The organism is Aliarcobacter vitoriensis (genome assembly GCF_048320235.1).
GTDB lineage: Bacteria > Campylobacterota > Campylobacteria > Campylobacterales > Arcobacteraceae > Aliarcobacter > Aliarcobacter vitoriensis.
Genome location: NZ_CP182882.1, coordinates 2247168 through 2304838 on the forward strand (window position 1 = coordinate 2247168; position 57671 = coordinate 2304838).

The 57671-nt window shown below is 26.7% G+C and carries 55 protein-coding genes and 1 tRNA gene (2 of these 56 cut by a window edge); 44 read left to right on the forward strand and 12 right to left on the reverse strand.

All coding sequences use genetic code 11. The features are described 5' to 3' along the window. The 4 genes from ACNSOS_RS11175 to ftsZ form a co-directional block, all read left to right on the forward strand. Positions 1-923: the end of an AAA family ATPase gene (locus ACNSOS_RS11175; protein ID WP_418185356.1), read on the forward strand. 1411 nt of this gene lie to the left of the window's left edge; 923 of the gene's 2334 nt are visible here — the last part of the coding sequence; its start codon lies beyond the left edge, outside the window; it ends in the stop codon at positions 921-923. Positions 924-985: 62 nt separating this feature from the next. After that, complete coding sequence (locus ACNSOS_RS11180) at positions 986-2452, forward strand: SurA N-terminal domain-containing protein (RefSeq protein WP_418185357.1); 1467 nt, start codon at positions 986-988, stop codon at positions 2450-2452. Positions 2453-2455: 3 nt separating this feature from the next. After that, on the forward strand, positions 2456-3850 hold the full coding sequence (gene ftsA, locus ACNSOS_RS11185) for a cell division protein FtsA (RefSeq protein WP_418185358.1): 1395 nt from the start codon (positions 2456-2458) through the stop codon (positions 3848-3850). Then, positions 3850-4998: a cell division protein FtsZ gene (ftsZ, locus tag ACNSOS_RS11190; RefSeq protein ID WP_113894171.1), complete on the forward strand. Its 1149-nt coding sequence runs from the start codon at positions 3850-3852 to the stop codon at positions 4996-4998. Before ftsA ends, ftsZ begins: the two co-directional genes overlap by 1 nt. Before the next feature lie 16 nt (positions 4999-5014). On the opposite strand, the gene ACNSOS_RS11195 is transcribed toward ftsZ, so the two are convergent. Both ACNSOS_RS11195 and ACNSOS_RS11200 read right to left on the reverse strand, forming a co-directional pair. Then, on the reverse strand, positions 5015-6109 hold the full coding sequence (locus ACNSOS_RS11195; RefSeq protein WP_113894169.1) for a YeeE/YedE family protein: 1095 nt from the start codon (positions 6107-6109) through the stop codon (positions 5015-5017). Next, complete coding sequence (locus tag ACNSOS_RS11200) at positions 6109-6369, reverse strand: hypothetical protein (protein WP_113894167.1); 261 nt, start codon at positions 6367-6369, stop codon at positions 6109-6111. The genes ACNSOS_RS11195 and ACNSOS_RS11200 overlap by 1 nt, the downstream gene beginning before the upstream one ends. Before the next feature lie 166 nt (positions 6370-6535). Between ACNSOS_RS11200 and metX the strand changes: the two genes are divergently transcribed. From metX to ACNSOS_RS11370, 34 genes are all read left to right on the forward strand, one after another. Beyond that, positions 6536-7642 carry a homoserine O-acetyltransferase MetX gene (gene metX, locus ACNSOS_RS11205; RefSeq protein ID WP_418185359.1) on the forward strand — a complete coding sequence of 369 codons (1107 nt, stop codon included), beginning with the start codon at positions 6536-6538 and terminating at the stop codon, positions 7640-7642. Beyond that, the gene (xseB, locus tag ACNSOS_RS11210; RefSeq protein WP_113894163.1) at positions 7643-7837 is read left to right on the forward strand and encodes an exodeoxyribonuclease VII small subunit; all 195 of its coding nucleotides are present in this window, start codon (positions 7643-7645) and stop codon (positions 7835-7837) included. Next, positions 7830-9146: a Na+/H+ antiporter NhaA gene (nhaA, locus tag ACNSOS_RS11215; RefSeq protein WP_418185360.1), complete on the forward strand. Its 1317-nt coding sequence runs from the start codon at positions 7830-7832 to the stop codon at positions 9144-9146. Before xseB ends, nhaA begins: the two co-directional genes overlap by 8 nt. A 113-nt stretch (positions 9147-9259) precedes the next feature. Then, positions 9260-12502 carry a carbamoyl-phosphate synthase large subunit gene (gene carB, locus ACNSOS_RS11220; protein ID WP_418185361.1) on the forward strand — a complete coding sequence of 1081 codons (3243 nt, stop codon included), beginning with the start codon at positions 9260-9262 and terminating at the stop codon, positions 12500-12502. Beyond that, positions 12502-12945 (forward strand): Sua5 YciO YrdC YwlC family protein, encoded by a 444-nt coding sequence (locus ACNSOS_RS11225; RefSeq protein ID WP_418185362.1) that lies wholly within the window; start codon positions 12502-12504, stop codon positions 12943-12945. Before carB ends, ACNSOS_RS11225 begins: the two co-directional genes overlap by 1 nt. Before the next feature lie 61 nt (positions 12946-13006). Then, positions 13007-13082 (forward strand) — tRNA-Glu (locus tag ACNSOS_RS11230). A 35-nt stretch (positions 13083-13117) separates the two neighbouring features. Then, the gene (locus ACNSOS_RS11235; protein WP_418185363.1) at positions 13118-14068 is read left to right on the forward strand and encodes a Wzz/FepE/Etk N-terminal domain-containing protein; all 951 of its coding nucleotides are present in this window, start codon (positions 13118-13120) and stop codon (positions 14066-14068) included. 1 nt (position 14069) lies between these two features. After that, positions 14070-15251, forward strand: coding sequence for a nucleotide sugar dehydrogenase (locus ACNSOS_RS11240; protein ID WP_418185364.1), 1182 nt, complete (start codon positions 14070-14072; stop codon positions 15249-15251). Between the two features lie 9 nt (positions 15252-15260). Then, positions 15261-16352 (forward strand): NAD-dependent epimerase, encoded by a 1092-nt coding sequence (locus tag ACNSOS_RS11245; protein WP_418185365.1) that lies wholly within the window; start codon positions 15261-15263, stop codon positions 16350-16352. Continuing rightward, a complete protein-coding gene (tviB, locus tag ACNSOS_RS11250) occupies positions 16349-17593 on the forward strand; it encodes a Vi polysaccharide biosynthesis UDP-N-acetylglucosamine C-6 dehydrogenase TviB (RefSeq protein WP_418185366.1) in 1245 nt (414 codons plus the stop codon). Before ACNSOS_RS11245 ends, tviB begins: the two co-directional genes overlap by 4 nt. 6 nt (positions 17594-17599) lie before the next feature. Further along, positions 17600-18481, forward strand: coding sequence for a glucose-1-phosphate thymidylyltransferase RfbA (rfbA, locus tag ACNSOS_RS11255; RefSeq protein ID WP_418185367.1), 882 nt, complete (start codon positions 17600-17602; stop codon positions 18479-18481). After that, positions 18471-19505 carry a dTDP-glucose 4,6-dehydratase gene (gene rfbB / locus ACNSOS_RS11260; RefSeq protein ID WP_418185368.1) on the forward strand — a complete coding sequence of 345 codons (1035 nt, stop codon included), beginning with the start codon at positions 18471-18473 and terminating at the stop codon, positions 19503-19505. Before rfbA ends, rfbB begins: the two co-directional genes overlap by 11 nt. Then, positions 19502-19906 (forward strand): sugar 3,4-ketoisomerase, encoded by a 405-nt coding sequence (locus ACNSOS_RS11265; RefSeq protein ID WP_237945344.1) that lies wholly within the window; start codon positions 19502-19504, stop codon positions 19904-19906. The genes rfbB and ACNSOS_RS11265 overlap by 4 nt, the downstream gene beginning before the upstream one ends. Next, positions 19899-20963, forward strand: a complete 1065-nt coding sequence (locus tag ACNSOS_RS11270) for a hypothetical protein (RefSeq protein WP_418185369.1) — start codon at positions 19899-19901, stop codon at positions 20961-20963. The genes ACNSOS_RS11265 and ACNSOS_RS11270 overlap by 8 nt, the downstream gene beginning before the upstream one ends. After that, positions 20960-21847 (forward strand): NAD-dependent epimerase/dehydratase family protein, encoded by an 888-nt coding sequence (locus tag ACNSOS_RS11275; protein ID WP_418185370.1) that lies wholly within the window; start codon positions 20960-20962, stop codon positions 21845-21847. Before ACNSOS_RS11270 ends, ACNSOS_RS11275 begins: the two co-directional genes overlap by 4 nt. After that, a complete protein-coding gene (locus tag ACNSOS_RS11280) occupies positions 21831-22421 on the forward strand; it encodes an acyltransferase (RefSeq protein ID WP_418185371.1) in 591 nt (196 codons plus the stop codon). The genes ACNSOS_RS11275 and ACNSOS_RS11280 overlap by 17 nt, the downstream gene beginning before the upstream one ends. Next, positions 22418-23053 (forward strand): HAD family hydrolase, encoded by a 636-nt coding sequence (locus ACNSOS_RS11285; RefSeq protein ID WP_418185372.1) that lies wholly within the window; start codon positions 22418-22420, stop codon positions 23051-23053. Before ACNSOS_RS11280 ends, ACNSOS_RS11285 begins: the two co-directional genes overlap by 4 nt. Continuing rightward, entirely contained in the window at positions 23050-24150 is a 1101-nt protein-coding gene (locus ACNSOS_RS11290; protein WP_418185373.1) for a DegT/DnrJ/EryC1/StrS family aminotransferase, read from the forward strand. Before ACNSOS_RS11285 ends, ACNSOS_RS11290 begins: the two co-directional genes overlap by 4 nt. 193 nt (positions 24151-24343) lie before the next feature. Next, positions 24344-24814: an acyltransferase gene (locus ACNSOS_RS11295; protein ID WP_418185374.1), complete on the forward strand. Its 471-nt coding sequence runs from the start codon at positions 24344-24346 to the stop codon at positions 24812-24814. 1 nt (position 24815) lies between these two features. Further along, positions 24816-26069 carry an O-antigen translocase gene (locus tag ACNSOS_RS11300; protein WP_418185375.1) on the forward strand — a complete coding sequence of 418 codons (1254 nt, stop codon included), beginning with the start codon at positions 24816-24818 and terminating at the stop codon, positions 26067-26069. A gap of 1 nt (position 26070) precedes the next feature. Then, positions 26071-26958, forward strand: a complete 888-nt coding sequence (locus ACNSOS_RS11305) for a glycosyltransferase (protein WP_418185376.1) — start codon at positions 26071-26073, stop codon at positions 26956-26958. Further along, a complete protein-coding gene (locus ACNSOS_RS11310) occupies positions 26955-28013 on the forward strand; it encodes a glycosyltransferase family 4 protein (protein WP_418185377.1) in 1059 nt (352 codons plus the stop codon). The genes ACNSOS_RS11305 and ACNSOS_RS11310 overlap by 4 nt, the downstream gene beginning before the upstream one ends. A 5-nt stretch (positions 28014-28018) precedes the next feature. Continuing rightward, positions 28019-29911 carry an asparagine synthase (glutamine-hydrolyzing) gene (asnB, locus tag ACNSOS_RS11315; RefSeq protein WP_418185378.1) on the forward strand — a complete coding sequence of 631 codons (1893 nt, stop codon included), beginning with the start codon at positions 28019-28021 and terminating at the stop codon, positions 29909-29911. Further along, entirely contained in the window at positions 29908-31023 is a 1116-nt protein-coding gene (locus ACNSOS_RS11320) for a glycosyltransferase (protein ID WP_418185379.1), read from the forward strand. Before asnB ends, ACNSOS_RS11320 begins: the two co-directional genes overlap by 4 nt. A gap of 203 nt (positions 31024-31226) precedes the next feature. Further along, a complete protein-coding gene (locus ACNSOS_RS11325; RefSeq protein ID WP_418185380.1) occupies positions 31227-32279 on the forward strand; it encodes a hypothetical protein in 1053 nt (350 codons plus the stop codon). Beyond that, the gene (locus ACNSOS_RS11330; RefSeq protein ID WP_418185381.1) at positions 32266-33399 is read left to right on the forward strand and encodes a glycosyltransferase; all 1134 of its coding nucleotides are present in this window, start codon (positions 32266-32268) and stop codon (positions 33397-33399) included. Before ACNSOS_RS11325 ends, ACNSOS_RS11330 begins: the two co-directional genes overlap by 14 nt. After that, positions 33392-34498 (forward strand): glycosyltransferase family 4 protein, encoded by a 1107-nt coding sequence (locus ACNSOS_RS11335; protein ID WP_418185382.1) that lies wholly within the window; start codon positions 33392-33394, stop codon positions 34496-34498. The genes ACNSOS_RS11330 and ACNSOS_RS11335 overlap by 8 nt, the downstream gene beginning before the upstream one ends. A gap of 3 nt (positions 34499-34501) precedes the next feature. After that, a complete protein-coding gene (locus ACNSOS_RS11340; RefSeq protein WP_418185383.1) occupies positions 34502-35362 on the forward strand; it encodes an NAD-dependent epimerase/dehydratase family protein in 861 nt (286 codons plus the stop codon). A 60-nt stretch (positions 35363-35422) separates the two neighbouring features. After that, positions 35423-35665 (forward strand): hypothetical protein, encoded by a 243-nt coding sequence (locus ACNSOS_RS11345; RefSeq protein ID WP_113894112.1) that lies wholly within the window; start codon positions 35423-35425, stop codon positions 35663-35665. Then, the gene (locus ACNSOS_RS11350) at positions 35666-35998 is read left to right on the forward strand and encodes a type II toxin-antitoxin system PemK/MazF family toxin (protein ID WP_418185384.1); all 333 of its coding nucleotides are present in this window, start codon (positions 35666-35668) and stop codon (positions 35996-35998) included. It begins immediately after the preceding gene. Between the two features lie 2 nt (positions 35999-36000). Next, positions 36001-36963: an MraY family glycosyltransferase gene (locus ACNSOS_RS11355; protein WP_418185385.1), complete on the forward strand. Its 963-nt coding sequence runs from the start codon at positions 36001-36003 to the stop codon at positions 36961-36963. After that, positions 36963-37535, forward strand: coding sequence for a dTDP-4-dehydrorhamnose 3,5-epimerase (rfbC, locus tag ACNSOS_RS11360; protein WP_418185386.1), 573 nt, complete (start codon positions 36963-36965; stop codon positions 37533-37535). The genes ACNSOS_RS11355 and rfbC overlap by 1 nt, the downstream gene beginning before the upstream one ends. A gap of 9 nt (positions 37536-37544) precedes the next feature. Continuing rightward, a complete protein-coding gene (pglF, locus tag ACNSOS_RS11365; RefSeq protein ID WP_418185387.1) occupies positions 37545-39287 on the forward strand; it encodes a UDP-N-acetylglucosamine 4,6-dehydratase (configuration-retaining) in 1743 nt (580 codons plus the stop codon). Positions 39288-39353: 66 nt separating this feature from the next. Beyond that, positions 39354-39983, forward strand: coding sequence for a hypothetical protein (locus tag ACNSOS_RS11370; RefSeq protein WP_418185388.1), 630 nt, complete (start codon positions 39354-39356; stop codon positions 39981-39983). A 38-nt stretch (positions 39984-40021) separates the two neighbouring features. Here ACNSOS_RS11370 and ACNSOS_RS11375 read toward each other — a convergent pair whose 3' ends face one another. Both ACNSOS_RS11375 and ACNSOS_RS11380 read right to left on the reverse strand, forming a co-directional pair. Then, positions 40022-40615: an FAD-dependent oxidoreductase gene (locus ACNSOS_RS11375; protein ID WP_418185389.1), complete on the reverse strand. Its 594-nt coding sequence runs from the start codon at positions 40613-40615 to the stop codon at positions 40022-40024. A 59-nt stretch (positions 40616-40674) separates the two neighbouring features. Then, positions 40675-41376, reverse strand: coding sequence for an alpha/beta fold hydrolase (locus ACNSOS_RS11380; protein ID WP_418185390.1), 702 nt, complete (start codon positions 41374-41376; stop codon positions 40675-40677). Between the two features lie 135 nt (positions 41377-41511). On the opposite strand from ACNSOS_RS11380, the gene ACNSOS_RS11385 reads away from it, so the two are divergent. Then, a complete protein-coding gene (locus ACNSOS_RS11385; protein WP_113894097.1) occupies positions 41512-41706 on the forward strand; it encodes a YgaP-like transmembrane domain in 195 nt (64 codons plus the stop codon). A 6-nt stretch (positions 41707-41712) separates the two neighbouring features. On the opposite strand, the gene ACNSOS_RS11390 is transcribed toward ACNSOS_RS11385, so the two are convergent. After that, positions 41713-43014, reverse strand: a complete 1302-nt coding sequence (locus ACNSOS_RS11390; RefSeq protein WP_418185391.1) for a M99 family carboxypeptidase catalytic domain-containing protein — start codon at positions 43012-43014, stop codon at positions 41713-41715. A 141-nt stretch (positions 43015-43155) separates the two neighbouring features. Here ACNSOS_RS11390 and ACNSOS_RS11395 point away from each other — a divergent pair, with 141 nt between their 5' ends. Next, on the forward strand, positions 43156-44856 hold the full coding sequence (locus tag ACNSOS_RS11395) for a protein adenylyltransferase SelO (protein WP_418185392.1): 1701 nt from the start codon (positions 43156-43158) through the stop codon (positions 44854-44856). A gap of 168 nt (positions 44857-45024) precedes the next feature. On the opposite strand, the gene ACNSOS_RS11400 is transcribed toward ACNSOS_RS11395, so the two are convergent. The 5 genes from ACNSOS_RS11400 to nadB form a co-directional block, all read right to left on the reverse strand. Further along, a complete protein-coding gene (locus ACNSOS_RS11400) occupies positions 45025-45300 on the reverse strand; it encodes a hypothetical protein (RefSeq protein WP_195679256.1) in 276 nt (91 codons plus the stop codon). 62 nt (positions 45301-45362) lie between these two features. Then, entirely contained in the window at positions 45363-45962 is a 600-nt protein-coding gene (locus tag ACNSOS_RS11405) for a class I SAM-dependent methyltransferase (protein ID WP_418185393.1), read from the reverse strand. 273 nt (positions 45963-46235) lie between these two features. Beyond that, the gene (locus tag ACNSOS_RS11410; protein ID WP_418185394.1) at positions 46236-46850 is read right to left on the reverse strand and encodes a hypothetical protein; all 615 of its coding nucleotides are present in this window, start codon (positions 46848-46850) and stop codon (positions 46236-46238) included. A gap of 81 nt (positions 46851-46931) precedes the next feature. Next, positions 46932-48467 (reverse strand): glutamine-hydrolyzing GMP synthase, encoded by a 1536-nt coding sequence (guaA, locus tag ACNSOS_RS11415; RefSeq protein ID WP_418185395.1) that lies wholly within the window; start codon positions 48465-48467, stop codon positions 46932-46934. A 57-nt stretch (positions 48468-48524) separates the two neighbouring features. Then, positions 48525-49973: an L-aspartate oxidase gene (gene nadB / locus ACNSOS_RS11420; RefSeq protein ID WP_418185396.1), complete on the reverse strand. Its 1449-nt coding sequence runs from the start codon at positions 49971-49973 to the stop codon at positions 48525-48527. 98 nt (positions 49974-50071) lie between these two features. Here nadB and ACNSOS_RS11425 point away from each other — a divergent pair, with 98 nt between their 5' ends. Further along, on the forward strand, positions 50072-50491 hold the full coding sequence (locus ACNSOS_RS11425; RefSeq protein WP_418185397.1) for a DUF721 domain-containing protein: 420 nt from the start codon (positions 50072-50074) through the stop codon (positions 50489-50491). Here ACNSOS_RS11425 and ACNSOS_RS11430 read toward each other — a convergent pair. Then, a complete protein-coding gene (locus ACNSOS_RS11430) occupies positions 50475-51068 on the reverse strand; it encodes a M48 family metallopeptidase (RefSeq protein WP_418185398.1) in 594 nt (197 codons plus the stop codon). The genes ACNSOS_RS11425 and ACNSOS_RS11430 overlap by 17 nt on opposite strands. Positions 51069-51150: 82 nt before the next feature. Here ACNSOS_RS11430 and ACNSOS_RS11435 point away from each other — a divergent pair, with 82 nt between their 5' ends. From ACNSOS_RS11435 to ACNSOS_RS11445, 3 genes are all read left to right on the forward strand, one after another. Then, positions 51151-52317, forward strand: a complete 1167-nt coding sequence (locus ACNSOS_RS11435; protein WP_418185399.1) for a pyridoxal phosphate-dependent aminotransferase — start codon at positions 51151-51153, stop codon at positions 52315-52317. Between the two features lie 62 nt (positions 52318-52379). After that, complete coding sequence (locus ACNSOS_RS11440) at positions 52380-54707, forward strand: HD domain-containing phosphohydrolase (RefSeq protein ID WP_418185400.1); 2328 nt, start codon at positions 52380-52382, stop codon at positions 54705-54707. Beyond that, the gene (locus tag ACNSOS_RS11445; RefSeq protein ID WP_418185401.1) at positions 54700-56862 is read left to right on the forward strand and encodes a CHASE2 domain-containing protein; all 2163 of its coding nucleotides are present in this window, start codon (positions 54700-54702) and stop codon (positions 56860-56862) included. Before ACNSOS_RS11440 ends, ACNSOS_RS11445 begins: the two co-directional genes overlap by 8 nt. Here the strand turns inward: ACNSOS_RS11445 and ACNSOS_RS11450 are convergent. Next, positions 56859-57671: the 3' portion of a tetratricopeptide repeat protein gene (locus ACNSOS_RS11450; RefSeq protein ID WP_418185402.1), read on the reverse strand. Its footprint extends 501 nt past the window's final position; only the last 813 of its 1314 coding nucleotides appear in the window; its start codon lies off the right edge, out of view — the gene reads right to left on this strand; it ends in the stop codon at positions 56859-56861. The two genes, ACNSOS_RS11445 and ACNSOS_RS11450, sit on opposite strands and share 4 nt — an antisense overlap.

The window sequence follows — 57671 nt, forward strand, 5'->3', positions numbered from 1 at the left end:
GTAAACTTACAAAAATTTATAGACAAAATGAAAATCAAGCAATAGCAGTAATAGCCAACGATATAAGAAAAGGTGAATTGCCAAATTATAAAGATGAATATGAAGATTTCAGATTTGTTGATGTCTCTATTTCAAACTATTATTCACGAAAAAACTCTTTAAGTTCAAATGAATTTTCAAATATTAGAGGTGAAAATAGCGAATATATTTTGAATAATATTTTAAATATTTCAAGTGATTATATACAACAATATTATGAACATATAAAAAATAAAGATATATCCAAAGCTTTAACTTTGTTTCAAGTTATTACACCTATGAAAGGTGGAATGTTAGGAGTTGAAAATCTGAATATTGAACTTCAAAGATTGTTTAATCATACTAAATCAAAAAGCTTAAAGATAAAAGAGTTTGAGTATAAACTAACTGATAAGGTAATTCATACTAAAAATGAAAATATGAAAGCACAAACTATGAGTATGTATAAAAGTAACTCTAGTGAATATATGGAAAGACGTGTTTACAATGGACAATTAGGACTTATAATAAAACTTGATTTTGATGAACAAAAATGTATAGTTTTATATCCAAATGATGATATGGTAGTGTTTTATGACTTTGATTATATTCAAAATCTTTTATCTTTGGCATATTGTTTAACTATACATAAAACACAAGGAATGGAGTATGAAAATGCACTTATTCCTATGAGTTTTTCGCACTATATTATGCACAATACAAAGCTACTTTATACTGCAATTACAAGAGCAAAAAAGATGTGTTTTATAGTTGGAGAAGATGAAGCATTTAAAAGTGCTTGTAAAAAAATAGAAGTTACAATACGAGAATCTATTATAAATGATTTGTTGAGTAAAAATAGTAAGATAACTAATTCAAAAAATGTAGAAACGATAATCGTTTAAATAACATAAAAGCAACTTTTTTGTATCATCTAATCTAAAAAAAATTTAGAGGATTTAATTTTATGATAACTTGGATGCAAAGGCATAAAAAGTGGTTAGTTATTACTATTTGGATTAGTACGATAGCATTTGTTGGAGCTGGATTTGTTGGTTGGGGCTCTTATGATTATGGTTCAAAAGGTGGAGTAGTTGCAGTTGTAGGAGATAAAGAGGTTACAATAGATGAATATAATCAAGAGTATTCAAAACTATATTCTCAATATGCACAACTTTTTGGAAATTCATTTAATAAGGAGTTGGCAGAACAATTAAGATTAAGTGATGTTGCATTTTCTCAACTTTTACAAAAAAACTTGATTATGGCTTATGGAAGCGATTTAGGTTTGATTGTGACTCAAGAAGAGATAGCAAGAGAACTAATAAACTATGAAGAGTTTAAAACAGATGGAATATTTGATAAAGATAAATATATAAAACTTTTAAACCAAAATAGAATGAATCCAAAAGATTTCGAAGAGAGTTTAAAAAGTTCTATTTTATTTCAAAAGATTCAAGCACTATTTAATATCGAGCCAACAGCTAATGAAGTTGAAAATATTAGTAAGTTATTATTTATTGAAGATGATATAACTTATAAAATTTTAAATTTAGATGATATGCAAGTTGTTGCAAATGAAGATGATACAAAAAAGTTTTATGAAGAGAATAAAAACTTTTATAAAAGTGAAATATCTTATGATTTAGAGATAAAAGAGTTGGCTTTAAAATCAGCAAATTCTACTGAAGAAGAGATACAAACTCATTATGAAAAGTTTAAGAGTGATTATAAATTTGAAGATGGAAAATTGAAATCTTTTGAAGAAGCTAAAGCACAAGTAATTAAAGATTTAGATGAGAACTTTACAAAAAGAGAAGCTTTGACTTTATACTTAAATCTTAAAAAAGGTGAAGATAATTTTGATAAAAAAATAACTGTTGAAGATAGTAAATTACCTTTTATAGCTGAAAATATAGAAAGAATTAAAGAAGCAAAAAATACAGAAATTATAAAACCATTTTTTGAAAATGATAAATTTTATATAGTAAAATTAGCAAAAATAAATCCATCTTCTGTTTTATCTTATGAAGATGCAAAAGATAAATTATTAATTGATTTAACAAAAGATTTAAAATCTAAAAAACTCGATGAAACTGCACAAAACCAATTAAAAGATTTTAAAGGTACTGATGTATCTGGAATTAATCGTTCTAGTGCTTCTAAAATTCAAGGATTAAACGAAAAAGAATCTATTGAGTTTTTAAATCAATTATTTGCTAGTGCACAAAAAGAGTCTGTTATTAGAGTTGGTTCAAAAGCTGTTTTATATAGAGTAAATAACTCAAAAATGGTAGATTATGATAAATCAAAAGATAATTTTATAAAAGATGAAATAAGACAAATTCAAGAAGGTGATTTAATGTCAAATCTTCTTAAAAAACTTGAAAATAGCTTTAAGATAAAAACATCTATAGAAACGACAAAGGAGTAGCAATTGAATAATATAAATGATATATTTTTAACAATAAATATTGGTTCTAGTGCTACAACAGCAGTTATTTCTAAACCAAAATATGATTTAGATAATAGTGTTGATATCTTAGGTTTTGGTACTCAAGAAAGTATTGGAGTAAATAAAGGTTTAATAACAAATATTGAAGATGCTTCAAGAACTATTAAAGATGCTATTTTAAAAGCAAAAGAGAGTGTAACAGAAGCAATAGGAACAACTGTTGTATCAATTTCAGGTAACTATACAAAGGGTATAAAAGGAAGTGGAGCAGTTAATATTCCAAATGGACTTGTAACAGAATCAGATATTAATCAAGCTATGCAAATGGCATTATCAAACTCTATAATTCTTCCTGAATACGAAGTTGTACATGTAATTCCATTGTTTTTTAGAGTTGATGAAGAAGAGGTTGATAATCCAATTTCTATGAATGGAAGTAGATTAGAAGTTGCAGTTTATATAGTAACTGCAAAAAGAAATGCACTTATAAATATAAAATCAGCTTTAAAAGTTTTTGGAATAGATGATGTAAGATTTGTTTTAGACTCTTATGCTTCATCTTTGGCTGTTTTAGACGACCAACAAAAGAAAATAGGTGCGGTTGTTATAAATATTGGTGCTACAACAACAGAATTTGTATATTTCAAAGGGAATTCTATTATCTATAATGGATTTATTCCTGTTGGTTCAAAAAATATTACAAATGACTTATCTGTTATGTTACACACTCCTATAACTTCTGCTGAAAAGATAAAAATTGATTATGGTTCTTTAGTAAAAGATTATTCTGGTAATGGAGATTTAGGGCCATCTAAAGTTACAATTCCTAGAATTGATGATGAAGAAAATTTTTCTGAAGTTGCACTTGATTATATTCAAACTATAATTCATGCAAGAGTTGAAGAGATAATAGTTTTAGTAAAAAATCAGTTAAAAAAGAATGCTTTACTAGATAATATTGGTTCTGGAATAGTATTAACTGGAGGAATGAGTGAACTTGGTGGAATAAAAGATCTTACTAAAAAGATTTTTGAAGGAATTCCAGTATCTGTTGCAACTCCTAAAAATCTTCCAAATTCTTTTAGAATTAGTTTCGATGAACCAAGTCAATCAACTGTTGTTGGACTTATTATGTTTGCTTTAGGAATAAATAGAGGTTATCAATTAGATTCTAGTAAAAAGCTTATTCGTCCTATTAGAAAAGGTAAAACTATAGAAAAAATATCAATTTCTACTATAAATAATCAATCTAATCAAGGAAATCATTCTCCTGATATGAGAATAAGAAGTAACGAAACAACAATTTTAGAGCCTTTGGAAAAAAATAAGAAAAAAGGTATATCTAGTGTTTGGAATAAATTATCGGAGTGGTTTTAATGGAAAATAACAATTTATTTAGAATAGATGATATTACTGTAACAGAAAAGATGCCTACAAAGGCATTGTCAAATAACCTTCCAAAAATTGCAGTTATTGGAGTTGGTGGAGGTGGTTGTAATATGATTAATCATATGATTGATGAAGGTACTCATATGATTGATTTGATTGTTGCAAATACAGATTTAAAAGTACTTCATGTTTCAAAAGCTCCTAAAAAGATTGAATTAGGTCATAGTATAAATAATGGTTTTGGTGCTGGAATGGATCCTGAAGTTGGTAGAAATTCAGCATTAGAAAGTTATGAAGAGATAAAAGAGACTTTAAAAGGTGCAGATATTGTTTTTGTTGCTGCTGGTCTTGGAGGAGGAACTGGAACGGGTGCTGCTCCAATAATAGCAAAAGCTGCTAGAGAAGTTGGAGCTTTAACTGTATCAGTTGTTACAAAACCTTTTAGTTTTGAAGGTCGAATGAGAGCTGGTTTAGCAAACTTAGGGCTTGAAGAACTAAAAAAAGTTAGTGATTCTTTGATAGTTATAGCAAATGATAAGCTAAAAGAAGCAGTTGATGAAACTTTTGGTATAAGAAATGCTTTTAAAATAGTTGATAATATTTTATATCAAGCTGTAAATGGAATGAGTCAGGTTATTTTAAATCCAGGAAGTGGAGCAGATATAAATGCCGACTTTGCTGATGTTAAAACTATTATGAAGCATAGAGGTATTGCTTTAATGGGAATTGGTAAAGCAAAAGGAGAAGATGCAACTATAAGAGCATTGGAAAATGCTATAAATTCTCCATTACTTGAAAAAGTTCCTTTAGATGGAGCAAAAGGTATCTTAATACACTTTACTATAAATCCTGAAATATCTTTATTTGCTATTGAAGATATTATGACAAGAATTAATAATAGAGTTGATATAAATGCACAAATTATCTTTGGAACTACAACAGATACAACTTTTGATAGAGATGAAGTTAAAATTACTATTATAGCAACTGGATTTGAATCAAAAAATGAAAACAAAGATGAAGATATAGAAGATGGCGAAGAAGAGTTAGAAACAGCTAAAGTTGAATCAACAGAAAGCACTCTTGATACTCCACCTCTTATGAGAGGTTATACTGTAGAATATTCTCTTAACTAAGGAGTTAAATCCTTAGTTATATATCATAATTTATAGGTTTTTCTTTTTCTTTATCATTCCATTCAAATATAAAACACATTGGAAGCTTATCGTATTTATGTAATATTTTCCCTGTAAAATATCCTGAAATAAATATAGAAATAATTGCTAAAAATGAACTAAATGCTAAAGTCGATAGACCACTAAGTCCTTGTCCTACTGTACAACCAATTGCCATTATTCCACCAATTCCCATTAGACTTCCACCAATCATATTATATTTTACTTTATTTAAATTTTTATTTGCTGTACAACCAAAGCTATATTTTTTATTAAAAAAAGATGAAACATAAGTTCCTATCAATGCCCCAATAACTATGCAAACACCAAAAGACAGTTCATTTACTTCATAATATGTAAATAATTCTAAGGTTTTTGCACTAGGATATACAAAGCTAATACTAGTAAGTTCTATTGTTCTTTCAAAACTTTCACTTCCTATATAACCAGTTATGAACCAAGCAAAACTTACTAATAACCCTATTAACACTCCATCATATAATGAAAAAACTCTTTTTACTTTTTTTATTAATATTGCTAAAATAAATATCAAAACAGCTAAAACAGCAAAAATATTTACTTGAAAATTTTCTATATTTTTTGAAATTTCTATTAAAAATTCATTATTTATAAATGGATTGAAAATACCATATAAAAGTCCTTTTGTTGTAGCATAAGCAAAAATTGCTATAAACAAAAGAGTAATTATTGCATTTGAATCACCTTGTCCAAATTTTACAATGCTTCTACTACTACAACCATCAGCAATCATCATTCCACTACCAAAAAGTAATCCACCCAAAATAATAGCAAAATAGTTGATATTTGATTTGAAATAAGCACTTTGTGTAACATCAATATCAAAAATATTTACTACAATAGTTGTAGATATAATTGCAACAATCATTGCCATTAGAACTGAAGCAGCTCTTTTTGTTGATTTTACTAAAATATAATCTTTTATAGAACCGCTAAAACAAAATTGATTTTTTTGTGCAATTGCACCAAATAAAAGTCCTAAAATTAGACCTAAAATATTCACAATTTCATAAGTTTCAAAATCTTCAAACATTATATTTCATCCTCATCAGCTCTCATATCTTCTAAATCTAGTAAGATATTATTTGCTTCTTCCTCACTTAACTCATTTCTAGATATTTGATTTAAAGCTTCATCATAGAATTTTTTTATATCTTTATAATATTCAAGTTCTATTTCTAAATCTTTATCCTGTTTCTTTTGTAGCATATTTTCTATTGCTTTTATCTCATCATTTACTTCAATTAGTACATCATCTTTTAAAATATTTTCAAGTTCTTTTATTTTGCTCATATATAGCCTTTCCTTAATTTATGATAATTTTATAAAAATTAACTTATATTTATAGATATTTCTCTTAAATATTTATTAATTTATATACTTTTTGTTACTAAAAGGCTTTTTTATATTAGTTTTGATAAACTCTAAACTAAAAAAACTAATAAATTTGGAATAAAATTTGAAGATAGAGACAAAAATAGAGAAATTTAATGAACCTTTATATCTTGAAAGTGGACGACTTTTAGAGAAATTTGAGATTATTTATGAGACTTATGGAACATTAAATGAAGATAAATCAAATGTAATTATTATTTGTCATGCCCTTTCTGGAAGCCATCATGCAGCAGGACGTTATGAAAATGAACCAAAAGCTGGTTGGTGGGATAAGTTTATTGGAGATGGAAAAGTTATAGATACAAGAAAATATTTTGTAATTTGTTCAAACAATATTGGAAGTTCTTATGGCTCTACAAGTCCTATGAGTATTGACCCAGCTACAAAAAAAGAGTATAGATTAAAATTTCCTGTTTTGACAATTTCAGATATTGTAAAAGCACAAATGAAACTTTATGAAAAGTTAGGCATAAAAAATGCAATTGCAGTTATTGGTGGAAGTATGGGAGGTATGCAAGTACTTTGTTATGCAATAGAACAACCAACCTTTGCAAAACATTATATTGCAATGGCAACAACAGCATATACAAGACCTTGGGTTATTGCTATAAATAAGATTGCACTTGAGGCTATAAGACATGACCCAAGGTTTAAAAATGGAAATTATGAACAAGATGATTTACAAGCCTTAGGTTTACCTGGTCTTGCAGTTGGAAGAATGGCTGGTCTTATAGCATATTTAAGCCCTGAACTTTTTAATAAAAAATTTGGAAGAGATTATGTTCAAACAGATGGATTGTATGAACTTTTTGGAAGATTTGAAATAGAAAAATATCTTGAATATAATTCGTATAGTTTTCCAAAATTTTTTGATCCATTATCATATTTATATATTTGTAAAACAATAAATATTTTTGATGCGGGAAGAAATAAAGATAAGTTAGAGGATAGTTTTTTAAAAATAGAAGGGAATTTGCACTTAATAGCATTTAGTGATGATATGTTGTTTTTCCCAAAAGAGATGGAAGAAATACGAGATATTATGATAAAAATAGGAAAAAAAGAGCAAGTGACTTTTAAGCTAGTTGATAGTTCTAGTGGACATGACTCTTTTTTAGTTGAAGTTGATAAATTTGAAGAACATATAAGAGATATTTTAAAGGAGCATTAAATGGAAGAAAAAAATATAAATTTTGAAGATAAAATATTACAAGCAAAAGAGATTTTAGAAAAACTTTCAAACCCACAAATCACGCTTAGTGATTCATTAAAACTTTATAAAGATGGGCTTAATCAGCTAGAAAATGCACAAAAACTTTTGGATGAGGCAAAATTAATCTTTAATACGGTGAATAAAGATGATTGAAATAGGTGGTAAAATCCAAAAAAGAAGTAGGGTAATAGATACTTTTATATCAAAAGAGGCTTTAAGTGGGCTTTTACTGATATTTGTTACGGTTTTTGCAATATTTATAGCAAATTCAAATTTAGGATCTATGTATTTTGATTTTTGGGATAAAGATTTTGGTTTAGCTTTAGGAAGTCAAACTATAACTATGCCAATGAGACTTTGGATAAATGATGGTTTGATGGCATTATTCTTTTTAATGGTTAGTTTAGAGATAAAAAGAGAGTTTTTAATAGGTGAATTAGCAGGAGCAACAAAAGCATTTTTCCCATTTGTAGCATCATTGGGTGGTATGATAGTCCCAGCTTTAGTTTATATATATTTTAATCCAGATAATATGATAGGATTTGGTATTCCTATGGGTACTGATACGGCTTTTGCTATAGCTATTTTGATGCTTTTAGGAAAAAGAGTAAATCCTTTAGTTAAACTTTTTTTAGTTGCTCTTGCTGTAATTGATGATTTAGGAGCAATTTTGGTTGTGGCCTTAGTTTATACAAGTGAATTACATTTAGAATATTTTATTCATGTTGCAGTAGTTTACTCTTTAATTTGGTTGTTAAACTATTTTGATGTTAAAAAACTTTTACCATATTTGATTTTAGGTGCATTTTTATGGGTATTTATCCACGAAACAGGAGTTCATGCGACTATTGCTGGAGTTTTGTTAGCTTTTGCTATTCCAATTAGTTCTAAAATGGATGAAAAAGATTTTATTGATACAACAAAATCTAGTCTTGATGAGTTTGAGAAAAACAAAGATGAAAACCCAATTTTGAATAATAGACAAATAAATGCTTTAGAAGGAATTGCCTATGGATATGATAAGGTTCAAAATCCACTTATAAGATTAGAACACAATTTACATGGTTTTTCAGCATTCTTTGTTATGCCAATATTTGCTTTTTCAAATGCAGGAGTTTTATTGGATTTTACAGCAGTTACACAACATTTGATGGTTGTTTTAGGAGTTGCATTAGGACTTTTAATTGGAAAACCTTTAGGAATTTTTTCTTTTGTTTATATTGCAACAAAATTTAAACTTATCAAAAAACCTGCAAATATCTCTTGGTTTGAAATTTTATCTGTTGGATTTATAGCTGGAATTGGATTTACAATGTCGATTTTTATAGCAAACTTAGCATTTACAGATGAAGTTGTAATTTCTGCAATAAAAATAGGAATTTTCTTAGCATCTTTTGCTGCTACTTTGATAGGTGTAACTTTAATTATTCTTAAACATAGATTAAAATATAGAAGCAAGTAGCTTTTATATTTTAAATTATTCAAAATTTACTCAAAAACTACTATAAATGTAACAAAAACTTAAGCACTTTTTCGATAAACTTGCCAAATTTTAAATCAGCGAAAGGAAAGTTTATGCCAAAAAGAGAAGATATAAAAAATATTTTACTTATAGGTTCAGGACCAATTGTTATAGGACAAGCGTGTGAGTTTGACTATTCGGGAACACAAGCTACTAAAACTTTAAAAGAGCTTGGTTACAGAGTTATATTGATTAACTCAAATCCAGCAACTATCATGACAGATCCAGAATTTGCTGATAAAACATATATTGAACCAATTACGGAAGAGGTTGTTTTAAATATAATTAAAAAAGAGAATATCGATGCTATTTTACCTACTATGGGTGGTCAAACAGCATTAAATGTTGCGACATCAATGTATGAAAAAGGTCTTTTAGAAGGTATAAATTTTTTAGGAGTTCATCCAGAAGCTATCAAACGAGGTGAAGATAGACATCTTTTCTCTGAATGTATGAGAAAGATAGGACTAGATTTACCAAGAAGTGAAAATGCTTATACACTAGAAGAGGCAGTTAAAGTTGCAAAAGAGATAGGTTTTCCTGTAATAAGTAGAGCGGCATTTACACTAGCAGGTGGTGGAAGTGGAGTTGCTTATAATATGGAAGAGTTTAAAGCTTTAGCACAAGCTGGACTTGATGCTTCACCAATCAATGAAATTGAGATTATGGAATCAGTTTTAGGTTGGAAAGAGTATGAAATGGAGATTATCAGAGATACAAATGACAATTGTATTGTAGTTTGTTCTATTGAAAATCTTGATCCAATGGGAGTTCATACAGGAGATTCTGTAACAATAGCACCAGCTTTAACTCTTACAGATAAAGAGTATGCAGTTATGAGAGAAGCTTCTTTTGCTATTCTAAGAGAAATTGGAGTAAATAGTGGTGGTTCAAATGTACAATTTTCTATGTGCCCAAAAACTGGAAGAATGATTGTAATTGAGATGAATCCTAGAGTTTCAAGAAGTTCTGCACTTGCTTCAAAAGCGACTGGTTATCCAATAGCAAAGGTTTCTACACTTTTAGCGGTTGGATTTACTTTAGATGAGATTGTAAATGATATGACTGGAACACTAGCTAGCTTCGAACCAGCAGTTGATTATATAGTTTCAAAAGTTCCAAGATTTACATTTGAAAAGTTTCCAAAAGCAAACTCAACTTTAACAACATCAATGAAATCTGTTGGTGAAGTTATGTCTATTGGAAGAAATTTTAATGAATGTATCCAAAAAGCTTATTGTTCTTTAGAAACAGGTTTAAGTGGGTTTGATAAAATTGAAGCAGATTTAGAAACTATAAAAAGAGAAATAAATAGACCAAATGATAAAAGACTTCAATACTTAATGCAAGGTATGAGAGAAGGCTTAACAAATGATGAAATTTTTGAATTATCAAAAATTGATCCTTGGTTTTTAGCTAAGTTTAGAGAACTTTATGAACTTGAACTTGCTATGACACCAGCTATTTTAAAAGATGAAGAACTTTTAAGAACTGTTAAATCAAATGGATTTAGCGATAAGTTTATTGCAGATATCATTGGAAAAACTGAAGAAGATGTATATCAAGCAAGAAAGTCTTTAGATATAGATTTCGAATATAATGAAGTTGATACTTGTGCTGGAGAATTTAAAGCTTTAAATCAATATTTATATTCAACTACAAATGTTACAAAAATTCCAAAAATAGAAAAGCCAAAATCAAGTGATAAAAAAGTTATGATTATTGGAGGAGGTCCTAATAGAATTGGACAAGGAATAGAGTTTGATTATTGTTGTGTACATGCAAGTTTCGCTTTAACTGAAATGGGTGTAAAAACAATTATGTATAACTGCAACCCTGAAACTGTTTCAACAGATTATGATACATCTGATGTATTATATTTTGAACCAATTGATTTTGAACACGTAAGAAGTGTTGTTGAAAAAGAGCAGCCAGATGGTGTTATAGTACATTTTGGTGGGCAAACTCCATTAAAACTAGCAAATGCTTTAACAAATATTGGAGCAAAAATCATAGGAACAACAGCTGAAGTTATTGATTTAGCTGAAGATAGAAAAAAATTCTCTGCATTTGTTGAAAAAATAGGACTTTTACAACCAGAAAATGGAACAGCTGTAAAAATTGATGAAGCAATAAAAATAGCTGAAAAAATTGGTTATCCAGTATTAGTTAGACCTTCATTTGTTCTTGGTGGAAGAGGAATGAAAATAGTTTATTCAACTGAAGAGTTAAAGCAATATATGGATGAAGCAGTTTCAGTTTCAAATGATGCACCAGTATTAATTGATAAATTCTTAGATAGAGCAATTGAACTTGATGTTGATTGTATTTGTGACGGAAAAGAGGCATATATTGGTGGAATTATGCAACATATTGAAGAAGCAGGTATTCACTCAGGAGATTCAGCTTGTTCATTACCACCAATTAGTATAGAAGACAAATTAATCAAAGAACTTGAAGTAAAAACAAAAGATATGGCTTTAGGACTTGGAGTTGTAGGATTGATGAATGTTCAATATGCAATTCACAAAGGTGAAATATATTTAATTGAAGTAAATCCAAGAGCTAGTAGAACAGTACCATTTGTATCTAAAGCAACAGGAATTCCACTTGCAAAAGTAGCAACTAGAGTTATGTGGGGACATAGTTTACGAGATGCTTTAAAAGTTTATGATAGAGATATTGTTTATGAAGATAACGGTGTTTTAAAACCAAAACTTAAAAATCATGTTGCAGTAAAAGAGTCTGTTTTCCCATTTAATAAACTTGTAGGTGCTGATTTACTTTTAAGTCCAGAGATGAAATCTACTGGTGAGGTTATGGGAATTGCTGATAATTTTGCTATGGCATTTGCAAAATCTCAAAGTGCTGCTAAAAACTCACTTCCAAAATCTGGAAAAGTATTTATCTCTTTATGTGATTTGGATAAAGAGTTTGCTTCTCGTATTGCAAAAGAATTAAATGATAATGGATTTAGTATATGTGCAACTGGTGGAACAGAAAAAATTATATCTGAAGCTGGTATACCTTGTGAAAAAGTATTGAAGGTGAGTGAAGGAAGACCAAATATCACTGATTTACTAACAAATGGTGATATTGCAATGGCTATTAATACAAGTGGAGAGCAAGAATCATCAAAAGATGATGGTAAAGATATAAGAAGAGCGGTTCTAAGAATGAATGTTCCATATTTTACAACTGTAGCTGCTGCAAATGCTGCAACTGAAGCAATAAAAGAGCTGAAAACTAAAGATGTTTCAACTCCAAAATCTATTCAAGAGTTCTTAAACTATTAATGAACTCTAGCTTAGTTTATCTAGTACAAACAGATACAACAGTCGGTTTTTCATCTTCAAATGATGAAAAACTGACAAAGCTAAAACAAAGAGAAAAATCAAAAAAAATTTTACATACTGTGAATTCTTTTAAAACATTAAATAACTTTACAAGAGTTCCAAAATATCATAGAAAATTTGTAAGAAATAGTAAAAAAACCACTTTTATATATCCAAATTTAAAATCATTTCGAGTTGTTGATAATGCTTCAAAATTTTATGATTTTATAGATAAATTTGATATATTGTATTCTACTTCAGCAAACAAAACTTCTTGTAATTTTGAGTATGATTTTGCATTTTTAAATACAGATGTTATAGTAGAAAATAATTTTGGTTTTTTTGAAACAACAGCTTCTAAAATATATATGTTAAAAAATAAGAAATTAAAAAAAATTAGGTAGATGATTTTTTATTATCATTTTAAGTAAAATAAAACAAAAAATAAAATATAATGTCTACTTTGACCCCGTCGTCTAGTGGCCAAGGACGTTAGGATTTCCTCCTAAACACGCAAGTTCGAATCTTGCTGGGGTCGCCAAATTAAAATATTATAAATAACTCAAGGGGAAATTTGTGCAAAATGAAAAGTATATACAAGAAGATGAGATAGATTTAAGAGAATTATTTAAAACTATTTGGAATAAAAAGATTTTTATAGTTATATTTACATCAATTATTACAATATTATCGATAATTTATGTAAGTTTAAAAGCATCAATATATCAAGTAACGGCTTTAGTTGAAATAGGTACGTATAAGACTGAAGCAAATCAAGATATAACAATAGATAATGTTGATAATTTATCAAAAAAACTATCTACTATTTTTATAGATTTAAGAAAAAATATCGTAGATAAAGAGTTTGAAATTACTAAAATAACTACTTTAAAAGGTATGAAAAATTTTATAGAGATTTCTAGTGAAGCTTCATCGAATACTGATGCGATAGAAGGTCTGAATGAAGTAATAGAATATATAAGAAGTGAACATACAAAATTACTAGATGATGTAAAAGAAAAAAATGAGTTTGATTTAAAAAATATCTCTTTGAGTATAAAAAATATAGAAGATGATAAGCTTGTAAACATAGAAAAAAAGATAGAGTTATATCAACAAAATATTTTAAACCTAGAAGAACAAATGATTTTGGTTAATAAAACTCTAGAAAATATGAATAAACTAGATCCATCTATATCTGCGCTTAAACTTATGGAAAAAAGAGATATCTCAAATGCTATTATTTCAAACAAATCAAATTTATATGATTTAGTAGAAGAAAAAGAAAATCTTATAAATATTGAAATTAATAGGCTATTAGATAGAAAAAAAATACTTGAAAATCTTTCTTTACCACATAATCTAAAGAATAGTGAAGTTGTAGGAAGTATTTTAGTAAATGAAAATCCCATTAAACCTAAAAAATCACTTATCGTTGTAGTTTCTTTTGTGACAGGATTTATATTATCAATATTTTTAGTATTTTTTATACAATTTGTAAATAATATCAAAAAAGAAGAAAAATAAAATGACAAATAAAAAGTATAAAATAGCAATAGCAGGAACAGGATATGTAGGTTTATCAAATGGCTTACTTTTATCTCAACACAATGAAGTAATAGCACTTGATATAGTTCCACAAAAAGTTGAAATGCTAAATAATAAAATATCACCAATAGAAGATAAAGAAATAGAAGAATATTTAAAAAAAGATGATATAAATTTTAAAGCAACTTTAGATAAAAACGAAGCTTATAAAGATGCTGATTTTATAATTATCGCAACACCAACTGATTATGATGAAAAGACTAACTATTTTAATACAAAATCTGTTGAAGCAGTTATAAAAGATGTACTTGAAATAAATCCAAATGCTACAATGGTAATAAAATCAACGGTACCCGTGGGATATACAAAAGAAGTAAGAGAAAGATTTAAAACTTCTAATATTATTTTTTCACCAGAATTTTTGAGAGAAGGAAAAGCCCTATATGACAACTTATATCCAAGTAGAATAATCGTAGGTGAACAATCAAAAAGAGCTGAAACTTTTGCAAAATTATTAGAACAAGGTGCTATAAAAAAAGACATTCCCGTGTTATTTACAGACTCAACTGAAGCTGAAGCTATAAAACTATTTTCAAATACTTATCTTGCTATGAGAGTTGCATATTTTAATGAACTTGACTCTTATGCACAAACACACAATCTTGATACAAAACAGATAATTGATGGTGTAGGGCTTGATCCAAGAATAGGAACTCATTATAACAATCCTAGTTTTGGATATGGTGGGTATTGTTTGCCAAAAGATACAAAACAACTTTTAGCAAATTATAGTGAAGTACCAAGTAATTTAATAGAAGCTATTGTAAAATCAAACTCTACAAGAAAAGATTTTATAGCAGATAGTATTATTAGAAGAAATCCAAAAATTGTAGGTATTTATAGACTTGTGATGAAAACTGGAAGTGATAATTTTAGAAGCAGTGCAATACAAGGAATAATGAAAAGAATAAAAGCAAAAGGCATAGAAGTAATAGTATATGAGCCAGTATTAAATGAAGATACATTTTTTAACTCAAGAGTAATAAAAGATTTAGAAGAGTTTAAAAAGATATCAGATGTGATAGTAGCAAATAGATTAAGTGATATTTTAAAAGATGTACAAGACAAAGTTTATACTAGAGATATTTTTGGAAATGATTAAGGAGAAAAATTGAAGATATTAGTTACAGGAACAGCAGGATTTATAGGAAGCCATTTAGCTATAAAGTTACTTGAAAGAGGAGATGAAGTAGTAGGGCTTGATAATATAAATGATTACTACGATCAGAATGTAAAGTATGGAAGACTTCAAAGAGGTGGGATAGTAAATAATTTAGAAGATGGTAAAAATATACCTTATGGAAAACTAATAACTTCTATAACAAATCCTAAATATAAATTTATCAAAATAAATCTTGAAGATAAAGATTCTATGATGAAACTTTTTGAAACAGAAAAGTTTGATGCAGTTTGTAATCTTGCAGCACAAGCTGGTGTTAGATATAGTCTTACAAATCCAGATGCGTATATGGATAGTAATATTATAGGATTTATGAATATTTTAGAAGCTTGTCGGCATAACAATGTAAGAAATTTATCTTATGCAAGTAGTTCATCTGTTTATGGATTAAATGAAGAATTGCCTTTTAGTACTAATCACAATGTAGATCACCCTATTAGCCTTTATGCAGCTAGTAAAAAATCAAATGAACTTATGGCTCATACTTATAGCCATCTTTTTGGAATATCTACAACAGGTTTACGATTTTTTACTGTTTATGGACCATGGGGAAGACCTGATATGGCACTATTTTTGTTTACAAAAGCTGCATTAGAAGGAAATAAAATAGATGTTTTTAACAATGGTGAAATGCTAAGAGATTTTACTTATATAGATGATATTGTTGAAGGTGTAATTAGAGTTATAGATAATCCTGCAAAATCTGACAAAAATTGGAATGGAAAAACTGGAGAAACTTCGACTTCTTCTGCTCCCTATAAAATATATAATATAGGAAATAATAATCCTGTTAAACTTATGGATTTTATAACTGCTATTGAAAATAAATTAGGTAAAACTATAGAAAAAAATATGATGCCAATACAAGCAGGAGATGTTCCTGCAACTTATGCAGATGTTAGTGATTTAGTTCAAAACTTGGGTTATAAACCAGCTACACCTATACAAGAGGGAATAAATAAATTTGTAGATTGGTATTTGGAATTTTTTGGATATGATAAGAAAGGAAATAAAATAAAATGAGTAAAATTTGTGTAATTGGTCTTGGATATGTAGGGCTTCCTTTAGCTCATGCTTTTAGTACTAAATATGAAGTAGTAGGTTTTGATATATCAAAATGGAGAATAGACGAACTTTCAAGTGGATATGATAGAACATTAGAACTAACAGAGAGTCAAGTAAAAGAAGCAATAAAAAATGGTATGAAATTTTCATTAGATATAAATGATATAAAAGATTGTAATATTTATATTGTAACGGTTCCAACACCAATAGATAAAAACAAAAGACCTGACTTAACTCCCTTAATAAAAGCTAGTGAAACAGTAGGAAAAGTTCTTAAAAAAGGTGATATAGTTATCTATGAATCAACAGTTTATCCAGGTGCAACAGAAGAAGATTGTGTTCCTGTTTTAGAAAAATTCTCAAATTTAAAATTTAATACTGATTTCTTTTGTGGATATAGTCCAGAAAGAATTAATCCAGGGGATAAAGAACATACTGTTACTAAAATATTAAAAGTAACTTCAGGAAGTACTCCTGAAATTGGTAAAAAAGTAAATGAACTATATGCTAGTATCATAACAGCTGGTACTCATCTAGCACCTACAATAAAAGTAGCAGAAGCAGCAAAAGTTATAGAAAACTCTCAAAGAGACATAAATATAGCTTTTGTAAATGAACTGGCGATTATTTTTAATAAACTTGGTATCAATACAAATGATGTTTTAGCAGCTGCTGGAACTAAATGGAATTTTTTACCATTTAGACCAGGATTAGTTGGAGGACATTGTATTGGTGTAGATCCTTATTATCTAACTCACAAAGCACAAAGTATAGGTTACAATCCTGAAATCATACTAGCAGGAAGAAGACTAAATGATAATATGGGAATCTATGTAGCTAATCAAGTAATTAAGTTGATGATAAAAAAAGGTCATAAAATAGAAGGTTCAAAAGTATTAGTACTTGGAATTACTTTTAAAGAAAATTGTCCAGACATAAGAAATAGCAGAGTAATAGATGTAATAGAAGAATTACAAGAATTTGGATGCAATATAGATATTTATGATCCATGGGCAGATACAAAAGAAGTAGAACATGAATATAATTTAAAATTAATAAAAGAGTTAAACATAGCTAAATATGAAGCGATAGTTTTAGCTGTAGCTCACAATGAATTTAAACAACTAAAACTTAAAACAGATGAAAATATTGTTTTTGATATCAAATCTATTTTAGATGAAACAGACGGGAGATTATAAAGATTGATGAAAGGGATAATATTAGCAGGAGGAAGTGGAACAAGATTATATCCAGTAACAAGAAGTATAAGTAAACAATTACTTCCAATATATGATAAACCAATGATTTATTATCCTCTTTCTGTTCTAATGTTAGCTGGAATTAAAGAAATTCTTATTATCTCAACACCTGAAGATTTACCAAGATTTGAAGAACTCTTAGGAAATGGGAGTGATTGGGGAATACAATTAGAATATAAGATTCAACCAAGTCCTGATGGTTTAGCACAAGCCTTTATTTTGGGAGATGAATTTATAGGGAATGATAATGTTTGTCTAATTTTAGGAGATAATATTTTTTATGGACAAGGATTCTCTGTAATGCTAAAAAAAGCAGCTTCAATAAAAGAAGGAGCAGTTGTATTTGGCTATCAAGTAAAAGATCCTCAAAGATTTGGTGTAGTTGAATTTGATAAAAATAAAAATGCTATAAGTATAGAAGAAAAACCAGATAATCCAAAATCAAACTTTGCAGTAACAGGACTGTATTTTTATGATAATGATGTAGTAAAAATAGCTAAGAATGTAAAGCCAAGCCAACGAGGTGAACTTGAAATAACTTCGATAAATCAAGAATATCTTAAAAAAGGGAAACTTAAAGTTGAACTTCTTGGTCGAGGTTTTGCATGGTTAGATACTGGTACTCATGATAGTTTAATTGATGCTGGACAATTTGTACAAACAATAGAACATAGACAAGGATATAAAATTGCTTGTTTAGAAGAAATAGCTTATAGAAATGGTTGGATAACAAAAGAGAAAATTTTAGAAATTGCAAAACCATTATCTAAAAATGGTTATGGAGAATATTTATATAGTCTTGTAGGAGAGATAAATAGTGTTCAATAACTCAAAAACAATATTAGTAACAGGATGTGCAGGATTTATTGGTTCAAATTTTGTTCCATATTTTTTAGAAAAATATCCAGATTATAATCTTGTAAATTTAGACCTTTTAACTTATGCAGGAAATTTAGAAAATCTAAAAGAGTGTGAAAATAATCCAAGATATAAATTTATAAAAGGTGATATCTGTAATAGAGAATTAGTTGAATTTATTTTTAGTGAATATGATATAAAAGGTGTAATTCATTTTGCAGCAGAATCTCATGTGGATAACTCTATTAAAAATCCGGGAGTATTTGTAGAAACAAATGTAAATGGAACATATACCTTGGTTGATGTAGCAAAAAAATATTGGATGGAAAAACCATTTACTTATAAAGAAGAATATAAAGATTGTAGATTTCACCATATCTCAACAGATGAAGTATATGGAACGCTTAGTCTTGACCCAAATGATTTGTTTACAGAGGAAACTTCTTATGCTCCAAATTCTCCATATAGCGCTAGTAAAGCATCATCAGATATGATAGTTCGAGCATATGTAGAAACATTTGGACTAAATGCAGTTATCACAAATTGTTCAAATAACTATGGACCAAAACAACATGATGAAAAACTAATTCCTACAATTATTAGAAATGCTCTTTTAGGAAATCCAATACCAATATATGGAGATGGAAAAAATATAAGAGATTGGTTATATGTACTAGATCACTGTAAAGGTATAGACCTTGTTTATCATAAAGGTAAAAAAGGTGAAACATATAATATTGGTGGAAGAAATGAAAGAACAAATCTACAAATAGTAGATAGAATTTGTGTAATACTTGATAAAGAAGTTCCAAAAGAGAGTTCATATAAAGAGTTAATCACATTTGTAGAAGATAGAGCAGGGCATGATAGGAGATATGCAATAGATGCAACAAAACTTGAAAATGAATTTGGATGGAAAGCGGATGAGAATTTTGATACAGGAATAGTGAAAACTATTAATTGGTACTTAAATAAATATGGGATTAGTAAATGACAAGTTATAAACTAGTAGATTTCAAAACATTAGGAGATGAAAGAGGTTCTTTAATCGCAATAGAAGAAGGATACAATGCTCCATTTCAAATAAAAAGAGTTTATTATATTTTTGATACTAAACAAGGAGTAGAAAGAGGTTTTCATGCCCATATCAATCTTAAACAAATTGCTATATCTGTAAAAGGTAGTTGTACATTTATTCTTGATGATGGAACTAAAAGAGAAGAACAAAAACTTGATAACCCAAATCAAGGACTCTTTATAGAGGGACTTATTTGGAGAGAAATGAAAGATTTTAGTGAAGATTGTGTTTTATTAGTATTAGCTAGTGAGCATTATGATGAAAGTGATTATATAAGAGATTATGACAAATTTTTAAAGGAAGTAAAAAATGTCTAAAATATTAATAGCTGGGGCAGGTGGAACACCTTCTGAAAATGTTATAAAGTCTTTGTTAGAATGTGAAAAAAATGAAACAATAATTGGTATGGGAAGTGAACCTAGTGATTTAATACTTTCAAAAGCATCTAAAAAATATATTATTCCTTATGCAGTAGATAAAGAATACAAAAATAAATTATTACAAATATTAAATGTTGAAAAGCCAGATTTAGTTCATTTTCAAAATGATATTGAAATTTTGGAAGCTTCAAGATTAAGAAACTCTATTCTTTCTACTGGAACAAAACTTTATATGCCAACACATGAAGTTATAGAAAATTGTGTTGATAAAGGTAAATCTGCTGTTATTTGGGAAAAAGAAGGCATAAAAATACCAAAAACTTTTGATATCCATAATCCTGATGATTTAAAAAAAGCATTTGATGTTTTAGGTGACAGTGATGGTAAAATTTGGCTTAGAGCAAATGTTGGAGGTGGAGGAAGAGGTGCTTTACCAACTAATGATTACGAATTTGCCAAAAAATGGATTGATAGATTCAAAGGTTGGGGTGAATTTACTGGAGCTGAACTATTAACAGAAAAAACAGTTACATGGTTGTCTATTTGGTATGAAGGAGAGTTGGTTGTAGCACAAACAAGAAGAAGAAAATCTTGGAATTTAGGAAATCGGACATTATCAGGTGTTACGGGAGTTACTAAAGTAGGGGAAACGTATTCATCAGAAGAAGTAAACACTATAGCTCAAGATGCTATTTTTGCTATTGATAAAAGACCTCATGGTATTTATGGTGTTGATATGACTTATGATAAAAATGGTATACCAAATCCAACTGAAATAAATATTTCAAGATTTTTTACAACTGCATATTTTTTTACTAAAGCAGGCTTAAATATGCCGAAAATTTTTAAAGATATAGCTCTTTATAATGAATTCCCATCTTTAGATAAAAAAATCAATCCACTTCCTGATGGGTTATTATGGTTGAGAAGTATGGATTGTGAACCATTATTGACAACAGAAACTGAAATATTTAAAGAATTAATTCAATTATGAAAAAAATATTGTTATTAACTGGTACAACAGGTTTTATAGGTAGTAATCTTTTAAAGTTTATTGAAAAAGAATATAAAGATGATTATGAAATAGTTTTATTATCATCTAATGAAAATAGAAAGTATAAAACGGTGATTCATAAAAATTATACATTTACAAAAAATGATTTTTTTGAAAAAAATATAAAAAAAATAGATATTGTTATTCATATTGGAGCTTTTACTCCTAAAAGTGGAGTAGAAGCAAATAATATTGAAAAGTCTAACACAAATATAAATAATACAAAATATTTTATTGATAATTTACCAAATACTCCTACAAAATTTATTTTTTTAAGTACAATAGATGTCTATGGTAAAGTTCAAGGGTTAATTAGTGAAGATATCTTAGCAAATCCAGTAACTTTATATGGTTGGTCTAAATTGTATTGTGAAAAAATGCTTGAAAATTGGTCAAAAGAAAATAATATAATTCTACAGATTCTTAGAATTGGGCATATTTATGGAAAAGGTGAAGAAGCTTATAAAAAAGTGATTCCTGTGACAATACAAAAAATAAAAGAAGATAAATCTCCTCAAATTTTTGGTACAGGTTGTGAAAAAAGAAGTTTTTTACATATTGATGATGTTTCTAATTTAATCATGAAAAGTATATTACTTCAGAAATATGAAGGTGTGATGAATTTGTGTTCTTCAAACTCTTATACTGTTAAAAATATAGTAGAAATGTTAATAGAAATTTCCACTAAAAAAGTCCAAATTGATTATATTAGAACTGAAAATAGAGGAGTAGATTTTGAGTTTGATACTTCAAAAATGAATAAACTTCTTGGATTTGAGAGAATTAATATTAAGGATGGATTATCTGATGAATATTTTGAATAAACTATATCTATTTATAATAAAATATTTTTATGAAAAAAAAGTTTTTATAGAAAAAGAACTTATTATTCTGGGAAAATTTCCACATTTTAAATTGCCCAAAAATGGTAAAGTTAAATTTGGAAATAAAGTAGTTATAAATTCTGATTTCAAAAATAGTAATACGGCATTAACATATAGATGCAAGTTTGTAACAGGATATGATGGATTTATAGAAATTGGTGATAATACTATGATGAATGGAACTTGTATAGTTTCTTATAAAAATGTAAAAATAGGCAAAAATTGTCAAATAGCTTCATCAACTCTTATTAGTGATACAGATTTTCATCCAATAGATAGTAAAACAAGAAAAGCACAAGTTGAAGGTCGTCCCTTTTCATTTGATATGGTAAAAAAAGATGAAATTAAAATAGGTGATAATGTTTGGATTGGTTGGAATAGCACTATTTTAAAAGGTGTAGAGATAGGAGAAAATAGTGTAGTTGCAGCAGGAAGTGTAGTTCTAAAAGGAAAATATCCAAATAATTCTTTAATAGCAGGAAATCCAGCTAAAGTAGTAAAGGTTTTAGATTGAAAAAATTTGATTATATTTTTTTGGATTTAGATGGTCCTATACTTGAAGGAAAATATAGACACTATAAATGTTATGAAGATATAGTAAAGAAATATGGTGGTACGGCTTTAGAAATTGATTATTATTGGGAATTAAAAAGAAATAAAATAACAAGAGATATCGTTTTAGAAAAAAGTAATTTTAAAGAAAGTTATGAAATCTTTTTTAAAGAATGGATGAAAAATATTGAAAATGAAAAATATCTTAACTTAGATAGTTTAAAACCTGAAGTAGTAGAAATTTTAAAAAGTTGGAAAAATATAGCAGATAAAATAGTTTTAGTAACTATGAGACAAAATAGAGAATATTTATTAAACCAATTAGATAGATTAGGTATTTTATGTTTATTAAATGAGGTTATAGATTGTCCTCCTCAGAGAAAAAATACAAAATATGAAGCGTTGAAAGGTAAAATATTTAATAATGCCATTTTTATAGGGGATACAGAGGAAGATACAAATACAGCAAAAATGCTTGGTATTAAATCAATAGGTATAACAAATGGTTTAAGAGATAAAAAGTTTTTAGAAGCAGATTATTATTATGAAGAGATAAAAGATATAGATTTTAATAGATTGGAGATAAACGAATGATTCCATTTTTAGATTTAAAAGGTTTAAATGCTCAATATAGAGCTGAATTAATAGAAGTTTGTACAAAAGTTGTAGATAGTGGTTGGTATGTTCAAGGTAATGAGTGTAAAGAGTTTGAGGCTGAGTTTGCTCAATATTGTGGTACAAAATATGCTATCGGTGTTGCAAATGGTCTTGATGCACTTATTTTGATATTAAGAGCATATAAAGAGTTAGGAATTATGAAAGATGGCGATGAAGTAATAGTTCCATCAAATACATACATAGCTTCAATTCTTGCAATTTCTCAAAATAATCTTGTGCCTATTTTAGTAGAACCTGATATAAATACATATTTAATTGATCCATTTAAAATAGAAGAAAAAATTACTTCAAAAACAAAAGCAATTTTGCCAGTTCACCTTTATGGGCAAACTTGTGAAATGGACAAAATAATCGAAATAGCAAAAAAATATAATCTAAAAGTAATAGAAGATTCAGCTCAATCTCATGGAGCATACTACAAGGATAAAAGAAGTGGAAACTTAGGAGATGCAAGTGGATTTAGCTTTTACCCTGGAAAAAATCTCGGTGCGTTAGGTGATGGTGGAGCTGTTACAACTAATGATGAAGAATTGGCAAATACTATAAAAGCATTAGGAAACTATGGAAGTCACAAAAAATATGAAAATCTTTATAAAGGAATAAATAGTAGACTTGATGAGATGCAAGCTGCAATGCTTAGAGTAAAACTAAGATATCTTGATAATGAAGTAGAAAAAAGAAGAGAAATAGCAAACTATTATCTACAAAATATTAAAAATAGTAGTGTTGTTTTACCAACAGTTAGAAGTGAGGATAATCATGTGTGGCATTTATTTGTAATAAGAACAAATAAAAGAGATGAATTACAAAAATATTTGGCTGATAATGGAATTCAAACTTTAATACACTATCCACTTCCTCCTCATAAACAAAATGCTTATAAAGAGTGGAATAATGAGAGTTATCCAATAAGTGAACAAATACATGATGAAGTATTGAGTTTACCTATTAGTGGGGTTCAGAGTTTGGAAGATACAAAAAAGATGGTAAAGTTTTTGAATGAATTTATTTAAATTTATATATAGATTATTTTATAAATTATTTAGAATTTATAATTATTTGCAACTTCGTATTAAGAGTTATATATACAATAAAATTTATTTTGAAAACTTTCCAATTATATTTAAAGATAATGTTAAATTAAAGATAATTAAATGTAAAAACTCAAATTTTACAATTAAAGGGAAATTATATATTAGTTCTTATATGAATGGAAGAGAAGAAGTATATATTCGAATAGGAGAGAATAGTTCTATAGTAATTGATGGTGATTTTGTTTTAGGAAATGGTACAAAAATCTTTTTAGAAAATAATGCTAATTTATATATTGGTGGGAAAAAAAATGAAAGTTTATCTGGTATTACTAAAAATACAACTATTATGGTTAAAAAACAACTACATATAGGCTATGATGCGGTAATAAGTTGGGATGTATTTATAACAGATTGTGATTGGCATAAAATAGAAGGACAAAGTTCACAAGAAGATATTTTTATTGGAAATCATGTTTGGATTACTTCAGGGGTTAAAATTTTGAAAGGTTCATATATAGGGGATAACTGTATTTTAGGAACTAATTCTATAATAAATTCAAAAATTAATTTTGAAAATTCATTAATAGCAGGTAATCCTGCTAAAGTTGTAAAATCAAATATATTTTGGTCTAGAGATTTATAAAATGACTTTAATTAAAACTTCAATATTAACAGCTATATCAACTGCAATTAAAATTTTGAATGGTTTAGTAGTTACAAAAATTATTGCTATTTATATTGGTCCAGCAGGATTAGCCTTATTGGCTTCATTTCAAAATTTTACATCTATTGTTATGACATTTGCTACGGCTGGATTGAATAGTGGTATTGTTAAATATACAGCTGAATACTCTTCTTTAATAAGAAAAAGAAAATTATGGAGTACTTCTGTAAAAATTACATTTATTTTTACAGCTATATGTTCTTTTTTTATGTTTATTTTTAACAAACAGTTGTCAGTTTATTTTTTCCAAACTTTTGAATATAAAGATATTTTTACTTTATTTTCCATTACTTTATTTATGTTTTCACTAAATACAGTATTATTATCTATACTAAATGGACAAAAAGAGATTACAAAATTAACTATAATAAATATATTTTCAAGTTTTGTAGGACTTCTTTTTACAGGAATATTGACATATTACTATAATTTATATGGAGCTTTAGTTTCTAATGTACTTGGACAAACTATAGTATTATTTATAACAATATATTTTTTATTAAAAACAAATTGGTTTAAAATAAAAATGTTTATAGGAAGAATAGATAATGATGAGTTGAAAAAACTTAGTCATTTTTTCTTAATGGCATTGGTTTCTGCTCTTACCCTTCCAGTTTCACAAATAATTATAAGAAATTATATTTCAGATAACTTATCTCTAGAAAGTGCAGGATATTGGGAAGCTATTTGGAGAATTTCTTCTACTTTTACTATGTTTATTACTACTATTTTGACTGTATATTATTTACCTAAATTAGCATCTTTGAAAACAGATATTGAGCTAAAGAATGAACTTTTTTATGGTTTTAAAATTATTATTCCTCTAACTCTATTTTGTATTTTTTTTATATATATTTTAAAAGATTTCATAATTTTAGTTTTATTTACAAAAGATTTTTTACCGGTGAAAGAGTTGTTTTTATATCAACTGATGGGAGATGTATTTAAAATATTTAGTTTTTTAATTGGCTACCTTCTAATAGCAAAAGCTCTAACAAAAAAATATATATTAATACAAATTATTTTTATGATCAGTTTTGTTTTCTTATCAATTTTATGTATAAATTATATGGGATTAGTTGGAGTTACAATTTCTTATTTCATAAATTATATTATATTATCATTAGTTATGATAGTAATGTTTAGAAAAATATTATTTGCAAAAGAGGTATAAAATGAATGATGAAATTTTAGTTAGTATTCCCGTAATTACGTATAATCAAAAAGAATATTTAAAAGAGTGTATAGAATCTATATTATCTCAAGATTATAGCAATATAGAAATTGTTGTTGCAGATGATTATTCTACAGATGGAACACAGGAAATGCTAAAAGAATATGAAAAGAAATATACAAATAAGTTTAAACTATTATTATCAGAAGTGAATCAAGGAGTAACAAAAAATTGTAATTTAGCATATTTTGCTTGTAAAGGGAAATATATTTTTTTTATGGGAGGAGATGATTTGATGTTACCAAATAAAATCTCAACTCAAGTTGAATATATGGAAAAACATCATAACTGTACAATCTCTTACCACAATTTAGATGTATTTTTATCTGAAACTAATAAAACAATAAAATTATTTAACTCATCTAAAAATTCTTTTTCTGGAGATGTAAGTATTTCTATATTAAATGGTACTTTTAATGGAGCATGTTCTACTGTTGTTAGAGCTGAAAAAAAAGTAAATACAGGATTTGATGAGAGAATACCAATGGCTTCAGATTGGTTAATGTGGATAGAAACTCTTGCAAATGGAGGAGAGATTCATTACATTGATAAAGTATTAGGTAGATATAGAAGACATAATAAAAATATTACTTCAATCAAACATGATAATTCTGAACAATTTATAACTTTAGCAATAGTAGAAACAAAATATCCAAATTTAATACATTATGTAAGGAAAAAAAGGTCAAAAATGTATTATAGTTTAGGAGTAGAAAAGTTACTTGATAAAGATATAAAATTATCAAATAAATATTTTATAGAATCTATTCTTTCTGATTTTACAAATATAAAAGCATATATAAGATTAATAGGAAATATTTTTAAATGAAACTATTTTTTATAATATATTCTTTAGGTAATGGTGGAGCTGAAAGAGTTTTAACTACTTTAGCTAATTATTTTATAGATGAGTATGAAATAACTATTATTACTTTTAATGACGAAAAATCTTTTTATAGATTAGATGAAAGAATAAAAATAGTTTCACTAAGTAGTAATAAAAATTCAAAAAATATTTTTGATGCAATAAAAAATAATATCAGTACAATTATAAAATTAATAAAAACAATAAAAAAAGTTAATAGTGATGTTGTGATTAGCTTTATGACAACTTCAAATATATTATCTATATTAGCTTGCAAGATTTTAAATAAACCTATTATTATTTCGGAAAGAACGAATTATGATTTTTTATCTTCAAAAATATGGAGAAAAATAAGAAAAATTGTATATCCATTTTGTAATCATTTAGTTGTTCAATCAAGTTATGATTTAGAAAAATATAATTTTGTTAAAAATGTATCTATTATAGAAAACCCTTTATTTATAAAAGATTTTAGTGAACAAATAGAAAGAAAGAAATACTTCTTGGCTGTTGGAAGATTGGATAAAGTAAAAGGTTTTGATATGCTAATAGAAGCTTATTCAAAACTTAATACAACTTGGAAACTTAAAATAGTAGGAGAAGGAAATGAAAGAAAATATCTAGAAGAGCAAATTGAAAGATTAGTCTTAACAGATAAAGTTGAACTATTGGGTAGAAAAAATGATGTTGAAAAATATTACTATGAAGCAGGTGTTTTTATACTTTCTTCAAGAATGGAAGGTTATCCAAATGCTTTAGTTGAAGCTATGGCTTGTGGATGTCCTTGTATTTCATTTGATTGTAAAACAGGTCCTAGCAGTATTATTAAAAATAATATTAATGGAATATTGATTGAAAATGAAAATATTGATGAATTATCAAATGCGATGAATGAACTTTGTTTAAGTGAAGAAAATAGACACAAACTTTCTATAAAAGCTTTAGAAATTAGAGAAAATTTAGATATTAAGAAAATTTCAGAGAAATGGAAAGTTGTTATAAATAAAAATAAGGAATAAATTGTATGTGTGGAATAGTAGGATTTATAGATTTTAATAAAGAATTATCAAATGAGAAGTTGATAAATATGACAGATGTTATTCATCATAGAGGTCCTAATGATAGTGGATATAGCTTTTTTAAAACAGAATCTGCAAATATTGGATTAGGGCATAGAAGACTTTCTATTCTGGATTTATCTACTCATGGTCATCAACCAATGCAATATGAAAATTTTGAAATTATCTTCAATGGTGAAGTTTATAATTTTAAGGAGATAAAAGAAGAACTTACTGAATATGGCTTTTTTTCAGATAGCGATACAGAAGTAATATTAAAAGCATTTCATAAATGGGGAATAAAAGCTGTTGATAAATTCAATGGGATGTTTGCTATTGCTATTTATGATAAATCAAATGAAAAAATTACATTAATAAGAGATAGAACAGGTATTAAACCACTATATTATTATCAAAATGGTAATTTATTTTTATTTGGAAGTGAATTAAAAAGTTTTTATCAGTGTGATGATTTTAAAAAAGATATTGATTTTAACGCATTAGCACAATTTTTTCATTATGGATATATTCCTCAACCATATAGTATATTTAAAAATTGTTTTAAGCTTAAGGCTGGTCATTATTTGGAAATTGATTTAAAATCACAAAAGTTTGAAGAAAAAAAATATTGGGATGTAAAGGATTTTTATAACTTACCTAAAAAAAATATTTCTTATGAAGATGCTAAAAATGAAATTGAAAAATTATTAATTTCCTCTTTTAATTATCGAATGGTTTCCGATGTACCAGTTGGGGTGTTTTTAAGCGGTGGATATGATAGCTCAGCAGTTGCTTCAATTTTACAAAAAACAAATACACAAAAAATAAAAACTTTTAGTATAGGATTCAATGAAGAAGGTTATAATGAAGCGCATCATGCGAAAAAAGTAGCTGAATATTTAGGTACAGAGCATACTGAGTATTATTGTACTCAAAAAGAAGCTTTAGAAATACTTCCAACTTTAGCAGAAATTTATGATGAACCTTTTGGAGATAGTAGTGCGATACCAACTATTCTTGTTAGCAAACTAGCAAAAAAAGATGTTACAGTCGCTTTGAGTGCAGATGCAGGAGATGAAATATTTGGTGGATATGGAAAATATAAAACTTCTTTAAAATATTTTGAGTTTTTCTCAAAATTTCCAAAGTTTTCTCATACTATATTAAGTTTTATTTTTAATAATGTTAATCCAAATAAAATCCCTGTTTTAAAAAATAAATATAATATTGCAAGTAGATTTAAAAAAATTGCAGATATTTTAAAGTCAAATAGTGCAGTAATGGCTATGAAATATACAAGTCATATGTTTACACAAGATGAAATAAGAAAATTATTTAATCAGAATTTTATTGAATACAAAACATATTTTGATACAGCTAATGAATTAAATAGCTCAAATGATGAACTAAACAAAATGTTTGCTATTGATTATCAAACATATTTAGTTGATGATATTTTAACAAAAGTTGATCGTGCTACTATGAGTGTTAGTTTAGAAGGAAGAGAACCTTTACTTGATTATAGAATTATAGAATATGTAGCTCAATTACCATCGAGTTTTAAAATGAATGATAAAGAAACAAAAATTGTTTTAAAAGATATAGTGCACAAGTATATACCTAAAGAAATTATGGATAGACCTAAAATGGGCTTTGGTGTACCTATTTCAGAATGGTTTAGGGATGAATTAAAAGAATATTTTTATAAATACTTTGAAGAAAACAATCTAAAAAAAGCAGGATTAAATCCTAATGAAGTTATTAGACTAAGAGATGAATATTTGAGTGGGAAAGATGTAAATACGAGAAGATTATGGTTTATTTTGATGTATATGATGTGGTATGAAAAATGGATGTGAAAAAAATAAAGCTAGTTCTATCTATTCGTTCATTAAATGTTGGAGGGGCAGAAAGACAGTTTATTGAACTTGTAAAAAATATTGATAAAGATAAATTTGAAGTTTATGTTTGTACTATGTATGGTGGAGTGCAAGAAAATATTGTAAATTCAATAGAAAATATAAAATATTATAATCTAGGAAAAAAAGGAAGATATGACATATTTAAGTTCTATAATAATTATAAAAATATTTTAAAAACTATTAATCCTGATGTTATCTATTCTTTTAAAGAGGAGATGAATATTTTTTCTTATTTTTGTAAACCTAAAAAGACAAAAATTATATGGGGATTTAGAGCTTCAAATATGGATTTATCTCAATATGGAAAACTTTCTCAACTTTTATTTTGGGTACAAAAAAAGTTTTCGTCAAAAGTTGATATGATCATAGCAAATTCTAACGCTTCAATAATCTATCATAAAAATCATGGATTTAATATGTCAAAATCTATAGTTATACCAAATGGGATTGATGTAAATAAATTTAAAAGAAATTGGGAAGATAGAAAAAATTTTAGAACAAAATATGAATTAAAAGAAAATGATATAGCCATAGGAATAGTTGCAAGAATAGACTATATGAAAGGATATATTATTTTTACAAATGCTGTAGAGAAATTGATACGAGAATTTAATAATGTCCATATCTTTTCTATAGGTTCAGGTAGTGATAAAATACAAAACGAGTGTGAAAATATCTTAGGTACTTTTAACAATGATAGATTTAAATGGTTGGGTAATCAATCAAATGTAGAAAAAATTTATAGTGGACTTGATATTGCTTGTTCTTCTTCTTTTGGTGAAGGGTTTAGTAATTCTGTTGCAGAAGCTATGAGTTGTGAACTTCCTTGTGTTGTTACAAATGTAGGTGATAGCGCTTATATAGTAGATAAATGTGGAATTATAGTTGAACCTAATAATGTTGAAAGTTTATATAATGGTTTCAAAAAAATGATTCAAAGGGACTATAAAAAATTTGGAATATTAAGTCATAAAAGAATAGAAGAAAATTTCTCTACTGAAAAAATGATAACTAGAACAGAAAACTTAATAAAAGAAGTTTTAGCATGATAAATTTAAAAATTAATAAAATAGAAATTTGGAAATTAATTTTTATACCAGTATTATTTTTATACATATATGTCCCTACATTTCATAGTATTGGTGGTTTAACAAAATTTTATTTGCTATTTGCAGCATTTTATTTTTTATTTAATTATAAAAAGTTAATTAAATTTTTTTTAAACTCATATATATTTTTTATGGCTTTTTTTATGTTGTTTATTGTACTTGTAACGCGATTAATCCCTTCAATTTTTGAAACGTATGATTTTTCATTTAATAACTATTTTTTAGTATCATTAGTTATCAATCTTCCTTTGACTTTTCTAATTTTATCTTTTTTTGATAAAAAAATTAATTTTAAATTTGAAGATATATTAAACGCATTTTTTATTATAGGTATTATTCAAGCTATCTTTATTCTAATGGATTGGTTTATACCATCTTTTAGAAATTTTCTTCAAGCTATTTTAGTAATAGATTTTGATATTGAAACGAGTATAAGAGCAACAGGTTTATCATATGGTACAGGGGATGCTTTATCTTTTATTCAAGCTTTTTCATTTCTTTGTGGTTTGTATATTATTTATTACAAAAAACAATATTTTATAAATATCGTTTTTTTAGCTTTAATTTTTATATCTATTATGTTTATTGGTAGAACAGGATTAGTTATTATCATAATTGGAACTATTTTATATTCTTTGGTTCTTTTAAAAGATAATTTTATTCCTATTATTAAATTTTTTTTAATTTCATTATTTTTATTAATTATTTTTGTTTTTATAGGATTTCAAATTTCTGATGAGAGATTTTTAAGAATTATTAGTTGGGCATTTGAATTTTATTTTAGTTTTACTAATAATGGTACTTTTGAAACTTCAACAACAAGCGTTTTGAGAGATATGTATTTTTTACCAACTAAAGAACTAGCTATTTTATTTGGTGAGGGACATTATCTTCATCCTTATGATAAAGATATAAATTATATTCCTTCTGATTCTGGTTATATAAGAACTATATTTTTTGGAGGATTTTTTACTTTAATATTATTAATATTATTTTATTTATATATTTTATATATTTTCAAAAAATTTTTAACTAACAAAGAGTTTATATTTATATTTGTATTTTTTATATTATTATTTATTGTTCAATATAAAATACCAATACTTTATTATGGAACGACAATGAGAATGATATTTGTATTACTAATAATTAGTTATTTTATAAAATATAATAGGCTAGAATATGACAAAAAATAAAAATATCCTAATCTTTTGTGCATCTATGCAAAAAGGTGGTGCAGAAAGAGTAATATCTTTACTTTTAAAAGAGTTTGAAAATGAGCAAAATATAAAAGTTCATTTTATGATGATGGAAGAGGGAATAGAGTATGACTTACCAAAATCTATAACTCCTATAATATTATCAAATTCAAAAAAAAGTGGAGTAAAAAAACTTTTAGAATTACCTTTTGTTGCAATGAAGTTAAAAAAGTATATAAAAGAAAATAATATAAATATTGTGATGTCATTTTTGTATAGACCAAACTATATAAATATTTTGGCTAAGATTTTTGGAAGTAGTCATAAGAGTATCGTAAATATTAGACAAACAACTTCTAGATACTTAAGTGAAGGTTTATTGGGTAAAGTGAATTTATTTTTGATAAATAATTTATTTGACAAAGCAGATTTGATTATCTCAAACTCAAAAGGTGTAGATGAAGATTTAAAATCTATTATGAACATAAGTACAAATACAAAAGTAATTTACAATCCAGTTGATATAAAATATATAAATCGTAAAAAAAGTATCCGTGAAGATATAGATTTTGATTTTAAAGAAAATAAAAAATATATTATCTCAGTTGGTAGATTAATAAAACAAAAAAGAAATATAGATTTGATAAAAGCTTTTTTTGAATTACAAAGAAATGATAATAGTTTAGAACTTTTATTTTTAGGTGATGGTATTTTGAAAACAGAGTTAAAAGCTGAGTGTACAAAACTTGGGGTAAAAGATAAAGTTCATTTTTTAGGAAATGTTAAAAATCCATTTTATTATTTGGGAAAGTCTGATTTATTTGTATTGACTTCAGAATTTGAAGGTTTCCCAAATGTTTTAGTAGAAGCTATGGCTTGTGGATTACCTGTAATTTCAAGTGATTGTAAGAGTGGACCAAAGGAAATACTAGAAACTGAAAAATATGGATTACTTTATCCCGTAGGTGATGTAGGTACTTTGATAGAAAAAATTAAGTTTTATTTATATCAAGATGTTGATAAAGAAGTTATAAAAGTAAAAAGTTTGAAAAGAATAGAAGATTTTTCAGTAGATAAAATAATGAATCAGTTTAAAAAGGTTTTAGAAGTTGACTAAAAAAATATTATTTGTAGTAAATGTAGATTGGTTTTTTATATCTCATAGATTGCCTTTAGCATTAGAAGCTTTGAAAAAGGGATATGAAGTTCATCTTGCTTGTGGAGTAAGTGATAAAAAAGAGTATTTAGAAAACTTAGGACTAAAAGTACATTCTCTTAATTTATCACGAAGTGGAATAGGTATAAAAGGTGAATTAAAAGCTTTTATTGAAATATATAATGTATTAAAAAAAGTAGTTCCAGATATAGCACATTTTGTAACGATTAAACCAGTACTTTATGGAGGAATAGTTTCGAGATTTTTAAGTATGCATAATAAAGTATTTTCTATCTCAGGACTTGGATTTATATTTATAAAACAAGGTTTAAAAGCAACGTTAGTAAGAAAATTAATAAAAATTATGTATGGATTTGCCCTTAGTGGAAAAAATTCGCATGTGATAGTTCAAAATCCAGATGATAAAGCGGTAGTAAATTCTATAGTAAAAGTACCTATTACTTTGATAAGAGGTTCTGGAGTAGATTTGAGTCAATATAAATATATTGATGAAAATAACAATATTATAAAAGTATCTATGGCTTCTAGACTTTTAAAGGATAAAGGTGTATTTGAGTATATTGATGTAGCAAAAATATTAAAGCAAAAATTACCAAATGTAGAATTTGAAATATATGGAGATATAGATCTAAATAATCCTGCTAGTCTAACTAAAGATGATATTGAAAAAATAAAAAAAGAAGGATTTATAAAAGTTCACGGCTTTAGTACTAATATTGCAAAAGTTTTTTCTGATACGAATATTGTAGTTCTTCCATCATATAGGGAAGGATTACCAAAAGTGCTTATAGAAGCAGCAGCTTGTGGTAGAGCTGTAATTACTACTGATGTTCCAGGATGTAGAGATGCCATAGAGCCAAATGTTACAGGACTTTTATGTCAAGTAAGAAATTCTCAATCTTTAGCTAATCAAATTGAAAAACTTATTTTAGATAAAGAATTAAGAAATAGTATGGGAAAAGCTGGAAGAGAACTTGCAAAAAAACAATTTGATATAAAAAAAGTAATTGAGAAGCATTTTGATATTTATGAAGGCTAAATGATGAGTAAGTTATTAATCACAGGTTCAAATGGTTTTATAGGGAATTATTTTATAAATAATTATAAAAGTAAATATAATATAAAAACTTTTAGTTTTTTAAAAGATGATATAAATACATTAGATTGTAATACTATAGGTATTGTATTTCATTTATCAGCATTAGTTCATCAAATGGGTGGAGCATCTGCTAGTGAATATGAAAAAATAAATGTTATACAAACTATTGAACTTGCAAAAAAAGCAAAAGAATCTGGAGTAAATCATTTTGTATTTATGAGTACGGTAAAAGTTTACGGAGAAGAAACTAATAGTATATATACAGAAAACACTGTTTGTAATCCAGAAGATGACTATGGAAAAAGTAAACTAAAAGCTGAACATGAACTTCAAAAATTAGAAGATGAGAATTTTAAAATATCTATTATAAGAACACCTATTGTTTATGGATATGGAGTAAAAGCAAATATTAAAAATCTTATAAGTCTTGTAAATAAAGTTCCCGTACTACCTTTGGGAAAAATAAAAAATAAAAGAAGTATGGTTTATATCGGAAATCTTTGTCATTTAGTTGATGAGATAATAACTCAAGAAAAAAAAGGAATATTTTTGGCTTCAGATGATGAACCACTTAGTACTTCAAAACTTATTGAACTTATTGCAAAAAATCTTGATAAAAAGATATATCTAATAAAAATACCATTTTTTGAAAATTTATTAAAGCTAGTAAAACCATCATTTTGTAAAAGACTCTATGGAAGTTTAGAAGTCAATAATAGTATTACAAAAGAGAAATTAAATATAAAAAACCCATATAGTGTAGAAGATGGAATAAGATTGATGATAAAAGAAGAAAAATTATAATAGAAGTTAAATTATAGTATGATATAAAGTATGAATAGTAGTAAGATAAAGGAGATGCTAATGTTAAGAAAAACAGTAACAATAAATGACTCATTATATGATGTATTAAAATCAACTAATATAACAAAACAATATAGTTCTTTTTCAGAATTAGTATCAAATGCTTTAGAGTTATTAATAGAAAAAAATAAAAAAGAGCAATATAAAAAAGCGATGATAGAAGCTTCAAAAGATAAACTTTATATTCAAGATATGGAAGATATTACAAATGATTTTAAATATGCTGATTTTGAGGAGAAATAGATGAATCAGTATGATATTTATTTAGCAGATTTAAACCCAATTGTTGGAAGAGAACAATCGGGAACTAGACCAGTTTTAGTAATATCAAATGATTATGAAAATATTTTAGATGTTATTACAATTATTCCTATAACTTCTTTAAAAGATAGAAGAAAAATCTATCCAAATGAACTTTTATTAAAAGAAGAGTTAGAAAAATCTTCAATACTTTTATGCCAACAAATAAGAACTATTTCTAAAAATAGACTTATAAAAAAACTAGCTTCAATCTCAAGTATTAAAACACAAGAAAAGATTTTACAAATACTTTGTCAGAGATTTGAAAGGATTTAACTTTGATTTATATAATTTTATTTTTTATATCTTTTTCCATTACATATTTTATAAAAAATTATATGATAAAAAAATCATTTGTGGCAAGTGTAAATGAAAGAAGTTCTCACACAGTTCCTACTCCTCATGGTGGAGGAATAGCACTTGCTATTACTTGGTTTATAGGATTATTTTATCTTTATTTTTCAAATCAAATAGAGATAAATCTATTTTATGCTTTACTTTTTGGAGCAGTTATTTCAGTAGTTAGTTTTTTTGATGATATTTATGAACTAAGTCCAAAATTAAGACTTTTAGTTCAATCTATTGTTGCTATTGGTGGATTATATTTTTTAGGTGGATTTGAAACTTTAACTTTTGGTATTTTTGATATACAAAATCCTATTTTTACAAATATTTTTGCTTTTTTTCTTATCATTTGGTTTATAAACCTTTACAATTTTTTAGATGGTATAAATGGCTATGCAGGAAGCCAAGCAGTTTTTTTAAGTTTTGCAGGTTTTATTTTATTTGATGGGAATCATTTTTTAGTTTTAGCTGTGGCAGTTTTAGGGTTTTTATATTGGAATTGGAATAAAGCTAAGATATTTATGGGAGATGTTGGAAGTACACTTTTAGGATATAATGTAGCTATTTTTACTATATATTATGCAAATATTGAACCAACAAATTTTTGGATTTGGATTATTTTATTTGGAGTTTATTGGTTTGATGCAACTTTAACACTAATTCGAAGAAAATTAAATAAAGAAAAGTTATCACAAGCACATAAAAAACATGCTTATCAAAGATTAACTCAAAGTGGTTGGAGTCATTATAAAGTTACAAATTATTCTATAGGATTAAATTTAGTTTTATTTGCTATAGTTTATTTTATATCAAATATTTTTTTAGCTTTTATATTTGCTTTGATAATCTTAGGGGTGAGTATGAAATTTATAGATAATAAAAAAAGATTTGAATAATGACCTATAAAAGACTTGAAATACCTGAGTTAATACTTTGTGAGCCAACTTTTCATAAAGATAATCGTGGTTTTGTTTTTGAATCATTTAAAAAAGAGAGTTTTGATAACTTCTTAGGATTTAATGTTGATTTTTGCCAAGATAATATTTCATATAGTAAATATGGAGTTATAAGAGGACTTCATACAAATAGTTTAGATTATGCACAATCAAAGTTAGTAAGTGTATTAAAGGGTAAAATTTTAGATGTTGCAGTTGATTTTAGAGTAGGAAGTCCAACTTTTGGTAAATCTATAAGTGTAGAGTTAAATAGTGAAGAGAATAAACAACTTTTTATTCCTAGAGGTTTTTTGCATGGATTTTCAGTTTTAAGTGAAGATGCTTTAGTTATGATAAAAATTGATAGATATTTTACACAAGGAGAGAGTATTGGTGTAAGATATGATGATGAAAATTTGAATATTGATTGGAAAATTGAAAAAAAATCAATTATTCTTTCTGAATCAGATAAAAAACTGTTGGATTTTGAATATATAAAATCTACATTTATATATGGAAAAAATTATTATTAGAAGGTTAAAATGAATTATTTAGGAGACAAACGATTTTTAGGTATATTAGTAACTATTTTTATATCAATAGTTTCATTACTTTTAGTCTCTTTTTTACTAGGGAAAGATGTTGCACTTAATACTTTACTTATAATTATAACTGTAAGAGTTATTGCCTCATTTTTATTTTTTGAAGATTATAAGCTATCTTGGTCAAAGGCATCTACAAAAACAGGACTTATGAAAATTATTTTAGCTTTGATAAGTTTTGCTATTTATACTCCTATCTTATATTATATGTTCAATGTTCATTTTAATATTTTATTTATTGATTTAGTTTTTTATACTTTTATAACAAATATCTTAGTTTATGTTTATAAATATTATAGAAGTATTGGTAAAAATAAAAAAACAAAGAAATTAGTTATTTATGGAGCAGGAAAAGCTGGATTACAACTTCAAAGAGAGTTTTTGAGTAGTGAATATAAACTTATTTGTTTTATAGATGATGATGAGATATTACATCATAGAAGTATAGATGCTATTTCTATATATTCAAAAGAAAAATATAATTCTCAGTTTGAAAAAGAAAAATTTGATTTGATGATTATTGCCATGCCATCGGCTTCACAAGAACAGATTAAAACTATATATGAATCTATGCAGAGCAAATTTGAAAAAATTAAGATTTTACCTTCAATGAATAATATTCTAAAAAAAGAGGAGTTTTCTAAACAACTTAAAGATATAGGAGTTGAAGATTTACTTGCTAGAAAACCTAAAGATTTAGATAAAAATGCCATTCAAAATTTTATAAAAGATAAAACAGTTCTTATAACTGGAGCTGGTGGAAGTATAGGAAGTGAAATAGCAAGACAATGTAAAGTTTATAATGCAAAACAGCTGATATTACTTGATCATAGTGAATTTAATCTTTATTCAATTTTAGAAGAATTAAGAGATAAAAATGTAGTTCCTATTATGCAAAGTGTAAGAGATCTAAAAACTTTAGAAAAAACTTTTGAAAAGTATAAACCACAGATTGTTATTCATGCAGCTGCTTATAAACATGTTCCCTTAGTTGAACACAATATTTTAGAAGCTATCACAAACAATATAATTGGGACTAAAAATTGTATAGATTTATCTATAAAATATGGTGTAGAAAAGTTTGTTCTTATATCAACAGATAAAGCGGTTCGTCCAACAAATGTTATGGGTACAACAAAACGAATTTGTGAACTTTATGCACAAAATGTAGAAGCAAAAAATACAGAAATAGTAGCTGTTAGATTTGGAAATGTTTTAGGAAGTAGTGGAAGTGTAATTCCTAAATTTAAATCACAAATAGAAGCTGGAAAAAATATCACAGTAACTCATCCTGATATAACAAGATATTTTATGCTTATTCCAGAAGCTTGTGAACTTGTGCTTCAAGCTGCAAGTATTGGTAAAGGAGGGGAGATATTTATTCTAGATATGGGTGAACCTATCAAAATAGTCGATTTAGCTAAAAAAATGATTGAATTAAGTGGAAGAAATGAGATTCAAATAGAATTTTGTGGATTAAGAATAGGGGAAAAACTATATGAAGAACTACTTATAAATGATAGCGATACAAAAACACAATATGAGTCTATTACAGTTGCAAGTCCTACTAAGTTTGATATAAATGAATTAAATAAAAAAATAGAAGAACTTCTTATTTGTGAAGATAAAATAGTAAAATTAAAAGAGATTGTTCCAGAATTTGATCATAAATTGAATTCTTAGAAATTAATTTTATTTTAAATTAATTTTAAGAAATGTATAATTAGTGTAAATAAACAAGGAGTTATTATGCAAATTTCAAGTAGTACAAACCAAGCTCTAAACGCTTTTCAACAAAATGCAAATTCAAAAGTTGAAAATACGCAAAATAATCAAGTTCAAAAACAAAATGAACAAGAAAAATCAGTAGATGAAATCATCAATAATTCAGCAGCAAAAGTTGCTATATCTATGAATGCTCAATATATTTTATTTGAGATGAATGCATCTAAAATGACAAAAGATAATGCTTTTGGACAATTAACAGCTACAAAGATGCAACAAGGAGTTTTAGATTTTTTAGGTGGAACTGGTAAAATAGACAATATGAGTTTAGCTGATATTGGATATAAAGGAAGACCTATTTTAGAATTGACTAAAGAAGAAGCAACTGATTTGGTTGGTGAAAATGGTTTCTTTGGTATAAAACAGACTTCAGATAGAGTTGCTGGGTTTTCTATTGGTATAGCTGGAGATAATTTAGATAATCTTGCAAAAGTTAGAGAAGGAATCGTAAAAGGTTTTGAAGAGGCAGAAAAAATGTTTGGTGGAGAACTTCCTGAAATTTCATATAAAACTCAAGAACGAACTTTAGCTTTAATAGATGCTAAAATAGAATCTTTAAAAAATCCAAAATCAGAAAAAACTGAACAAGAGTAATCAAAGTAAGATTGAGAAAGTCTCAATCTTACAGTGTTTTATACTTTAACATCGTGAACAACAGCAACTTTTCCACTCCATTGAGTAAAAATATCGCAAGCAACTTTAGTTCCATCACCACTTGCACAAGCAAACATTGTCGGAACTCCACTAGCAAGTCCAGCTACATATAAATTTGGTGCAATCACATTATTTTTATTTTCTAAATAAATAAGATTTGGTTTTGGAACAAAAATATTATCTTTCACAACAACACCATCAACTTCTATATCAAATTTATGTAATCCAGTAGCAAGAACCACTATTTCAGCTTCAAATGTACTATTTTCAGTTGTTACTTTGAAAGTATTTCCAATTTTTTCGATTTTTGTAGCTTTTTCTTCTTTTAACTCAATTGCAGGATAGTTTTTTATTTGATTTTTCATTTTTACCAATAAATCAACACCATTTATACCAAATTCAACACCAGCAACATTGCAATATCTTCCAACATTTAAATCACTCTTATTGTCATCAAGCATTAAATATTTTTTATCTTTCGCCCAATCAAACTTATCATTTGCACTTCCTAAGTTTAAAGCACAACCAAATCCAGCTGCACCAGCCCCAATAATAATCACATCATATTTCATAATTTATCCTTTATTTAATTTAAAACTATATTTTATCAAAAGCTTTATAAAATTAATACTTATTCTTTTATCCAATTTTCTATATGTTTTACTAGATCTTTTGGAAACTCTAAAGGTATATTATGACTTGTTCCTATTCTTTTAAATAATTTGATATTATGCTTTTCATTTTCTAGCTTTTTTAAACTATCTTTATCTAAAAGTCTATCTTCACTACTGTAAAACATATATATAGGAATATTAAGTTTATTAAGACTTTCAAATAAATCAATTCTATTAAAAGTACTTGTTAATTGAGTTAAAAATACATCTCTTCCAAGTTCATTGAACATATCCATTATAGTTTGAATTAAATCATCATCATTTTGATTTTGAACTTCTACTAGGCTAATAGCTTTTTGTCTATCTAAGCCAAACTCGTTAGAGTTTTTAAAAGCTTCTATTTTTAACTCTCTTCTTGCTAATTCTTCTTTTGAAGTAGTTCCTGGAGTTGCTGAAACTGTAAAAAGTTTTTTTACTTTTTGTGGAAATTTACAAGTAAAATAAGAGGCTATATAACCACCTAATGAAAATCCTAAAATATTTATTTTCTCTTCTTTGAAGTTGTTGCTTAATATCTCTACAATTTCATCAAAATTTGTAGAATTTGGTATTGGAGTGTGGATTATTTCAAATCTATTTTCTAAAAGTGGTATTACTCTTTTCCAAAGTCTAATATCTGTCATAAGCCCTGGAATAAAATATATCTTTTCCTTTTTCATATAATCTCCTTATTATAAACAATTATTTTATATAAACTCATCTTAGAAAGATATATATCACAGAATATAAATAAGATTTACTTATTTATATTAGATTAAGTTATCTTATATAATAATTTCAAAAAGGAGTTTAAAATGAATACATTTGATAAAATAAGAGCATTTTGTAGACCATTTAGAATAGTTATAGGGATTATTTTAATAGCAATAGGAATATTTACAGGTATCGTATGGTTTTATTTAGGGATTATTCCACTGCTTGTGGGATTAGTTGATTTTTGTCCAGTTTGTATTATTAGTAAAAAATGTACACCAAAAATTCAAAAGTAAGTTTTCTTACTTTTTGAATTTTATAGTTATCATTCCATAGAAGTTATTGTCTTTGTAAAATTCAACTCTATAGTATTGTTTATTATTGTCTATTGAAAAGCTATCTACCATATCAGATTTTTTAAGTAATATTCCATCTTCGCTATCAACTCCAGTTTTGCTAAATCCGATAACATTTACTCTAAAATCACTTTTTAATATTTTAAAGCTATCTGTAACTTCTACAATATTTCCAAAAGTTGTATCGATCACTTTGTTATTATCAACTTCTATTTTTATAGTTTCAGTTGAATTTTTTATATCAAAATATTGTGGAAAAAGTGTAGTAACTAGTATATTTCCAACATATATTTGGTATGAACCATTTACATATTTCATATTTGCTAAAGTGTGATTGAATGTAAAATCATTGTTATTTTTTTGCATAGGAACAAATCTTAAAACTTTTCTAATATCACTTAAATCAAGTTTTATATTGTTATTTATGCTAACTGTTCCAAAATCAAAAACAAGTTTTTTTACATCTTCATAGCTATTTATATCAAAATCTCTTTCAAACTCTATATCCATAATTTTCATAAATTCTTCAATAGATTTTAGTTGATATACAACTTTTTCTGTTAAATCAGAGATATTTTTACTTGTTTCTATTGCAAAAGCTGGTTTATCGTTTGTAACTGCAAAAAAAGTAAGCGATAATTGTTGTTGTTCATCTTTATATTGTGTTTCAGTATTTTTTACTCCAAAAGAGTGATAATCTTTGAAAAGCATATTTTTATTCAAATTATCTCTTACAGTCGATGCAATTTCATCCAAATTTCCAAATTTCTCTAAAGAGTGAATTTTCTCTTGATCAATAATTGTGGCTTGTCCCCATGCTCTTGGATTAAATATAGCATTTTCATAAGTTTGCCTATAAAATCCATGCCCATCATGTAGATTTAATACTAAATCCACTTTTTTATCTAGGATTAGCTCTTTTATCTTTTGAACATTTTTATAGTCTGGATCAGTTTTGTCTATATTGCTAAATTTTCTATTCATATCTTTGTAAATACCTCTTTGATTTGCAATCATACTATCGATATTTACACTAGGTGCTATCCAAAGAGAGCCTTTTTTGATTTTGTAATATTTTTCTAAAAAGGCTGGTGCAAAATAACCTCCAGGTTCATCTCCATGTATTCCACCAATAACTAAAAGTGTATGACTTTTTTCATCACCTTCTTTTTTATAAATGGTAAAATCTTTGTTTGTATTTGCATAAATAGATGTTATTAAAAATAGAATAAGAGTAAAAAACTTCATATCTCTCCTAAAGTTTTAAAATTATTAAAAAATGGTTTGTATAATATCTAAATAGTTTTTAGATATGAATTAATGTTATATTTAAGTATAAATTTACTATATTAAAATTTGAAATAAATAAAAATATGGATAAATATAATAATGAATGAAAATAATAAAAAAAATATAGAAACATTTGATGAACTCAGTACTTTAAGTGATTACACTTTTATAGAAAATCTAAATAGTGACCCTGATGCAAAATATAATGGTGATAATAAATTTCCAAGAGAAGTTTTTATTGGGCATTATGTTCCTGTAAGCCCAACTGCTATCAAAGAGCCAATATATATTTCTCATAGCAAAAACTTTTTTAAAGAGTTAGGTTTTAGTGAAACTCTAATAAACTCTGATGATTTTATCAAACTATTTTCAGGTGACATGAAAAATATTTCTAATTTAAAGCAAAATATAGGTTGGGCGACTGGATATGCACTTTCTATTTATGGAACAGAATATTATGCACAATGCCCTTTTCAAACAGGAAATGGATATGGTGATGGTAGAGCTATTTCAGTTTTTGAAGCAGTTATAAATGGTAAAAGATGGGAATTTCAACTAAAAGGTGCAGGAAGAACACCATATTGCAGAGGTGCTGATGGACGAGCAGTTTTAAGGTCAAGCATAAGAGAATTTTTAGCTCAAGAACACATGCATGCACTTGGAGTTGCTACATCAAGGTCTTTAACTTTGTTTACATCTAAAAAGGAGCAAGTAACTAGACCTTGGTTTATGGATAATTCTTATTCAAAAGACCCTGAAGTTATGATAGAAGAAGATGTTGCTATTACTACTAGAGTTGCATCTTCATTTTTGCGTGTTGGACAAATAGAACTTTTTGGAAGACGAGCTAGAAAAAATGAACATAAAAATGCTTTAAAAGAGTTAGAAATGATTGTTTTACATTTGATTGAAAGAGAATATAGTGAAGAAATTAATCAAGATTTAAGTTTGGAAGAAAAGATTTTACTATTAGCAAAACAGTTTCAAAATCGTCTTACTTCACTAGTAGCTAACTGGATAAGAGTTGGATATTGTCAAGGAAATTTCAACAGTGATAACTGTGCAGCTGGTGGTTTTACACTTGATTATGGACCATTTGGATTTATAGAGATGTTTGACCCAAAATATCAATCTTGGACTGGAGGAGGAATGCACTTTTCATTTTTCAATCAACCAGTTGCTGCTTTTAAAAATTTTAAATCATTTTGTAGTGCTTTAAAACCGCTACTTAGTTCAAATAAAGAAGCTTCAGAAGAACTTGAAAAAATCGAAAATAGCTTTAGTAAAGTTATGCAAGAAAAGATGCAAAATATGTGGGCTAAAAAACTTGGACTTCATAAGTTTGATGTTGAACTATTTGAAGATTTAATAAATCTTATGATAGATACAAAAGTTGATTACACAATATTTTTTAGAGAATTATCAAATATTCCCCATAATTTAAGTAGTCTTGAAAAAAGTTTTTACGGAAATTTGAAAGATGAAAATATCAACTTAAGATGGAATAGTTGGCTAGAGAGTTGGAAATCACAAATAAATGTAAATGATGAAGAATCAAAACAAAAACTATCAAATCAAATGAAACTAACTAATCCAAAATATACTTTAAGAGAATGGCATCTAGTTTGGGCTTATCAAGAAGCACAAAATGGGAACTATGAACCTGTAAATGAACTACAAGAGATAATGACAAAACCATATGAAGAGCAAACAAAAGAAATAGAAGAGAAATACTATACTAAAAAACCTTCAGATTTTTTTGGAATAGCTGGGATATCACATGTTAGTTGTTCGTCGTAGGGAAATATAGATTTTAAATAACCATTCAGGGGACAATCCACAAACGATTGTTTGTTCCCTTTTGGTTTAAAGTATTGAAGTAGATAACTTGATATTAATGCTATTGCAATGAATAATAGTAAATAAAGCCAATAATTCTCACCTTTCTCTCCAACAATTTGTTAAACCTTATCTCATATCGAAAACTGATAATCCATATGAATCTATACTATTGTTTACTGTGGGATATATTTCATTGTTTCTAATTTCAAATACTGATAGTCCATATGAGTATCGTTTATTGTGTACTGTTGGATAAATATCATTACCTTTAATTTCAAATACAGGTAGTCCATAATCGTCATCACTATTATGTACTGTAGGATATATTTTTGTTCCTCTAACTTCATAATATGGTAATCCATAATCTGCTTTATCGTTGTTTACTGTTGGGTACAATTCCATTTTAAATTTCCTTTTTTTTGTATAAATTTTACTTAGGTGGCGACGCATATCACCAGTTTTTGTTAGGTTTTTTCTATGATGAGATATGTGTGAAGTTCTGGATATTGATCAAATTCCAAATGTTTTATTGCACAACCAAGTTTAATAAATAGCTTTAAAAAGCCATTGGTACCAAGCGATGAATAATAAACTTCTGGTCCCATAAAATTATCAGTATGAAACCCTTCTTCAGCTGTTCCACCAAACGAGAATATAAATACACCACCAACATTCAAGCTATTTACAATTTTAGTAAGAACAAGCTTTTGTTCATATAACGGAATATGCCAAATACTATCCCATGCAGTTATAAAATCGTACTTTTCTGATATCTCGTATTCACAGATATCTGCATGTATAAAACGAAAATTTGGGTATTTCTCACGAGAAATCTTTATTGTTTCTGTAGATACATCAAGACCTGATGGTGTGAATCCTTCCTTTGAAAGTAATTCAATAAAACGTCCAGTACAACCACAACCGATATCCAAAGCATTGCCACGATTCTTAACAAAAGTAATTGCTTTTTGATGTTGCTTTATACCGTTACTCCTATCAAAACCATCGCTAGTCCATAAATGGGTAATTTGATTATATGCTTTACCAATATCGATTGGTTTCATCAGTTGACCTCCTAAAAGCCTAACTATTTATTTAACATGTATTATATACAAGATAGTCTGAAAATTAACAAATAACATCCACCAAAAGTATCGCATATTAATACAACGATAAACACTTTAAATAAGAGAATTCTTAAATATATCATTAAAATATACAAGCATTAAGAGATAAACAAAAAAAACATATTCCAGTAGTTCTTATGATAGATGAAGTAAAAATATCATACTAAAGAGCCAATAGATTTTTTGTAGTAGTTCGTCTTAATAGTTTAATTATTTTTTAATGTTATCTTCAGCAGAATAAATAGTTGTAATTTCTTTTGCAATATCTTTTGCTGTTGGAGACTTTAAAGTAAAGTAAAAACTTGAGGTACCTACAACAAAACTTAAAATAGTTATAAAATATGCTATATTGGTTCTTTTTTTAATTCTTTCTTGTTCTGATTTTAATTCAACATAATGATTCAATGTATTAATAATTGGATTTAAGAGTTCTTTATTATCGTCTTTATTATCAAATTTCATTTTTGAAAGTTTAATTAAAGAAGGTTTCACTTCATCTGGCATTCCATTGAAAGGTTCTTCAATCTCTATTTCCTCTATAAGTTTATTTATTTTATTGAAAGAGTCTTTATTGTCAGTTTCTTTCAGTAGTTCATAAATGATATTTTGTGAATTAACTGATGTTAAATTAAAAGATTTACCTATATTAATTATATCTTTTGATGTTAAATTTATTCCTAATGACAATTTATTACTTATATTTTTAAGCATATTCTCATTGTCTTTAGTTTTTCTTAATTTGATATATAATAAAAATAATAAAACAAAAAGAATTAAAAGAATATATATAACAATAAAAATTAAATTTAAAGTTTCGTTGCTCATTATTTAGTCCAAATATTAGATTCTAAATTTAATTAGCAAGTTGTACAAAAAGTACACCAAGCTAAAATCTTTTCACTAAAATTATTCCCATTCGATAGTTGCTGGTGGTTTTGATGAAATATCATAAACTACTCTGTTGATTCCATCAACTTCGTTGATAATTCTTCTTGAGATAGTTTCAAGTATTTCATGTGGAATATGTGCAAAAGTTGCTGTCATACCATCTGTTGCATCTACTATTCTTACACAAACTGTATTATCATAAGTTCTATTATCACCCATAACACCAACAGATTTTACATTTAATAATACTGTAAATGCTTGCCAAGTTTTATCATAATATCCAGTTGAATGTAATACATCAAGCATGATAACATCAGCTTTTCTTAAAAGTTCTAAATCAGGTTTATTTACTTCACCCATAATTCTAATAGCAAGACCAGGACCAGGGAATGGATGTCTGCTTATCATACTTTTTGGAAGACCAAGTTCTAATCCTAAAGCTCTAACTTCATCTTTGAAGATTTCTCTTAGAGGTTCAATTAGTTCAAATTTCATCCAATCAGGAAGACCACCAACATTGTGGTGAGATTTGATAGTTTTACTTGGACCTTTTACAGAAACTGATTCGATAACATCTGTATATAAAGTTCCTTGTGCTAAAAACTCAATTCCAGAGTGTTTTTTTGCTTCTACATCAAATACTTCGATAAATGTTTCACCAATGATTTTTCTTTTTTTCTCTGGATCTGTAACACCAGCTAGTTTTGATAAGAAAGTTTCACTTGCATCAACAGTGATTAGATTTACACCTCTGCTTTTGAACATAGTTTCAACTTGTTCTCTTTCATTTGCTCTTAGAAGTCCATTATCTACAAATACAGGAATTACTTGCTCTCCAATAGCTTCAGCTAATAAAGTTGCTACAACTGAGCTATCAACTCCACCTGAAACTGCACATAATACTTTTTTATTTCCAACTTTATCTTGGATTTGTTTTATTTGTTCTTTTGCAAAACTTCCCATATTCCAAGTAGATTCACAACCACAAATATGTTTAGCAAAGTTTTTAAGAAGTTTGCTTCCTTCTTGTGAGTGATAAACTTCTGGGTGAAATTGGAATGCATAAATATTTCTATTTGTATCAGCTATTGCTGCATATGGAGAGTTTTCACTTGTTGCTATTTTTTCAAAACCTTGAGGAATTGATTCAACTCTATCTCCGTGGCTCATCCAAACAATTTGTCCATTAGGAGTATCTTTAAATATTGGGTTTTCTTCTACAAAATCTAATTTAGCTTTTCCGTATTCGTGGCTTGATGCTGGAATTACACTTCCACCAAAGTGTTGAGCAATTAGTTGCATTCCATAACAAATTCCCAAAATTGGTAAACCTAAATCAAAAATTGTAGTATCAGGATGATAAGAATCAACAGCATAAACAGATGCAGGTCCACCTGAAAGGATAATTCCTTTTGGAGTTCTTGCCATAATCTCACCAATTGGCTCGCTATAAGGAACTATTTCAGAATAAACTCCACTTTCTCTTAGTTTTCTAGCAATAATTTGTGTGTATTGACTACCGAAATCTAACACTACTATTGGTACATGTTTCATATAAATTTAACCTTTCTTTTGCACTTTTTAATGGTGCATTTTATCTAAAAACTCTTTTTAATCTTCTTTTATAAAATGTGCACCTAATGATTTTTCTCTTTTTAAAGCAGATTTTAAAACCTCTTTTGCACATAAAAGTCTTAAATATACAAGCCTTCCAATATCTTTTTTTAAAAATTCATCAATTTTCTCTAAAGCTTTTTTTAATTCAGATTTTTCTCGTACAATTCCAGCACTATTCCACATAACTCTTCTTAAACTATCTTTTATCTCTTTATCAATTTCAGTAGTTCTTGTATAGTTTAAAATCTCTTTATCATAATTTTTTAAATCTATTTTAAAGTTATTTTCTAAAGATGTTTCAACTGCAATTTTTGAAAAAACCAAACCTTCTAAAAGTGAATTTGAAGCTAATCTATTTGCCCCATGAACTCCTGTACAAGCAACTTCACCTATTGCATAAAGATTTTTAAAGCCTTTTACTAATCCATTTTGTTCTGTTTGTATTCCACCCATAGCATAGTGAAATGCTGGACTTATAGGAACATTTTCAAAAGGCAAATCGTATCCTAAATCTTTTATATTTTCATAAATATTTGGAAATCTTTGTTTAAAAGCTTTTTTCTCAAAATTTTCAAAAGATAAATATACTTGTAAACCAGTTTTTTTATGATAATCAAATATAGAACGGCTTACTATATCCCTAGGAGCAAGTTCTCCGTCTTTATGATAATCAAATAAAAATCTTTTATTATTTTCATCAACTATAAAAGCACCTTCTCCTCTTAAAGCCTCACTTAAAAGTGGTTTTCTAGCAAATGTTGTACCTTTTAAAACTGTTGGGTGAAATTGTGTCATCTCCATATCTTTCAATGGAAGATTTTTAAGTACGGCTAAACCTTGCATTTCACCTGCATTTGCAGTTGAATTTGTGTGATATTTATAAATTGAACCAAATCCACCACTTGCAATTATAATATTATGTGCAAACAGCACTTTTTGTTCATTTTTTATAAAGTATTGAACTCCATAGCAAATATCATCTTTTATCAATAAATCACAAGCTACAGCAGAAGTTATAATTTCATGAGGGCAATGTTCAAGTAAAAAAAGATGTATTTCTCTTCCTGTTGCATCTCCACAAGAGTGTAATATTCTATTTCTACTATGAGCTGCTTCTTTTGTGTATGCTAAAGAACCATCTTTGTTCAAATCAAACTTCATACCAGCATTTATAAGCTCTTTTATTGCGGGAATTGATGCACGACTTAAAAGTTCAACAGCATTTTTGTCATTGTAGTTTGCACCAGCTTCGAGTGTATCTTTTATATGTAGAGGTATATCACTTTCATCAACAGCACTAGCTATTCCACCTTGTGCCCAAAATGTATTTGAATTCCAAGTGGACATTTTGCAAAGAAGTAATACTCTTTTGTCTTTTGGTATTAATCTTGCAGCATTAAGTCCAGCAATTCCAGCTCCTATTATAATATAGTCATAAATCATTGTTGTTTTGTTTCTTGTTTATCATTTGGAGAATAAACTGGATCAGCTTTATACCCGCAACCATTAAAACTAAATAAAACACCTGCTATAATAAGCGAATGAAAAAAATTAATGAAATACTTACTCATATCCAAAATACTCCTAGTTTTGATAAAATTAACATCTTTTTAGAAATAAAAAGATTTGTAAATATACTACCTTTAAAATTAAAAAGTGGAATAAAATTCGCATATTTAAAAAACGATACCTTAGTTTTTGTACTAATTCATCAAATATATAAAGTTGAGTTTGAGTATGCAAAAAACGATATTTTGGCTTTAATAAAGAGTTCAAATTTTAAAAATATTACTAAACTATCTTTTTTTGTATCAAATAGTGTAGAAAGAGTTAAAAAAATAACTGAAGAAAGTGCTGAAAAATATGATGAAAGAGCTTATGGAATATTTGAAAATAGGGTAAAAGATGAAAAACTTTTTAAAAAATTTGAAGATATCAGAGCAATTATAAAAGGCTCTTAAATATTTTTTCTATATCTTTATAGTTTGGAGAGTATTTTTCTACTAAATTCCAAAAATCTTTTGAGTGATTTTTATGTTTAATATGTGCAAGTTCGTGAACAACTATATATTCAGCTATAAAAAGAGGATATTTCATAAGTAATATATTAAAATTTAATTCATTTTTGTAGTTACAAGAACCCCAAGTTCTTTTATTTTTTCTATAAGATATTTTTGTAGGATATAACCTCATAAGATTTGAGTATTTTTCAACCAAATTTGGAATATGTTTTTTTATCTCATTTTTGTAGAAAGTATCAATATTTTTAATGTTAAACTCGTGTAAATTTTCTTTTTTACCAAATAGTAGAAACTCATCTTCATTTAAAGCTTTTTCTTTAACTTTTTGTATATTCTCTTCTAGCCACTTTTTTCTATTATGTACCAATATCTTTGCATCATTTATAGTAAAATATCTATTCGCTCTAATTTGTATAAGATTTTGTTTTAAAATTCTTAAGTAACAGTGCTTTATGTTTTTTCTGTTTTCTAGCTCAACTTTTATGATGGTGTTATTTAATTCTATTTCAAAATTCAATCAAAACCTTTAAGTAAATATTCGATAAAATCCACAGATTATACCACAAGTATAATGATAATAAAATTCTAGGAAAACTATTATGAAAATTGCAAATAGAATGGAGAAATTATCTCCTTCACTTACTTTGTCAATAACAGCTTTAGCAAATGAGTTAAAAGCACAAGGTAAAGATATATTAAGTTTTAGTGCAGGTGAACCTGATTTTGATACTCCACAAGTTGTAAAAGATGCAGCTATTAAGGCAATAAATGAAGGAAAAACAAAATATACCGCTGTTGAAGGTATAAAACCTACTAAACAAGCAATTATTAATAAGTTGAAAAAAGACCACGATTTGGATTATAAGCTAGATGGGATTGTTATAAGTAATGGAGCAAAACATTCACTTTTTAATCTTTGTCAAGCTTTAATTGATGATGGTGATGAGGTTATAATACCTTCTCCATATTGGGTTACTTATCCAGAATTAGTTATTTATAGTGGTGGGAAACCTATTTTTATAGAAACAGATGAAACAACAGAATTTAAAATAACAGCAAAACAGTTAAAAGATGCAATTACATCAAAAACAAAAATTTTGATGTTAAATTCTCCATCAAATCCAACTGGTTCAATTTATTCAAAAGAAGAGTTATTGGAAATAGGTGAAGTTTTAAAAGGTACTGATATTGTAGTTTTGTCTGATGAGATGTATGAAAAACTTATCTATAAAGGTAAAAATTTTACAGCAACAGCTTCTGTGAGTCCTGATATGTACAATAGAACTGTAACAATAAATGGTTTGAGTAAAGCAGTAGCTATGACTGGATGGAGATTTGGTTATGTTGCTTGTCCTGATTCAAAACTTGCAAAAGCTATGTCAAAACTTCAAGGACAAGCAACTTCAAATATCAATTCTATAACTCAATATGCAGCAATACCAGCTTTAGAAGGTGAAGCCAATAAAGATATTGAGATGATGAGAGTTGAATTTGAAAAAAGAAAAGATTATGCAGTAAAAACTATAAATGAGATAAAAAATCTATCTTGTTATGACCCTGATGGTGCTTTTTATCTATTTATAAATATTAAAAAATTTAGCAATGACTCTATGAAATTTTGTGCTGATTTAATGGAACAAACTGGTGTTGCACTTGTTCCAGGACTTGCTTTTGGTATGGAAGGATATGTAAGATTGTCTTTTGCTACAAGCATGGAAGCAATTGTAGATGGAATAAATAGAATTAAAGAGTTTGTAGAAAAATAATTTTATGAACTTACAGCTTTATTGTGTTATTATTTTTTAATAACACAATAAGGAAATTTCTTATGAACTACATTAAAGTACTAGGAAGTAGTGGTAGTAAATCTAAAACTAGCGGTACAACTTCTTTTCAAATATCAAAAAATATCGTTATAGATGCTGGAAATATTATAAATATTTTGGGTGATAAATCAGCATTAATAAATGATATATTTTTAACTCATTCTCATTCAGATCATATTGTAGATTTACCTTTTTTAATAGATGGTTATTTTGAAAGAAGAAAAGAAACACTTACTATTTATGCTTCAAAGCAAACTATTGAAATTTTAAAAGAGAATGTTTTTAATGGTAAAATTTGGCCAGATTTTTCACAAATAAATTTAATAGGAAGTGATAAAAAGTCTCTAGCTTTTAAAGAAATATATGAAAATGAAGAAATAATAATAGATAATTATTCAATCAAAGTTATAGGTGCTCTACACATAGAAGGTTCATTTGGATTTGTTATAACAAAAAATCAAGAAGAATCTTATATCATAAGTGGTGATACATATATAAATGATAAAATAGTTGAAGAAATAAATAAAAATGATAAGATAAAATTACTATTTATTGAGTGTTCTTTTCCAAATAAATTAGAAAAATTAGCCTTTGATAGTAAACATCTAACTCCAAAAACACTAAAGATGATGATGGATAAGTTAAATAGAGATATACAAGTATTTATTTATCATATTAAACATATTTACTTAGATGAGATGAGAACACAGTTAGACGAAATTAAAGTATTTAATAATGGTGGTAAGATACTTGAAGATGGAGATATTATTCATATCAATAGTGGAAAAGTAGATTACGAATTACTTGATCATAAAATATTTGAAAGAATAATGGATATAAACTTACAGTTATCAAGTCAATTAGATAAAGATAAGTTGTATGAGATGATTTTAACTTTAACAAGAGAATTAACTCATAGTGATGGAGGAACTTTATATATAAAATCTGATGATAAAAAATATTTAGATTTTAAAATAGTTCAAAATGATAGTTTAAATATATATTTGGGAGGAAAAGAAAAAATATCTTGGAACTCTTTACCATTATATTTAGAAAATGGTGAAGAAAATAAATCTATGGTTGCAGTTGTTTCTGCTTTGGAAAATAGAATTATTAACATTCCAGATGTTTATGAGTGTGAAAACTATAATTTTGAAGGAACAAAAAGTTTTGATAAATCAACTGGCTATTGTTCAAAATCGATGTTGGTTATCCCTTTAATAAATCATGAAAAAGATGTAATAGGAGTAATTCAACTAATAAATAAAAATATAAGTCGTATAGAAACAGTATCTTATAATGAATATGATGAAAAAATTATAAAAGCTTTATCTTCTCAAGCAGCTATGGCTTTAACAAATAGTCAATTAATACTTAGTTTAGAGAAGTTTTTAGAATCTTTTGTCTCTACAATAGCAAGTGCAATAGATGCAAAATCAAAACATACTTTAAATCATATTACAAAAATGGCAAGATTAGCACCATTAATTGCTCAATCAATCTCTTTAGATGAAACTATTTATAAAGATATAAAGTACTCAAAAAATAATTTAAAAGAGATAGAATTAGCAGCAAAACTTCATGATATTGGAAAAATTTCAATGCCAGAGTGGATTATAGATAAAGCAACAAAACTACAACATATGGTTGATGGAATAGAAATAATAAAAGAGAAAGTGGAAATTCTAAAAAGAGATTTTGAAATAGAGTATTTGAAAAATATTATTACACAAGAGGAATATAAAACTAAAATATCTAATTTAGAAGATGATTTTAGATTTATTGAGAAAGCAAATATTGGCTCAGAATTTATGAAAAAAGAAGATATTGAAAGAATTGAAAGAATATCTGATTATAAATATTATAAAAATGGTAACTTAACTTCTTTAATAGATGATAGAGAAAAATATAATTTATCTATTCAAAAAGGTACTTTAACGAATGAAGAAAAAGATAAGATGAATTCTCATGCACAATTATCTTACGATATGTTATCAGTTCTACCTTTCCCTAAAAAATATGAAAATGTAATGCATATAGCAGTAAATCATCATGAAAAACTAAATGGGAAAGGTTATCCAAGAGGACTAAGTGAAAAAGATTTAGTTTTAGAAGATAGAATTATGATTTTGGCAGATATTTTTGAAGCCTTAACATCAAATGATAGACCATACAAACAAACAAAAAAACTTTCAGAAGTATTTAAAATATTAGATTTTATGGTAAAAGATGGAGAAATTGATGGAAATTTATTGGAGTTTTTTAAAAACAGTGATGCTTTAAAAGAGTACTGTAAAATTGAACTTTTGCCAGAGCAGTTAGATGTTTAAAAGAAATATTAAAAAATCTTTCATCTACACTTCTTTATCTATTTTTATATCTATTTTTCTAACTTTTATTTATATATATTTCCCAAATTTATTGGATTCTTTTGATAATAGAATAAGAGATTCATATTTTTTATTTAGAGGAGAGATACCCACAAGTCAAAATGTTGTAATAGTAGATATAGATGAAGCTTCGATAAAGAATTTTGGACAATGGCCTTGGAGTAGAGATAAACTATCAAAAATTATTGAAAATTTAACATTATCAAATGTTGCTGTTGTTGGAATGGATATTGTTTTTGCAGAAGAGGATAGAACTTCACCAAAACAGATAGCTAAAAAATTAAATATTAAAAGTGATTTAGAAGATTATGATTTAGAATTTGCAATAACTGTTGAAAATTCTCCAGTAATTTTAGGATATAGTTTTGATTTATCAAATGATAATAGCAGTAAAGAAACACCATCTATTCCAGCAGTTTTTGTTGAAAAAAATAAACAAAATAATCAAAATTTTATGATAGAAGCTAAAGGAACAGTTTTAAATCTTCCAATTTTACAAAATAGTTCATATTCTAGTGGTTTTTTTAATATTATTCCAGATGAAAGTGGAATTATACGAAGTGTTCCCCTTTTTATCTCTTTTGATGATATTTTATATCCATCTTTAGCATTAGAGATGATTAGAGTTTTAAATGATACTCAAAGAGTTTTTATAAACTATGATGAAACTGGTATTTCAAATATAGTCATTGATGATATTATAATTCCTACTGATAGATTTGGAAGAATGTTTATAAATTATCGTGGAGCAGAAAAAAGTTTCAAATATATTAGTGCAAAAGATGTATATGAAAATAATTTTCAAATTGAAGATGTTAAAGAAAAAATAGTACTTTTTGGTACAAGCGCTGCTGGATTGTTTGATTTAAGAGCTACTCCATTTGATTCTGTTTTCCCCGGTGTTGAAGTACATGCAAATATTATAGATAATATTTTGGATGGTGATTTTATACACAAAGCTTCATATTTAGATGGTTTAAATATTATTATTATATTTTTATTGTCTTTTATTGTTGTTATATTAATAACTTATAGCCATTTTTATTTAAAGCCTATTATTTTTTTTATTTTTATATTATCTTTTATTATATTGAGTTATAAGCTTCTTTTTGATTTTGGAGTTATTCTGAATATAGTTTTTCCTCTTTTAACAATAGTTTTAGCTTCTGTTTTATCTTTAATTTTTGACTATTTCTATAATATTAGAAGTGAAAAAGCTATAAAAGTAAAATTTGCTTCAAAAGTTTCAAAAAATGTTATGGATGATATTTTAAAAAATATTGATAAAAATGAGTTTAGTGCAAAAAGTAAAGAAGTAACAATATTTTTTAGTGATATTAGAGGATTTACAAATATTTCAGAAAAACTTGATGCAAAAGAGTTAATAAGTTTTTTAAATAGATATATGCAACCTATGAGTGAAATTATTATCAAATATCAAGGAACTATTGATAAATTTATTGGTGATGCTATTATGGCTTATTGGAATGCTCCAATTGATATAAAAAATCATTGTGATTTAGCTTTAAAAGCAAGTCTTGAACAACTTGAAGTATTAGAAAAGTTAAATGTTGAACTTCAAAAAGAAAATTTACCTAAAATAGATATAGGAATAGGTCTAAATACTGGAACTGTTATCGTTGGTGAAATGGGAAGTAGTTTAAGAAGTGATTATACAGTTATAGGCGATACGATAAATCTTGGTTCAAGAGTTGAATCTTTATGTAAATATTATGATTCAAAGTTAAATATTTCAAACTTTACGAAAGATAAATTACAAGAAGAATATATATTTAGATTTTTAGATTTGGTAAAAGTAAAAGGAAAAAATGAACCAGTTGAAATCTGGCAAGTTTTAGGAAGTGGCGAAGCAAAGGAAAGTTTAAAAGAAGAGTTAGATTTATATCATAAAGCAATAGAGTTTTACAAAAATAGTGATTTTATAAATGCATTAGAAATATTTGAGAGTTTAGAAAACAATGAAAATAAAACAAATAAAAATATTTATAAGATTTATATAACTAGATGTAAAGAGTTTATAAAAACACCACCAAAGAATTTTGATGGTGTTTATGAGCATACAACAAAAGCTTAGAAAGAGTAGTAAATATTTGATTTTACTACATATTTATCGTATTCATAGATATTTTGATTAGAGTCATTATTTATATATCTAAAAGTTGCTCCTAAAGAGAGGTTTTTATTTATAGATTGAATAACTCCTAAATCATAAATAACTTTGTCATTTTTTCTTTTGTTTCCATATAAGAACTCTTCATTTTCTTTATAAATATCTTTATATAGTTCAATACCATTTGTTAAGATTGTACTTTTTGTAAGTGGATACATATTTTCATATCTTAAACTTGCAAAGTCATAATCTACATTATAGTGGCTTCCTTTATCTTTATTATCTGTTCCAAATGTAAAACTAAATGTATTTATTCCAAAATCTTGTGTTAAGAATGCAAGACTATTTTGTAATTCATAATATGTTGAATCTCTAAATTCATATTGCGTTTGTTTAAAATCTTTTTTGATTAATTTTAGTTTAGTTTTATACATCAAATTTGCATCAATTTGATAATCAAATGATGGAGTTAGAATATAATTATTCAAATAAGTACTATTATCTAACCAAACATAATTATAATCAAATGCTAAAGATAGTTTTGATTTTTGCGTATAGTAAGACAATCCAGTTCCAAAAACAGTAAGACTCAAATCATTATCATGTTCATTGTTGTATTTTTGAATATAACCAACAAATTTATTGTCAATAGTTAAATCATCTTTTAGTTTATATGTATGATTTAAAGCAAGAATATACTCTGCAATATGGTCACTTTTTTTATCTTCCATACTTAACGGAATATTTCCCCAATATACAAGGTTGTCACTTGA

Excerpts from the sequence above, each read along its gene's own strand:
- ACNSOS_RS11380 (WP_418185390.1), bottom strand. The coding sequence starts at position 41,376 with ATGAAAAAGGAAAAGATATATTTTATTCCAGGGCTTATGACAGATATT.
- nadB (WP_418185396.1), bottom strand. The coding sequence starts at position 49,973 with ATGATTTATGACTATATTATAATAGGAGCTGGAATTGCTGGACTTAAT.
- ACNSOS_RS11270 (WP_418185369.1), top strand. The coding sequence starts at position 19,899 with ATGTCTAAAATATTAATAGCTGGGGCAGGTGGAACACCTTCTGAAAAT.
- ACNSOS_RS11240 (WP_418185364.1), top strand. The coding sequence starts at position 14,070 with ATGACAAATAAAAAGTATAAAATAGCAATAGCAGGAACAGGATATGTA.
- ACNSOS_RS11275 (WP_418185370.1), top strand. The coding sequence starts at position 20,960 with ATGAAAAAAATATTGTTATTAACTGGTACAACAGGTTTTATAGGTAGT.
- ACNSOS_RS11385 (WP_113894097.1), top strand. The coding sequence starts at position 41,512 with ATGAATACATTTGATAAAATAAGAGCATTTTGTAGACCATTTAGAATA.
- ACNSOS_RS11305 (WP_418185376.1), top strand. The coding sequence starts at position 26,071 with ATGAATGATGAAATTTTAGTTAGTATTCCCGTAATTACGTATAATCAA.
- ACNSOS_RS11290 (WP_418185373.1), top strand. The coding sequence starts at position 23,050 with ATGATTCCATTTTTAGATTTAAAAGGTTTAAATGCTCAATATAGAGCT.
- xseB (WP_113894163.1), top strand. The coding sequence starts at position 7,643 with ATGGAAGAAAAAAATATAAATTTTGAAGATAAAATATTACAAGCAAAA.
- ACNSOS_RS11395 (WP_418185392.1), top strand. The coding sequence starts at position 43,156 with ATGAATGAAAATAATAAAAAAAATATAGAAACATTTGATGAACTCAGT.
- ACNSOS_RS11350 (WP_418185384.1), top strand. The coding sequence starts at position 35,666 with ATGAATCAGTATGATATTTATTTAGCAGATTTAAACCCAATTGTTGGA.
- ACNSOS_RS11195 (WP_113894169.1), bottom strand. The coding sequence starts at position 6,109 with ATGTTTGAAGATTTTGAAACTTATGAAATTGTGAATATTTTAGGTCTA.
- tviB (WP_418185366.1), top strand. The coding sequence starts at position 16,349 with ATGAGTAAAATTTGTGTAATTGGTCTTGGATATGTAGGGCTTCCTTTA.
- ACNSOS_RS11390 (WP_418185391.1), bottom strand. The coding sequence starts at position 43,014 with ATGAAGTTTTTTACTCTTATTCTATTTTTAATAACATCTATTTATGCA.
- rfbC (WP_418185386.1), top strand. The coding sequence starts at position 36,963 with ATGACCTATAAAAGACTTGAAATACCTGAGTTAATACTTTGTGAGCCA.
- guaA (WP_418185395.1), bottom strand. The coding sequence starts at position 48,467 with ATGAAACATGTACCAATAGTAGTGTTAGATTTCGGTAGTCAATACACA.
- ACNSOS_RS11440 (WP_418185400.1), top strand. The coding sequence starts at position 52,380 with ATGAACTACATTAAAGTACTAGGAAGTAGTGGTAGTAAATCTAAAACT.
- asnB (WP_418185378.1), top strand. The coding sequence starts at position 28,019 with ATGTGTGGAATAGTAGGATTTATAGATTTTAATAAAGAATTATCAAAT.
- ACNSOS_RS11345 (WP_113894112.1), top strand. The coding sequence starts at position 35,423 with ATGTTAAGAAAAACAGTAACAATAAATGACTCATTATATGATGTATTA.
- nhaA (WP_418185360.1), top strand. The coding sequence starts at position 7,830 with ATGATTGAAATAGGTGGTAAAATCCAAAAAAGAAGTAGGGTAATAGAT.
- ACNSOS_RS11200 (WP_113894167.1), bottom strand. The coding sequence starts at position 6,369 with ATGAGCAAAATAAAAGAACTTGAAAATATTTTAAAAGATGATGTACTA.
- ACNSOS_RS11370 (WP_418185388.1), top strand. The coding sequence starts at position 39,354 with ATGCAAATTTCAAGTAGTACAAACCAAGCTCTAAACGCTTTTCAACAA.
- ACNSOS_RS11375 (WP_418185389.1), bottom strand. The coding sequence starts at position 40,615 with ATGAAATATGATGTGATTATTATTGGGGCTGGTGCAGCTGGATTTGGT.
- ACNSOS_RS11265 (WP_237945344.1), top strand. The coding sequence starts at position 19,502 with ATGACAAGTTATAAACTAGTAGATTTCAAAACATTAGGAGATGAAAGA.
- ftsZ (WP_113894171.1), top strand. The coding sequence starts at position 3,850 with ATGGAAAATAACAATTTATTTAGAATAGATGATATTACTGTAACAGAA.
- ACNSOS_RS11400 (WP_195679256.1), bottom strand. The coding sequence starts at position 45,300 with ATGGAATTGTACCCAACAGTAAACAACGATAAAGCAGATTATGGATTA.
- ACNSOS_RS11410 (WP_418185394.1), bottom strand. The coding sequence starts at position 46,850 with ATGAGCAACGAAACTTTAAATTTAATTTTTATTGTTATATATATTCTT.
- carB (WP_418185361.1), top strand. The coding sequence starts at position 9,260 with ATGCCAAAAAGAGAAGATATAAAAAATATTTTACTTATAGGTTCAGGA.
- ACNSOS_RS11330 (WP_418185381.1), top strand. The coding sequence starts at position 32,266 with ATGACAAAAAATAAAAATATCCTAATCTTTTGTGCATCTATGCAAAAA.
- pglF (WP_418185387.1), top strand. The coding sequence starts at position 37,545 with ATGAATTATTTAGGAGACAAACGATTTTTAGGTATATTAGTAACTATT.
- ACNSOS_RS11425 (WP_418185397.1), top strand. The coding sequence starts at position 50,072 with ATGAAAAAAATTAATGAAATACTTACTCATATCCAAAATACTCCTAGT.
- ACNSOS_RS11310 (WP_418185377.1), top strand. The coding sequence starts at position 26,955 with ATGAAACTATTTTTTATAATATATTCTTTAGGTAATGGTGGAGCTGAA.
- ACNSOS_RS11300 (WP_418185375.1), top strand. The coding sequence starts at position 24,816 with ATGACTTTAATTAAAACTTCAATATTAACAGCTATATCAACTGCAATT.
- ACNSOS_RS11295 (WP_418185374.1), top strand. The coding sequence starts at position 24,344 with ATGAATGGAAGAGAAGAAGTATATATTCGAATAGGAGAGAATAGTTCT.
- ACNSOS_RS11445 (WP_418185401.1), top strand. The coding sequence starts at position 54,700 with ATGTTTAAAAGAAATATTAAAAAATCTTTCATCTACACTTCTTTATCT.
- ACNSOS_RS11405 (WP_418185393.1), bottom strand. The coding sequence starts at position 45,962 with ATGAAACCAATCGATATTGGTAAAGCATATAATCAAATTACCCATTTA.
- ACNSOS_RS11180 (WP_418185357.1), top strand. The coding sequence starts at position 986 with ATGATAACTTGGATGCAAAGGCATAAAAAGTGGTTAGTTATTACTATT.
- ACNSOS_RS11340 (WP_418185383.1), top strand. The coding sequence starts at position 34,502 with ATGAGTAAGTTATTAATCACAGGTTCAAATGGTTTTATAGGGAATTAT.
- rfbA (WP_418185367.1), top strand. The coding sequence starts at position 17,600 with ATGAAAGGGATAATATTAGCAGGAGGAAGTGGAACAAGATTATATCCA.
- ACNSOS_RS11325 (WP_418185380.1), top strand. The coding sequence starts at position 31,227 with ATGTTGTTTATTGTACTTGTAACGCGATTAATCCCTTCAATTTTTGAA.
- ACNSOS_RS11280 (WP_418185371.1), top strand. The coding sequence starts at position 21,831 with ATGAATATTTTGAATAAACTATATCTATTTATAATAAAATATTTTTAT.
- ACNSOS_RS11225 (WP_418185362.1), top strand. The coding sequence starts at position 12,502 with ATGAACTCTAGCTTAGTTTATCTAGTACAAACAGATACAACAGTCGGT.
- ACNSOS_RS11435 (WP_418185399.1), top strand. The coding sequence starts at position 51,151 with ATGAAAATTGCAAATAGAATGGAGAAATTATCTCCTTCACTTACTTTG.